This is a genomic window from Eggerthella sinensis (genome assembly GCF_003339815.1).
Lineage (GTDB): Bacteria > Actinomycetota > Coriobacteriia > Coriobacteriales > Eggerthellaceae > Eggerthella > Eggerthella sinensis.
On sequence record NZ_PPTT01000033.1, the window covers coordinates 1 to 43,494 of the forward strand.

Sequence of the window (43,494 nt, forward strand, 5' to 3'; positions counted from 1 at the left end):
GGTGGGGGGTGGGGGCGATGGAAGACAATGCTGCGATACGGAACATTCCGCCGCGGCGCCGTGGTCGTTTTCGGACGCGCGCGCTCGGCTCGCAGCGAAAGGAATCACCATGCCTGCATCGATTCATCCTCCCGTGCAGTTGAACATCGTCCTTGACGAGGAAAGCTACCAAGGCGGCGACAGCGTCGAGATGGCGCGCCGCTTCACCGCGGTGGCACCCACCGAAGTGAAACGCGCGGCGAAGGGGTCGCAGCGCGCGAACGTGCTGCGCTTCGACCTGGGCGACGACGCGGTGACGGCCGAGGCCGACGAAGATCCGCTGTGGCGCGACGCGCTCACCACGTGGCTCGACGAGGAGTTCGCCGAGACGTCGGCGCTCGTGGCGCGCGAGAACGACGCGCGTCAGAACAACGGCGAGCGTCCGGTGCCGTTCACGTGGGCCGAGGTGAAGTTCGGCACGGGGCCGGTCATCGCCATCCGCATGAAGGACTCGTCCATTCCTGCCGAGGCGGCCGGCTTCGTCGCCCGCGCGCGGCAGCTGCTGGTGGGCGGCGCATTCGGAGCCGATGCCATCGCGGCCATCCGCATCCCGGCCTGCGTGAGCATCGAGGCGCAGCGCGAGGCCGCGCACGAAAACGAGCGGCTTGAGGCGGCGCAGTACGAGGCCGCGCACCGTCCGGTGCTGCGCGAGGTGGATCACTATTCCGAAGAGGTCGACGTCGCGACGGGCGAAGGCTGGACCGACGAGCTGCAGGGTGCGACGTCGAACCGCGACCAGCCGACGCGCAAGGAGCTCGACGACGCGTTGTCCGAGGCCGAGGCCGCGTTGCGCAACGGCATCGACCCCACCGACATCGCTGCCGAGGATGCCGCAGCCGATGCGGATGCGGGCGATTTCGCCGTGAGCGTGTCGGAGGTTGAAGGTGGCGCGGATGCCGCAGCCGATGCGGACGTGTCGGGTGAGGGCTGCGCCCTCGAAGCCGGCGGCGTGCCCGAGCACCTAGACTACCGCGTGTGGAACGTGGCGTACGCCGACGGCACGTCAGTGCGGTTCGACTCGGTGCTGGGAGAAGCGCTGCTGGATTAGGGCTGCTCTCCCTTCCCATGCGCCTGGGAATAATCGTGCGTGTTGGGGAGCTTTACCAGGCGCAACCGGTGGGATCGCTGGTTGCGCCTGGGGTGCGTTTCCGATCAGGTGCGTCGCACTCCAGGCGCATGTAGGGGGGCTACCAGAACAGTTCTGCCTCCCTTCGTTCCTGGCATTTGGTTTCTAGCATGGTTATCACCATGTCGGTGGACTCGCTGGAGAAATGCTTTGCGTTCTCGGGACAGCCCTTCACGCAGGCGCAGCAGTGGAGGCAGCCGGCGTCGACCAGGAAGGGGTCGTCCTCGTGGATGATGCCGAGGGGGCAGCGCGCGACGCAGATGCCGCAGCTGGTGCAGTCGTCCGTGGTGAGCGGGCGCACATCGGGGCCGGGCTTGAGCTCCTTGCAGGGACGGTTGCCCTTGATGGCGGGCGCGGCAAGCGCTTCGCCGGCTGCCAGGCGCGCGCCCAGCTCGCGGCCGAACTCCCGGGCCGTCGCGATATCGGCGTCGTCGGGGCGGTTGGTGCCCACGCGCGCCGTGAGCGAGTGCTCGCCGATGAACGCGCCCGCCGCGATCACGGTGAACCCGCGCTCTGCCAGCTGGTCGGCCGCTTCAAGCAGCGCGTCGTCGAAGTCGCGGTTGCCGTACAGCCCCACCACCACGGCCGGCGTATCCTGGCCGCTCAAATGCGCGAACTGCTCGCGCAGCAGCACGGGCACGCGCCCGGCGTACACGGGAAATCCGAACACGAGCACGTCGTCGGCCTCGCAGACGACGTCGGCCGGCCGCTGGCCCGGCAGCGTGAGGTCGACGGTTGCGCGCGCGGCTTCGAGCGGGGCTGAGAGCGCGTTCGCCACCGTCTCCGTGATGGTTTTCGTGGTGCGGGTGGGGCTGAAGAACACGGCGCGAACGGACGATGACATGGGGTTTCCTCTCTCGATTCCTGCTGATCGTCGTGTAATGATACCCCTTTTCGCCCGCCCGTGCGCAGCGCGCGAAACGAGCCCGGCGGGGAGGATGCCGGGCTCGCGTTGGAGGGGCGAAGGGAGGGAAGGAAGGCTCGCCCCCCGCGGTATGGTTGTGCGATCGTGCGGTTGGGCCGTGCTAGCTCGCGCTGCGCTCGCGCAGCTCGTGGCAGGTGCCGCACTCGAAGGTGCCCCGGTGGTGGCATTGGGCGCAGTAACGCATCGCGTCCTTAGGCAGGTCCTTCGAGTGGTTGTTGTGGCAGTCGGTGCACGTTGCGGGGTTCTCGTCGTGCTTCTCGCCGGCGGGGCGCTCGTGCGGGTTCACCGTGGTGCCCTTGTCGTCGGTGAGCGCCGTGGAGTCGACGGTTTTCGCGGCCATCTCCTCCATCGTGCCGTGGCATGACGCGCACGTGGCCGGGTCGACCGTGGCCACGGTGGCCTTCGTGGCAACCTTGTCGCCGAACTTCACGTCGGCATGCTCGGTTGTCAGCACGCTCTCCTCGGTGTGGCACTGCACGCAGGTGACGCCTTCCGCCTCGTGCGCCGTGCCCTGCGGGCAGGCGGCGTCGGCGGCCGAGGCCGCCTCGGACGTGTGGCACAGCGAGCAATCGGACTCCATCGTCCAGTTCACCGGCTGGCCGTCCATGGCGCCTGCGCCGCCCGCGTCCGCCCCGCTGCTCGCGGAGCTCTCGGGCGCGGAGCCGCCGTCCTGCGATTCCGCCTCCGGCGCGCACCCTGTGAGCAGCCACAACGCCGCCGCCAAGGCCAACACCACCGCAAGCACGCCCGCCGCGCCGAGCACCGCGGCCCGTCGGTTCAGGTGAGTACAAGCATTCATGAGCGTCCTACTTCTTCTCGTCCCAGGCGTCGAGCGCGGCGGCATGGCGCGCCGAGATACGACCCCAAATCATGTTCTCGGCCACGTTGCCGCCCGTGATGCCGTAGGTGTGCGAGTGGATGTTGCCGAAGCTGCCGGCGCCGTACAGGCGCGGGATGGGCTGCTCGGCGAACACGTCCAGCACCTGACCGTGCTCGTTCTTCATGGCGCCGCCCAGCGTGGAGCAGGAGCCGGGGTACACGGTGTAGGCGTAGAACGGCGGGTTGTTCAGCGGGTTCAGCGTTTCCGCGGAACGGTGGAACTCGGGATCGTTGCCGTCTTCGCACACCTTGTTCCACGTGTCCACCGTGGCCTTGAGCGTGTCGGCGTCCATCCACTTGTCGATGTCCTTCATCTTCTTGGCCAGCTCGTCAAGCGTATCGGCCTTGATGATCCATCCCTTGTCCACCTCGGCCTGGTTGTCGTCCGACCAGCCTTCCCAGTCGCGCAGCTCGTCGGGCAGCATGGTGGTGAAGTTGCCGCACTCGAACCAATCGCCCTGACGGGTGGACAGGGGGCCCGACTCGAACAGCGTCTGGTCGAACACGCACCAGCTGGGGCAGTGGTCGTAGTCGCAGATTTCGTCGCTGAAGTGGGTGAACGCGTGCCAGCCGTTGTGCGGCGAGCCGATGCGCGTCTCGTCCACCCAGCGCTTGCCCAGGCGGTCGGTGTAGATGAACGTCTGATCGGAGGGCATCATGAGCACGAGGAAGTCGTTTTCGGGGTCGCGCGTCCACATGCCGTACATGGCACCGGCCAGGCCCATGTGCCACAGCTTGCCGCCCACTTCCTCGGTCATGCGGATGCCGTCGCCCGTGTTGTACTTCCAGCCCTCGAACTTGAAGGGGTAGCACTTGAGGTACTTGCGCTTCATATCCTCGTTGAACTCGAAGCCGCCGGTGCACAGGATGGTGCCCTTGCGCGCCTTCACGGTTTTCTCCTCGGAGCCGATGGTCACCGTGCAGCCCACGATTTCCTTCGTGGTGGGGTTTTGGATGAGGTGCTCGTCGTGGCAGTCGAACAGCACGTCCACGCCGAGGTCCTTGCGCTTCTGATCGAGGATCTCGAACGATGCCATGCCGAATCCCGGAGGGTCGGCGATGGACTGGCAGCCCGCGCCGCCCGGCAGGAACGAGTACTCGGGGATGGTGCCGGCGATGGCCTTCTCGTTGATGTCGTACTCCAGGTCGTACTTGTCGGCGTACTCGCAGTTGCGCAGGCCTTCCTCGATCCACGCGTCGATGACCTCGGACGGCGTGTCCACGTCCTGCGTCATCTCGTGCCAGTACTGCCGCATGCCCTCGGCATCGTTGATGATGGCGAACTCGCCGTTGTTGATGGAGCTGTTGCCGCCGCCGCGCACCGGCGCCTTCTCCAGCACGAGCACGCTCTGGCCGCACTCGTCGGCGCCGATGAGCGATGCCCACATGCCCGCGCCGCCGTACCCGACCACGAGGATGTCGCATTCGTAGTCCCAGTTCTTCGGCATCCAATCGTCCGCCGCTTCCGCGCCCGAGGCGCAGCCGGCCAGTGCGGCCGAACCCGCCACGGCGGCGGCCGCAACGCCGGCGCCCTTCAAAAACGAACGACGGGACAGGCCCCCTTGTAGCTGATGGTCCATGGTTCCTCCTTCTCCTGCGTGCGTACTGCTTACGTACTGCTCTGTGCACCATGCGCTTCGCGTGTCGAATGCGCTGCCGTCACCTTATGCCGACGGCGCTCGCGCGCCATCGAGCGCAGGCCCCCATTTGTCGAACGGGCGCGGCGGGAACCCCGTTTCGCCTGGGTGGCGACGCATTAGGGTGCTCCATCCGATATGCGGAAACCACGTGCTTGCTATACTGCGCTGTGGGATGATGGCCGAATCGCGCGGGGAAGGCGCGGTTCGCGAAAGGGGAGAGGCGTATGGGCGCACGGATGCAAGATCGGTTCACGGAATTCTGCCCCGATTGGCGCTCGCTCGACTTTTACATCGTCTTGCTCGGGCTGGCGTTTTGCCGCGCGTGGATCGTGCTGTGCCTGTCGGCGGTGGCCGTCGTCAGCTTGGTGGAGACGTCGAACTGGACGTTCTTGCTGGCGGGTTCGCTTGCCGCGGCCGGCGTGGCCGCGGCGTCGCGCCGGGTTGCGTCGCAGGAGCGCTTCGGGGCGAAGCTGCGCGCGATCACGGGCGTGCTCACCGTGCTGTGCGCCGTCGCGATGCCCATCGCGCTGACGTGCGGGCACGGGCCCGCGCTCATGGTGCTCGTGGTGGTGGGCGGCGCCGCGTCGAGCTTCCTGCAGGTGCTGTGGGGCGATCAGTACGCACGCCGCCCCGTGCCGTTCGCGCTGGCCTGCTATCCCGCCACGGCCGTGGTCATCGCGCTGCTCATCGCCCTGGTGGTGGACGAGCAGGGCTTCCTCGCGTTCTTCGTGTTCCCGCTCATGTCGTTCGTGCTGCTGCTCGTGGAGACGTCGCGCGACGACGGCGAGCCGGTTGCGGCGGACAGCGAGGCCCGCGCCCCGCTTTCGCGCAAGTCCGTCGTGCAGCTCATGGTGAGCATCGGCGTGTTCAGCTTCCTCTGCCGCGTGTTCGATTCGCTTCCAGGCGAAGGTGTGATCGACCCCTTCGTCGTGTTCGGCGGCAGCTCGGTGTTCGCGCTCGTGGTGGTGGGCACGCTGTTTCTCGTGTTCGCCTTCGTCTGCGGCGAGAAGTTCGAGCCCGTGTTCGCGTACCGCCTGTCGCTGCCCCTCATGGCGTTGGGCATGGCCATCGTCTCGCTGTTCTTCTACGATCACTGGGCGCTGTCGGTGCTGCTCATCGGCATCGGCTACGAGCTGTTCGACATCGTCACGTGGATACTGTTCGTCGATCTTGCGCGCCGTCGCGAGGACCCGTGCGGCCATTACCGCGTGTTCGGCTACGGCGTGGCCGCCACGCTGTGCGGCATGGGGCTGGGGTATCTGGTGGGCGCGCAGCTGCATGCGTGCCTGCTCGACGGCTCGGTGCTCATGTCAACCGTGGGCATCCTGTGCGTGACCGTGCTGGTGGTCACCGCGTTCCTCGTGATCCCCGAGGGAACCATTGCGCAGGTGGTGGGGAAGCGCAGCCGGACGCGCGACGCGCAGAAGGCCGAGGGCGCGCCGGACGGTGACGGCCTCGCGGACGCGGGCGCGCCGCCTGCCCCCTCGCTCGAGGAGCGCTGCGCCGCTGTCGCCGCCGACCGGCACCTCACGCCGCGGGAGGGCGAGGTGCTCGTGCTGCTGGCGCGCGGGCGCACGCTGTCCATCGTGATGCGCGACCTGCAGATAGCGAAGGGGACGGCGCAGACGCACATCGAGAACGTGTACGCGAAGCTGGGCGTGCACAAGCAGCAGGAGCTCATCGACCTCGTGGAAGCCTACGGGTAACGCGCCGGGTCGTAGCGTCTGCGGCAAAATACGATGCTTCATCCGATGCAGCGGCGCGGGCGCTGAGTATCATGGGGGGAAACGCTTGGTTCGAGATACAAGGAGGAACCCATGGGACGAATCGTCTTGCCCGTATACACCCCGCACTACGTTCCCAACGGTGACGAGATAGCCGTCATCGACACGACGCGCGGCACCATCCGCGTGCGCCTGGCGGGGAAGGATGCGCCCGTGACGGTGGGCAACTTCATCGAGCTCGCGGCGCGCGGCTTCTACGACAACCTCAAGTTCCATGCGCACAAGCCGGGCTCGGTGGTGCTGGGCGGCTGCCCGACCACGCGCACGCTGGGGCCCGCGCAGGTGGACGCGGCGGCGCGCGGCATCATCCGCGGCATCCATCCCGGCACGGGCGATGCGCGCTACACCATCGTGGACGAGTGGGAAACCAACCCGCACAACAAGCACGTGCTGGGCAGCCTGTGCTTCGCGCACAAGTCCGAGCCGAACTCCGGCAGCTGCCAGTTCTACTTCTCGCTGTCCGAGCAGCCCGAGTTCGACGACAAGTTCACCGTGTTCGGCCAAACCATCGAGGGCCTCGACACCGTGGAGAAGCTGTCGATCGGCGACGCCGTGAAGAGCATCACGATCGAGGGCGCCGACGAAGAAGCGCTCGCCGAAGCGATCTCCCACGAACCCCCGCGCCCGAAGTCCCCCAAAGAAGTGCTGGAAGAGCTCGAGCGAGAAAGAGCGAAGCGAGAGGAAGAGGAGGGGGAGGAGTAGCTTCTCGTAGCCCTCCATCCCCTCATCCCTCCCCCTCCCATGGCGCGGGGCGGCATCCCGCAGGTTGACCCCGCGCCACAAGCAAGAGAGCCCCAACCCCCAAGGAGACCACCATCATGATGTCCCACCAAGAACTCCAAGACTTCTTCGCCGAGAGCGCCGACACGTACCGCTTCCTTTCCAGCATCCTGTTCAAGGAGCTCAACGAGCAGGCCATCGAGGAGCTGGCGAGCGCCGACTACCCCGACGACACCGGCAACGAGCACCTCGACCAGGGGTATCGCATGATCCGTCGGTACTTCGCCTTCTCCGCAACCGATCGACGCGGGCAGCTCGCCTGCGAGTACGCGCGCATCTTCCTCGCGGCCGGCGTCTACACGAAGGACCGCCGCACCGCCATCCCCTACGAGTCGGTGTTCACCAGCGACGAGCACATCATGATGCAGGAATCGCGCGACGACGTAGTGGCGCGCTTCCGCGAGGACGGCTTCCTCGTCGACCCGTCGCTCCACGAGCCGGAAGACCACCTCGCCTTCGAATTCGAATACCTCGTCAACATGAGCGAGCGCGCGCTGGCCTGCGCGCAGGAGAAGGACAAGGCGGGCCTGCGCCGCAACGTCGTGCGCCAGCTCGAATTCATCGATCAGCACCTGCTCAACTGGATTCCCGAGCTCAACGAGATCGCCCAGCAGTACGCGAAGCTGACGTTCTACCCCGGCATGCTCTCCGTCGCGCAGGGCGCGCTCGAGCAGGGCCGCGCCATCCTTCTCGACGTGTTGGCCCAGCTCGACGGCACGAGCAACGCGGCGTAAGGCGAGGGAGCCGGCTATGACCGAGAAGAATCCGACGCGCCGAACGTTCGTCGTGGGCGGCGCGGCCCTCGTTGCGAGCATCGTCATCGGAGCCGGCGTGCGACCCTTCGTCGCCGAGGCCGACGTGCTGCGGCCGCCCGGCGCGCTCGCCGAAGACGAGTTCATGGCGCGCTGCATCAAGTGCGAGCGCTGCACCAGCGTGTGCCCCACCGGAATCATCGAACCGCTCGGCGTCGAGGGCGGGCTGCTGCAAGCCCGCACCCCCACGCTCAGCTTCGTGAACGACAGCTGCACGTTCTGCGACCTCTGCCGCCAGGTGTGCCCCACCGGCGCCATCGACGCCGTGGACGCATGGGCCCCCGACCAGGGGCGCATCGGCTGCGCCATCCTGCACGAGGATCGTTGCCTGGCGTTTCTCGAGACGAACAGCTGCGGCATCTGCGTGGACGCATGCCCTTACGAGGCGCTCTCGTTCGACGCCGGACGTCGACCCGTGGTGGACGAAACCGCGTGCAACGGCTGCGGCGAGTGCGTGAAGATCTGCCCCGCGAACGTGTTCACCTCGTTCAGCGGAGGCAAGGCACGCGGTATCGAAGTGGTGACCGAAACGACGTTCCGAGCAAGGAGTGATGCATGATGAAGCAGGGCGATCGCATAACGAAGGCGCGCGTCGTCACGCTCAGCCTCGTGTTCGTGGCCGTCATCGCGTCGCTCGCGTTCGACCTCGGTCTCGGCACGCCGTCGTCGTTCGGCATCGGGCAGTTCTTCTTGCTGTGCCCGCTCGGCGGCCTCGAAGCGCTGCTGGCAAGCAAGGCCCTCGTCCCCGTCACCCTCATCTCGCTCGCCGTGGTAGTGGCCTTCGCGCTGCTGTTCGGCCGCGCCTGGTGCGCCTGGGGCTGCCCGGCGCCCGTCATCAGGAAGTTCTTCAAGCGCGAAGCCCCCTCAACCTCAACCTGCACCCCTTCTCCTTGCGCCGCGAGCAAACCATGCGAACCAGCCAACGCCATCCGCGACGTAAGAGGGGGAAATCGAGGCGCCTCCCTCCGTCATCTCCTCCGCGATCGGCGCACCTGGGTTCTCGGCGCCGTGCTCGTGGCCACCATCGTCGCGGGGCTTCCGCTGTTCTGCCTCGTGTGCCCCGTCGGGCTCACGTTCGGCACCGTGGGGTCGCTCTGGCACCTCATCGTGGACAAGCAAGTGACCATGTCGGCCATCGTGTTCCCCGCCGCGCTGCTCATCGAACTCGTGCTGTACCGGAAGTGGTGCATGAACCTGTGCCCCATCGCGGGGCTGCTCAACATCTTCGGCCAGTTCGCGCGCCTGTTCCGTCCGCGCGTCGACGCATCAACCTGCCTGCGGCGCTCCGAGGGCAAGCCCTGCACGGTATGCGCCGCCGTGTGCAGCGAGCGCATCGACCTCCACGCCGACGACGCCGCCATTCAACTGGGCGAATGCACGCGCTGCGGCGAGTGCGTCAAGCACTGCCCCACCGCCTCCATCCGCATCGAAGCAAAACCCGAGCGGTAACGCCCCGCCCTACCCTTCCAGAAAGTCGAGGAGTTCTTGGCGCGTGTGCACGTCGAGCTTCGTGTAGATGGCGCGCAGGTGCGAGCGCACCGTGTTCTTCGAGATGGTGAAGTTGTCGGCAATCCAGTTGGCGCTGCGGCCCTGCGCGAACAGGTCGAGGATTTCCAGCTCGCGCTGCGACAGCCCGTAACGCGGATCGGTCGCCCGCGCGATGCCGGCGGGCGCGACGGGCTCCTCCTCGACGGTGGACTCGGGCTCGCACGCCGCGCCGGGAACGCGCGCAATGCGCTCGTTCGGCCCCGTTCCGTCCACCGACCAGGCCATAACCCGCTTGAGATCCGTCTCGGGGAACACGTACACCAGCACCACGACCACGAGGAAGGCCAGCCCGACGCCCACACCCATGCGCACGACGGCCTCGCCATAGTACGGCGCGATGAGCGAACCCACCGCCCAGCCGCCCGTCGACGCGAGGAAGTACACGCCCTGCCCCACGCCGAACACGCGCACCGGCGACAGGTCGAAGCGAAACGCCAGGTACGCCATGAAGCACGAGAACACGAGCCAGAGCGCCTCTTTCCCGATGCTCAAAAACGCGATGTCGAAGCCGAAGCACGTCGCCAGCATCATGGCCATGCCCAGCACCATGAGTGCCGAGTACACCTGCCGCGCGCCGCGCACGGCGTCGCCGCGGTTCACCAGCACGGCGATGAGCACCGCAATGACGCCGATGCAGAACACGATGACGGTGCCTTCACGCGCGAACAGCTCGGTACCCGCCAACGCGCTCGTGATGCCTTTGCCCACGCCCGCCGTGACCGCAACGAGCGCCGACGCCACCACGAGCTTGCGGTAGATGCGCCGCTCGGGCGAGCGCCGATCACGTCGTTCGCCCACGCCCGACACCGTCGACGAGAACGGGTCGACCGAGCCCATCACCAGCAGCAAGCTCGACATCAGCGGCAGCGCCGCGATGTAGAACAGCCGCCATTCGGCCGGCACGCCCACGCCCACGAAGTACAGCAGCGAAGCGAGCAGCAGCGCGATAGCGCCTGCCGTGAGCGAGTCGCCCAGCGACACGCTGCCATAGATACGCCCCACTTTCAGACACAGAAACGACGTGCCCACACCCGTGAGCAGGGCCGCTATCACGAAGAACGCGCCTGCGCCCATGATCACCGAGAACCCCAACAAGATGGTGGACAGCGTGGCGAGCGCTCCGAACCCGACGACCACGACCCGCTTGTCAACGAGCTGCGTCACCCGCTTCCATGCGAACGCCGCCGCGAACATCGACGCCGCAATGCCGAGCGTCGAGAACAGGTACATTTGATAGACGTAGGACGTCTGAGATTCCGCCGGGAACATGCGCATGATCTCCGTGGAGTTGTAGCACAGCCAAATCCACGCCCACCACGCGCCCAACCCCAGAAACCGCAGGTAAGGCCACTGCTCCGCCAATGGCGAAGCCTGCTCCTCGTATTCCGCTCTGCGCCCATCGCCCATGGAATCCCCCTCAATTTCAAACCCGCTCCATGGTAGCACAGCCCTCCAAACCCTGACTTCGCAGCTACGCAAAACCCCTCCCCGGTAGCGATTCGCCCGTTTGCAAGGGGGTTGGGGAAGCGAATCGCGACCGAGGAGGGGTTTGGGGAGCTCTCCCTCGTGAGCTGCGGACCGGAGCCCCCCCCCAATTGCGCCCGCAGGGGGTCTTGCGGGATGGGAGGGGCTCCGCGGGCGCAATTGGGGAGGCCGCCTAGTAGAACATGAAGACGCTCAGACCCAGGTTGTAGAAGACCACGCGCAGGCAGACGGCGCCGATCAGCGCGGCGGCCAGGGCCAGGGTTCCCCAGAGCTTCCAGTTGCCGGACTTGCGGCCGAGGAAGCAGGCGACGAGCGGGACGAGGGCGCCCACGAGGACCGCGCCCGCCCACAAAAGCGGGGCCTGGCCGGCCACCGTCGCGGCGGCGTCGGCCATGGCCTTCGTGGGGTGCGTCGGGTCGAAGTAGTAGCCGACGGTCGCGAAGGAGCCCGCGGAGAGCTGGAGGAAGGCGGCGAAGGAGGCGGCGGTCGCGGCGTTGACGAGCGCGCCGACCAGCGGGATCAAACCTGCAGGACCCTCAACATCGGCTGCGCGCATGGCAGGTTGCTCCCCGGGGTCGCCTGCAGCCATGGTTGAGAAGGCGGACGCGAGGAGTTGGTACGTCACGGGTCCCAGGACGCAGGCCTCGCCGAGGACCGCCAGGATCCAGAGCACGCTGTCCCACGCCGGGCGGGCGGCCATGGTGTAGCTGTGCGCCATGACGGCCACGAGCACGACGGACATCGCGAGCGACAGCGCGGCCAGCCACTTCGGCACGCCGCTCCCCTTCCGCAGGAACACGAAGTACACGACCATCAGGGCCACGACCACCACGATCGCGATCAGCTCCTGGGTGATGCCGCTCGTAATATGTCCGAAGCCGTTGAAGATGCGCTCCCAGTGCTCCAAATGGAAGAACACCGCGATCCCGCCGACGGCCAGCAAAACGGCGGACGCCACCAGCGAGGCCATCTGCCCGCGCCCGCCGTCACCGCGCAGCGCCGCGAGCGCCTGCGCCCCGAACAACCCCGCGCTCCACGCCACCAGCGTAGTGAAAATGATGAGAGGCCATTGGAGTTCCATTATTCCTCCCCCTTCCAATCGCGATTGCGCAGGATGAACGCGAAGTTCGGATTGTTCCCCACGTTCGGCAGATGGTGCAGGTCGGTGCGTTCGTCATACGCTTGCGCCAGCTCGCCCAGCGTCACGCGGTTGCCCTCGTATAGGCTGTCGTAGGTGCGGTCGGTCTCGTAGCCCACCGCAGGCGCTTCGAACGACGCGATGCCCTCGTCCAAATCGCCGAAGAATCGCGCACGACCGCCGCATTGGATGACGCACTGCGGCAAGCCGCCCTGTTCCACAATCTGCTCGCACAGCGTGCACTTCTCCACCACGCGCTCCTGCTCGTTCAGATAGCGAACGTTGTAGGGGCAGGCCATGGCGCAGAACTGGCAACCGATGCACTTCGACTTGTCAATCTGCACGGTGCCGTCCTCAAGCTTGTGCGAGGCGCCCGTCGGGCACACGCGCACGCACTCGGGGTCGTCGCAGTGCTGGCATTGCACGGGCAGGTAGTACATCTCCACGTCATGCCACGTCGTTCCGCCCTCTTTGAGCGAAGGACCGATGCGCAGCACCTTGTTCCAATAGCTTCCCACGGGCACGTTGTTCACGGCCTTGCACGCCACCATGCAGGCCAAACATCCCACGCACCGATTGAGGTCGGTGACAATCGCATACTGCGTCATGGCTTACGCCTCCTCTCGTATCTCGTAGTTCGGCAGCCATTCCTTCAGGCGCGGGTCGGACGCGTCGTAGATGATTTCGGTGCCGTCCTCCGGCGCGCACGGGACAACCTTGCCGTCGGGGCAGTTCTCGGGCGTGGCCTTGTATATCTTCACCGGCACGCCGCGCATATGATGCGAGCTGATGAACTTGTCCTGGCCGTGCGGGTCCCAGATGCACTCGATGTTCGACAGCATGCAACCGTGCGTCGGCGCGGGCAGCTCGGGGAACCACCACGCGTGCTCGGCGTTCGCCCAGCCTTTCGCGATGCCGTAATACAGGTCCACGCACTGGCGCACCTTGCCCCATTCGGTTTCGATCCACGCCCAATCTCCCTGTTCAAGACCCAGCTCGGCAGCATCGTCGGGGTTGATTTCCAGGCGCGGCGCCGGCCATAGCTCGCGACACCACGGCAGCTGCCGGTGCTCGGAGTGGAAGTACACGGGAATGCGGCGACCGGTGGTGAGGATGATGGGGTACTCGTTCAGATCGATCTCGCCGCCATCGGCAGACGACGAGGGCGGTTCGTAGTTCGGCATCATTTCCTTGATGGGGTCGAACTTGCCCGGCTCGAATTCGTTCGCCATGTCGATGCAATACGTCTCGAACGCCATGGACCAGAACTCCACGAGCGCGTTGGGCGTCGGGCAGCCGAAGTTGTTCACGGGCTGACCCGCCTCGTCGACCGACCACGGCGCGGCCGTGCAGGCATCCTTGCCCATGCGCATCCAGCCGGTTTCGAAACGACGATAGGTGCCCCAACGATCAGGTTCGATCTCCTTGGCGTTGATCCACCCGTTCTCTTGGAAGTCCTTCTTGAAGTCTTCGAAGTGCTCCCATTTGCAGCCCGGATAGGGCGTGCTGAAACCGGACTTCTCGTTGTGCGCCTGGAACCAGTCCTCCAAACGGTCGTCGTGATGGTACGCGCCCGGAGCATCGCCCTTGATGTTCGTCCACGTTCCGTTGGGATTGCCCTGTTTTTCGATCGCCTCGAAGATCAGACGGTTGATGTCGTAGTCGAACTTCGTGTCCGCCGGCGGCTCGATGGCGCGCTGCGTGAGCCCGATGCCGCCCGAAGCGCCCTGGCTCACGCGGATGTTGTTCAGCTCGGTCCAGTGCTGGCACGGCAGCAGGATGTCGGCCATCTCGGTTCCGGGATGGTGGAACATGTTGATGTCCACCCAAAAGTCCAGCTTGGAGAGGGCTTCCCACGCCAACGTGGCGTTGGACATGTTCATGAACGATCCGGACTCGTTGATGCCGCCCTTGAGCGGGTACGGATCGCCGGTGATGCACGCCTCCCACAAGCAGGTGGCGTCGGCCCACTCGTTGTAGTACGGCAGGATGGGGAACTTGTCGCCGCCCACCATGTTGCCGAGGACCTCGCGACGGTCGGGGATGTTCGTGGGTTCCAGCTTGACGTCGGGCAGGTAGAACGGCGGGCACTGCGGCTCTCCGGTAATGGCCTCCATGCCCTTCAGCGTCCACTTGACCTCCTGCGGCATGTTGGAGCCGGGAGCGGCCGTGGCCTGCTCGTCCACCGGCGTGCGCGTGAGACCGCGGTTGCCAGCAGGGCCGTCGAAGTTGCCGGTCATGTACGAGAGGTGCAGCACGGCGCGCACGGTCTGGGCGCAGTTGCCAACCTGGTCGGGAGCGAGGTTCAGATGGATACCGCCGTTTCCGTACGTCTGGCCCGCCGGACGCGTCGCCCACACAAGGCACGCCTCCTCCACGAGCGAGGGATCGAGGCCCGTCTTCTCCTGGCACCATTCCGGCGTGCAGTCTTTCACGGACTCCTCCAGGTACGCCCACACGGGCTTGGCAACGTGCTTCGTGCCATCGGCCAGCTCGATCTCGTGCGTGCCCTGCAGGTCGAAGTCGATGCCGGCTTCTTCAAGCTCCCAGAACGACAGCGGCGGCAGGTAGCCCTCCTGCGACGTTCCCTGGTACACGACTTCCATCTGGTCGCGCGTCGGCGCAACGTGGTTGCAGCCTTCCCACTGCGTTACGTCGGCGTCCCAGTACACCAGACCGCCCGCGCCGTCGTTGGCGTTTTTGTTCCACGCGTAGAACTTGTGCGGGCTGCCGCCTTCTTTCAGGTCGCTCTCCTTCAGCAGGCGCGTCTTCAACTTCGTGCCGATCAGGTCTTCGAGCGGCGGCACTTGGACGGGCGACGACAGGTCGATGTAGCGCCCGCCCGTGGGCTCCATGTCCTCCACCACCAAGAGCGACGCATCGGTCCAGCGCTTGACGAATTCCCAGTCCACCAGGTCGTTCTTGATGATGATATGCTGCCAGCACAGAGCGAGCGCCCCGTCGGTGCCAGGCTTGAGATTGAGCCAGTAATCGGCCTCCTTGCCGGAGCCGGACAGGCGCGGGTCGATGCAGATGTGCACGTCGGCCTCGGTCATCTTGTCCACGAGGTTGCGGCAGCTGTCGTCGTAGTTCGAGTTCTCGGGCGCGGTGCCCCACTGCACGTACACGCGCGGACCGTCGCGCAATGCCATCCACGGCGCGCCGTCAACCGAGCTGATCCACCCCATGAGACGACGGGGGCCCTTGCATATCTCGGACGCCACGTGCGCGTTCGGCGTTTCGAACAGCCACTTGTAGAACGCGTAAGGGCCGTACACCCACTGGCGCGACGTGCCCGCCATGTTGAAGATGGACTGTCCGCCGTACCGGTCGATGATCTCCTGGAACTTCTCGCCGATGGTCTGCATGGCCTCGTCCCACGTGATGCGCACCCAACCGGGGTCCTCGCCCTTGGGATTCGTGCGCTTCATGGGATGGTAGATGCGGTCGGGGTGGTACGCCGCCTGAATGGACGATTGCGACTTGCCGCAGCAGTTGCCGCTCGACTGGAACGACGACTGGTCGCCCTCCACCTTCACGGCACGTCCGTCCTGGACGGTCACCCACACGCCGCACTCCATCTTGCCGCACCCGCGACAGCACGTGCGCACGCGCTTGATTTCGCCGCCGCGCGACGACGCGTCGGCGTCCTCGGCAAGCGCCGCCTGCGGGGCAACCGATGCCGCGCAGGCCAGGGCTGCTCCCGTCACCGCGGTGAGCTTCGTGAACGCGCGGCGCGTCAGATTGAGCTTTCCCATTCCTCCTCCTTATTCTCGTCTTGAGCACGGGGCGCATGAGCCCCTCTCACTTGCACGAGTGTGCCCGGCGCTCAGGCGAAACGCATCATGCATTTCTGCGAAAAAAGCGCCCGTAGCGGCTCGTTCGCATCATGCATTTCCCATGATTTTGGAGAAATACCTGATGAAGACGGTGCCGCTTCCGAACGCGCCAGCGGGCGCTTCCCCTTCGAGCGCGGTTGGGCGTGCTATAGTTTCCGCATGGGGATTATCGAATCTGGGGGGATTTGAGATGGCACAGGCACACAACCCTTCGCCCTTCGCCGTAGCGAGGGAACGCCTCGAGGGCCTTTCTTGGAAGAACTTCTTCGGCCTGCGCACCATCGGGTTCGCGTTTGCGCGTGGCTGGGTGTACCTCATGTTTCTGGGAGCCGCGGTCAGCTCGGTCACCTGGAATGGCGAACCCGTCACCGGCGCGGTGTTCACCTGGTCGACCATCGCCCTGTGCCTCACGCTCCTGGCAAGCGCGCTGCTGCATCGGCAGTTCGAAACGCTCATGGGACGGTGGTTCTTCCGCCTGCTCGGGCCCGTGCTCACCTCCATCGGCACGCTGCTCATCGCGTCCGTCACGCTTCCTGGCGCGCCCCACCTCGCGCTCGGCATCGCGGGCGCACTCGCCACCGGCACAGGCTCGGGGCTCATCGATTTGGGATACGGCGAGCTCTACCGCAACACCGATCCGCAGAAGACGGCGTTCGAGGTGCCGTTCGCGTTCTTCATCGCAGCGGCGCTGTTACCGCTCGTGATGGCGCTCCCCTCCGTCGCGGCGTGCATCGTGACGTCCCTCCTGCCGCTCGCATCGGGGTGGATTCTGTTCATCCATCTGCGGGCGTGGTCGCCGCGTATCACGGCCCACGTTGAGCCGGTGGAGATGCATCTGGGGAAATTCGCCTGGAAAATCGGAGTGTGCGCCTGCCTCATCGGTCTTGCCGACGGCGTGGTGCGCGCCGTGTTCATGCTGGCGAACGACGCGTCCGCGGAGAGCTTCTATCGCTTCCCCATCGTCTGGGCGAGCCTGCTCACCATGGCCATCATCTACGGGTGCATCCTGTTCTCCCGCGAGATCGGCCTGCGATCCGTGTACAAGTCGGTCATGCTGGTCATGGCCGTGTTCTTCATGCTGCTGCCCGTGTTCACCGGGCTGTCCGGCGTCGAGAGCACCATTGCGCTGGCCGGCTACGGCACGTTCAACGTACTCATCTGGGTGCTGCTGGCCGACATCTCGTTCAACTTCCGCTTCTCGTCCATCATGGTGTTCGGCATCGGCTGGGGCATGATCACGCTGGGCGTGCTACTGGGCTCCCTGGCCGGTCAGGCCATCTGCCAGCTGGCGCCGTTCGCGCCGCAGACGCTGTCGCTCATCGCGCTGCTGGCCACGCTGGCCATTCTCGTCTCGTACATGTTCGTGTTCAAGGAGAGCGACCTCATCGCGCTGACGAAGGGCGACGACGAAGCCGACAAGCCCAACGAACAGGGGCATCGCCGCCGGTTCCACGATCGCTGCCAGGAGGTTGCGGGCGAATTCGGCCTCTCGCCGAAGGAGACCGAGATCATGATCCTGTTCGCGAAGGGCCGCTCGAGCGCCCGCATCCAAGAGGAGCTCTACCTGTCGCGCGGCACCGTCACCACCCACCTGCGCCACATCTACCAGAAGATGGCCGTGCACAGCAAACAAGAGTTCCTCGACGTCATCGAGGGACGTACCAGCTAACCCCAAAGCCCCCCGTGGAGGCGATTCGTCGTTTGCAAGGGGGTAAGGGAAACGAATCGCGTCCACGGGAAGCTTCGGGAAGACCGCCCTCCACAGTGGCAACACGGCCCCCAGTTGTGCCCGCGGAGGATCTTGCGGGATGGGAGCGCTTGCGCGGGGCGGGGCGCCCCCCCAATTGCGCCCGCAGGGGGTCTTGCGGAATGGGAGGGAGTCCGCGGGCGCTATGGTGGAGCCGGGGCTCCCCTCTTTGCGCCCGCGGGGGGTCTTGCGGGATGGAAGCGCATGCGCGGGCGCAGGGGGTAGGGTGAGGCTCTCCCCCCCAATTGCGCCCGCAGGGGGTCTTGCGGGATGGGAGGGGCTCCGCGGGCGCAATTGGGGAGGCCGCCTAGTAGAACATGAAGACGCTCAGACCCAGGTTGTAGAAGACCACTCGCAGGCAGACGGCCCCGATCAAGGCGGCGGCCAGGGCCAGGGTTCCCCAGAGCTTCCAGTTGCCGGACTTGCGGCCGAGGAAGCAGGCGACGAGCGGGACGAGGGCGCCCACGAGGACCGCGCCCGCCCACAAAAGCGGGGCCTGGCCGGCCACCGTCGCGGCGGCGTCGGCCATGGCCTTCGTGGGGTGCGTCGGGTCGAAGTAGTAGCCGACGGTCGCGAAGGAGCCCGCGGAGAGCTGGAGGAAGGCGGCGAAGGAGGCGGCGGTCGCGGCGTTGACGAGCGCGCCGACCAGCGGGATCAAACCTGCAGGACCCTCAACATCGGCTGCGCGCATGGCAGGTTGCTCCCCGGGGTCGCCTGCAGCCATGGTTGAGAAGGCGGACGCGAGGAGTTGGTACGTCACGGGTCCCAGGACGCAGGCCTCGCCGAGGACCGCCAGGATCCAGAGCACGCTGTCCCACGCCGGGCGGGCGGCCATGGTGTAGCTGTGCGCCATGACGGCCACGAGCACGACGGACATCGCGAGCGACAGCGCGGCCAGCCACTTCGGCACGCCGCTCCCCTTCCGCAGGAACACGAAGTACACGACCATCAGGGCCACGACCACCACGATCGCGATCAGCTCCTGGGTGATGCCGCTCGTAATATGTCCGAAGCCGTTGAAGATGCGCTCCCAGTGCTCCAAATGGAAGAACACCGCGATCCCGCCGACGGCCAGCAAAACGGCGGACGCCACCAGCGAGGCCATCTGCCCGCGCCCGCCGTCACCGCGCAGCGCCGCGAGCGCCTGCGCCCCGAACAACCCCGCGCTCCACGCCACCAGCGTAGTGAAAATGATGAGAGGCCATTGGAGTTCCATTATTCCTCCCCTCCTTGCCACGTCTCGTTTCGCAAGACATACACGAACGACGGCTTGTTTCCCACGTCGGGCAGATGATGCAGTTCGCTTTCGCCGAAAGGCTTGACCGGGAACGAACCGTCTTCGCCGATGCAATCGCCAAGCACCAGGCGAAACGCCGCCTGCGCGTCGTACGACGGATCGGTGGTATCGCATCCGCACGTCACAAAACTCTCGACGCCCTGCTCAAGATCGCCGAACCAGCGCGCACGCGCGCCGCACTGCGCCACGCACTGCGGCAGCTCGCCCTGCGCGATCTTCTGCTCGCACAGCGTGCACTTCTCCACCACGCGCTCCTCCTCGTTCAAATACCGCACGCTGTAGGGGCAGGCCATCGCGCAGAACTGGCAGCCGATGCACTTCGACTTGTCAATCTGCACGGTGCCGTCCTCCAACTTGTGGGAGGCTTCGGTTGGGCACACCTTCACGCACTCGGGGTCCTCGCAATGCTGACACTGCACCGTGAGAAAGTACGTGTACACATCGGGCCATTGCCCTCCCTCAACGCGCGGATTCGGCCCCACGCGCAGCACCTTGTTCCAGTACGAACCCACGGGAACGTTATTGATCACCTTGCAGCTGATCGAGCAAGCAAGACACCCAACACACTTGTTCAGATCCGTCAAAATCGAATACTGCGTCATGATCTATTCCCTCCCTTCATACAGCGGCATCCAGCTCTTCAGGCGCTCGTCATCGCAGGTGTGGATGATGGGAGTGCCATCGTCGCCGCAGGGCACCGGGTTGCCGAACGGCGAGTTCTCCGGCGTGGCCTTGTACACCTTCACGCCATAAGCACGCAGGTTGGACGAGCCGATGATGCGATCCTGAGCGTGGCGATCGATCAGGCAATTCACGCCAGACAGCTTGAAGCCGTGATCGGGCTGGTCCAGCTCGGGATACCACCACTGATGCTCGGCGTTCACCACGCCGGGAGCAATGCCGTAATACAGATCGACCACTTCGCGAATCTTGTGCTGGTCAGTTTCGATCCACACCCAATCGCCCTGTTCCAAGCCCAAGCGCTCGGCATCGACGGGGTTCATCTCCAAGCGCGGCACCGGCCACAGCTCGCGGCACCACGGCAGCTGACGATGCTCGGAATGGAAATAGGTTCCCTGGCGACGGCCCGTGGTCATCAAGAACGAGTTGTCGTCCTCGAACAAACCGGGGTCGGCAACCGGACCATGAGGGGCCTCGACGAACTTCGGAAACTCCTCGCCCTGTCCCGGCAGCCACGATTCGAGCACGGTCGACCATATTTCCTGCTTGTGCGTTGTGGTGTTCCACCCCTGATGAGGGTTGGGAGTTGGGGGGAAATCTCCGTTGATGGCGCCGTTTCCCAGCTGATAGCGTCGATACGTACCCCACGCTTCCGGCTTCTCCTTCTTGGAGTCGAACCAGCCCTTCTCCTGGAATTCCTTCTTGTACTCTTCCCATTCGGTGATCCGGAAGCCCTTGAGTGCGATGTTGTTGCACGCGCGCACCGCTTCGTCGCCTTCGAGCCACGCCGCCCCGTGAACCGCTTCGTCGAAATACGGAACGCCCGCCGCCTGGAACAACCCTACGATGATCTCAAGATCGTTTTTCGCCTCGCCGGGAGGATCGACGGCCTTCACCGTTGCGCCGAATGCGCCGGAAGAACCCTGCGACTTGCGAATGCAATCGAGCTCCATCCAGTGCGCAGCCGGCATCACGATGTCCGCCACCATGTCCACGCACGGCGTATGCCACAAGTCGATGGAGCACCAGAATTCCAGCTTGCACAGCTGCTCGGACGCAAACAGGGAGTTCGACTGATTCATGAAGTCTCCGGTCTGCCCGATGCCGCAGGTGACGTTGTACGGCTCTCCACTCTCGATGGCGTCGTACACGCTGGTTGCATCGGCCCAGCTGGGGTTGCAGTCGGAACCGATCATGGGGAATCGTTCCTTGCCGAGAATCTTGTCAAGCGTGTACGCCGTGGTCTTGCCGGAATCCGGGACGCACATGGCAAGGTCGTACACCGGCCATCCCGGCGTGGACCCGCGCATGCCTCCGGGCACGTCCATATTGCCGGTGATCCCCGCCAAAAGATCGCAGGCGCGATTGTTCTGCGTGGCATTGCACGCATGCTCGCCCGCCAGCATGTACTGGATGCCGCCGTTGCCGTAACCGGTTGAGGGGTCGACGCGCGTGGCGTACGTGATGGCCGCCTTGCGCAGCGTGTCGGCAGACACGCCGGACACTTCTTCCACGATCTCGGGAGTATAGTCCTGCAAGAATTCCCTATAGCGCTCCCAGACGGTACGCACATGCACCGTCGTCCCGTCTTTTAACTCCACTTCGCGACCGCCCGCCTCCGTCGCGAGCGCCGGATAGAGGCCGTCGGGAAACGGGGTGTAGTCAAGCACGAAACCCTGGGCCTGTCCGGTCATATCCAGACCGAACTGATGCGCCTCTTTTCCGGCCGTCGCAGGCGCCCAGTCCTCCCCTTCCCAACCGGGGTTGTCGCCGCCGGCATCGTACCAGCTCAACTCACCCGTCAGCTCGTTCAGAACCATGAAGCGCGTGTCGGAGCCGTCTTCTTTCAAGTCGCTCTCTTTCAGAAGGCGCGTGTTGATGGACTTCGACTGGGCGCTCGAGCTCGACGGGGTCGGGCTGAAGGAATCTTCCTCCACGACGAGCATGGGGGCGTTCATCCATTTGCGCACGTACAGATCATCGTACAGGTCGTTCTCGATGATGATGTTCGCCCAGCAATTCGCCACGGCACCATCGGTGCCGGGACGCAGGTTCACCCAGATATCGGCCTCCTTGCCCAAGTTCGTCTGGCGCGGATCAACGAGAATATGGCAGTCGGCGCGCGTGGCGACGTCCACCGTCGTGCGGCAGCTATCGTCGTAGTTGGACAACTCGGACGCGCCGCCCCACTGCACGAACACGCGAGGATGACCCACCACCTCCATCCAACTGTAGGCGTTCGAGTCGTTCAGCTTGGTCGCATAGAAGCGCGGACCCTTGCATATCTCGTTCGCCTGGATGCCGTTCGGCGAGCCGAAGCACTGCTTCAACGCGCCGTAGGGGCCCATTGCCCAAATTCGCGACGTGCCGCCCATGAAGATGCACGTTTCGTTGCCGTACTTTTTCTGGAGCTCGTGGATGGCATCGACCGTGGTCTTATACGCCTCGTCCCAGCTGATGCGCTGCCATTCGGGAGCTTGGCCCTTCGGCGTCGTGCGCTTCAGCGGATACATGAGCCGGTCGGGATGGTAGGCCGCCTGCAGCGACGCCTGTCCTTTGGCGCAGTGGTTGCCCGCCGACTGGAAGGCGCTTTCGTCACCTTCCGACTTGATGACGCGACCGTCTTTGACGGTAATCCACACGCCGCATTCCATTTTGCCGCAACCGCGGCAACATGATCGGATGTGCTTCACCTCTCCCGAGCCCGTCGACGATGCCCCCTCCTGCTCAGCAAGCGCCTGTCCGCCGATTCCGGCCACGCCCGCTGCCGCAATCGTCACGGCCGACGCCTTCGCAAAAGCGCGGCGCGTCATGAACAACGTTCCCATTCCTCCTCCTCTCGTCATCATGCAAACACAGCCCGAGCTTAGCCAGCAGACACCGAAGCAGGATCGTCTTGAAAGCCCGTTTTTGGAGCGCACCGCATCGTGCTCATCGCACGATGCCCATTGACCAGGTGATATGAAAAATGGAATCACCAATAATCGCACGATGAATTGGAATTGCCGAAGCGTCCCGAACGGCAGGGCGGTACAATGGAAGAAGAAAAGCGGACGACGAGCCGCACGAGCAGAAGCGCAGGGGTACGCTTATGCAAAGCACGCACAATCACGCACGTTCCCTCACCGCCACGCTGCCCACGACGGCCGAACTTGCCATCGGAACCGCATTGGGCTGCAACATGGCATGGGTGTCCATGAGCTTCAAAAGCATGGGATTTTACGCCAGCTACGGACACGGGGAATCCTTGCTCGATGCCATCTACTTGGTATCGATCGTCACCGTAGCGCTCACGCTGCTGCTCGCGGGTGCGTTCGATCGCGCGACGGGCATGCTGCTCGAACGCAGGGGGACGACGTTCGCGCTGCCGCTTGGCGTTGCGACATCCACGCTCATCATGCCGCTTGCCGGGCTCGAGGGTGCCGCGGGCGAGGTTGCGCTATTCGTCGCCGGCGCTCTTTCCGGCCTGTTCTCCGGCCTGTTCCTGTTCAAGTTCGGCATGGTCTTCAGCCTCATGACCATGCGAAGCACCGTCATCGGCGCCGCCTCGGGAAGCATCGTTTCCGCTCTGCTGTTCGCGTTGTTCCTGCTCTTCTCGCCCTTCGAGGCCTGCGTGTTCGCGGCGAGCATGCCGCTTGTCGCGTCCGTGCTGCTTGAATTCGGGAAGAAGGGCATCCCCTTCGCCGTTCAAGAGTCGCCTTGTTCGCTGCTCGATCAGCATGCCTTGGACGACGCGCAGGAGCAGAGCGAATGGAAGCAGCTGGTAGCGAAGCTTGCGGCTTGCTCGCTGCTGGTCGGCTTCGCCAACGAAGCGGCCCGCACGCTCTACGTACAGATGGGCATCGCGAACACCGACGGCACCGCCTACGCCCTCGCCCAGTCGTTTGCGGCGTTTGGCGTGACCGTGGGCATCATCGTCATCGCGCTGGGCCTGCTCAGCTCCAAAACCGAGCGCATGGCCAAGAATTGCTACCATGCGCTGGTTTTGCTGTTGGTGGGCGGTGTCCTGCTGCTCCCTCTGCCCCTCGTCTACCCGAGCGTGAGCGTGCACCTGCCTCATGCGGTGAACGCGGCGTCCTACACGTGCTTCGGCATGTTCATGTGGGTGATCATCACCGCCGTGTGCGGCAGGTACCAGCAAGCGCGAGTGCGGACGTTCGGGTTCGTGCGAGCAGCCTGGGCCATCGGACCGCTTCTCGGCATGCTGCTGGGACGTTACATCCTTCACGTGGCAGGCCTCTCGATCGAATCGGCCTACCCCGTCATGCTGGCCTCGACCTTGATCCTTTTGCTGGTAAGCGGGTTGATCTTCTCGGAATCCGATCTGATCAGGGCAATGGATATCATTCCGCTCGCGCGCAAGCAGCGTTTTCGCACGCAGTGCCTCAAGGTGATTGAGAAGCACGGCCTCTCCGAGCGCGAGGGCGAGATCATGATCATGTTCGCGAAGGGACGCAACCTCCCGTACGTGCAGGAGCACCTGTATCTGTCGAAGAGCACAGTATCCACCCATCGCCAGCATATTTACCAGAAGCTGGATATTCACACACAGCAGGAGCTCATGGATTTAGTGGAAGCCGAGAAAGCGTAGTTCTCGAAAGGCAAGCCCTTTCCGGAGGCGGTTCGTCCGTTTGCAAGGGGGTTGGGGAGGACGGACCGCGCCCGAAAAGAGCTTGCCGGGAAAGTGATGCTTGTGGGGCCCCGCCCCCCCCCAATTGCGCCCGCAGGGGGTCTTGCGGAATGAGAGGGATTCCGCGGGCGCAGGAAGTAGGCGGGGCTCCCCCCCCCAATTGCGCCCGCGGGGGGTCTTGCGGAATGGGAGGGGTTCCGCGGGCGCAAGGTGGGGAGTAGGGGGCGGAAGGCCACCTAGTAGAACATGAAGACGCTCAGGCCCAGGTTGTAGAAGGCAATCCTGAGGCAGACGGCGCCGATCAGCGCGGCGGCCAGGGCCACCGTCCCCCAGAGCTTCCAGTTGCCGGACCTGCGGCCGAGGAAGCAGGCGGCCAGCGGGACCAGGGCGCCCACGGCCACGGCGCCGACCCACAGCAGGGGCGCCTGGGAGGCGACGGCCGCGGCGGCGTCGGCCATGGCCTTCGTGGGGTGCGTCGGATCGAAGTAGAGGCCGACGTCGGCGAAGGAGGAGCCGGAGAGCTGGAGGAAGGCGGCGTAGGCCGTAGCGGTCACGGCGTTGACGAGCGCGCCGACCAGGGCGGGAAGGGCGAGGAGACCCGCACCGGCCCCGGCTTCGGCTGCGCGCTCAGCAGGTTGGTCCCCCGCTCCCCCTGCAGCCATGAAGGAGGAGAGCAAAGCGTAGGTCGCGGGGCCCATCACGCAGGAGGCTCCTACCAGGGAGAGGACCTCGAGCAGGGAGTCCCAGGCGGGACGCGCGGCCATGGTGTAGCTGTGGGCGCACACGGCGGAGGTGACCAGCGCGATGACCACGGCGCAGACGGCCAGCCACTTCGGCACGGTGCCGTCGCTCGACTTCCGCAGCATGACGAAGTACGCCACGGCCACGACGACGAACACGACGACGGCGATCAGCTCCTGGGTGATGCCGCTCGTCAGGTGCCCGAAGCCGTTGAAGATGCGCTCCCAGTGCTGCAGGTGGAAGAACACCGCGATGCCGCCCGCGGCCAGCAGCGCCACGGAGGATACGAGCGCCGGCATCTGCGCGCGGCCTCCGCCGCCGCGCAGCACGGCCACGGCCTGCGCGCCGAACAGGCCGGCGGACCAGGCCACCAGGGTGGTGAACAGGATCAAGGGCCATTGGAGTTCCATAGCTTACCCCCTCCACTTTCGGTCGGAGCGCAGGAGGTACATGAGCTCCGGTCCATTGCCGACGTCGGGCAGATGATGGATGTCGGCCTCGGTATAGGGCTCGACGTAGTCCTTCAGCGTCACGCGCGTCGCTTGCATGTCGTCGTATCCGCACGAGAGCTCGCTCGGGTGCGCCGGCGCTTCGAAGCCGTCGACGCCCTGCTCGAGGTCGCCGAAGAAGCGGGCGCGCGATCCGCACTGCGCCACGCACTGCGGCAGCTCGCCCTGCGCCACCTTCTGCTCGCACAGGGTGCACTTCTCCACCACGCGCTCTTCCTCGTTGAGGTAACGCACGTTATAGGGGCAGCTCATCGCACAGAACTGGCAGCCGATGCACTTCGACTTGTCAATTTGCACCGTACCGTCGGCCATCTTCTGCGAGGCGCCCGTCGGACACACCTTCACGCACTCGGGGTCGGAGCAGTGCTGGCACTGCACGGGGAGAAAGTACATCTCCACGTCGGGCCAGTCGCCGCTGCCGCCTTCCTTCGGATTCGGCCCGATGCGCAACGTTTTGATCCAGAACGATCCGACGTTCACGCCGTTGGCCACCTTGCACGCCACCGTGCAGGCCAGGCAGCCGACGCACCGGTTCAGATCGGTGATGATTGCATACTGCGTCATTTCCTTTACGCCCCCTCTCCCGTCCACGCATCTTCACCTTGGACGCGGGCGCGCATGCCCGTGCCCATCCATTCCTTCAAACGCGGGTCGCTCGCGTCGCAGATGACCGGGTTGCCATCCGGGTCGCACGGCTGCGGGTTGCCGTGCGGCGAGTTCTCCGCCGTCGCCTTGTACACGAGCACCGGCACCGAGCGCATCGTGGCCGCGCCGCACACCACGTCCTGCCCGTAGGGGTCCATGACGCAGTTGATGTTCACCTGCTCGAACCCATGGCTCGCGGTGTCCATCTCGGGGTACCACCACGCGTGGTTCGCGTTCACCACGCCCTTGCTGATGCCGTAGTACAGGTCGAGCACTTCGCGCACCTTGCCCCACGGGCTTTCGATCCACACCCAATCGCCCTGCTCGAGGCCCAGGCGCGCGGCGTCGTTCGGGTTCATCTCCAAACGCGGTGCCGGCCACAGCTCGCGGCACCACGGCAGCTGCCGGTGCTCGGAGTGGAAGTACACGGGCTGGCGCGCGCCGGTGGTCATGAGGAACGTGGCGTCCGCGTGCTCCTGCAACGAGGCGGGATAGTCGTCGTTGAGCAGCTTGGAGGCGTCGATCTGATCCACCATGCCCGCATCGAAGTACTCCGGCGTGGTCACCGGCGAGTTCGTGGGCTCGCGGTACACGGGGAACTTGTCCTCGTCGCCCAGGTACGCCTCGCACACGATGGACCAGATTTCGATGAGGCCCGAGGGCGTCATGAAGCCCGGATGATCGTCCACGAGCGGGTACAGGTTGAAGCCGCCTTGCTGACGACGCCAGCCCATCTCGTGACGACGGTACGTGCCCCAGCGCTCGGGATGCCAGTCGCGGCAGTCCATCCAGCCGTGCTCCTGGAAATGCTCCTTGGCCTGCTCCCACGTGGGGCCGTCGGGGAACTCGGCGGTCTTCCACTGGTCCACGTTGTCCTTGAGCACGCGGCTGCGGCTGGGCCACCGGTAGTCGGTCTTCTCGCCGAAGTTGAACAGGTCGGACGGCTCTGCGGATTCGTCCTTCGTGTTCCACGGCACGCCCATGGCCTTGTACATGCCCACGTTCCAGTCGGGGTCGTAGATGCACTCGCCCGGCGCCTCCACCGCGGCGCACCCGCAACCGAAGAAGCCGCCCGCGCCCTGGCTCACGCGCGTCGTATCCACTTCCAGCCAGTGGTAGCACGGGAAGATGACGTCGGCGTTGCCGTTGTTCGGGCAGAACCACAGGTTGATGTCGGTGAAGAAGTCGAGCTTCGTGAGCGCTTCCCACGCCACGTCGATGTTGCCCATGTTCATGAAGTCGCCCGACTGGCACACGCCCGCGTGCAGCTGGTACGGCACGTTGTTGTCGAGGCAGCCGTCCCAGATAGTGTTGGCGTCGGCCCAGCGCGCCCAGTAGCGGTTGAGGGGGAAGCGCTCGGCGTCCACCTCGTTCGCCTGGCGCTCGAACACCGTGGTGGGGTTCGGCCACGCCTGCGACGTACGGAACGCGCCGCCCATGCGCTTGGCGATGACGAGGGCCTCGGCGTCGGTGGGCACCTTGTTGCCGTAGCGCTCGGCCAGCGGCGAGTCGTTGTCGATGAGGTACTGCACGAAGTCCTGCATCTTCTTCGCCAGGCCCTCGAGATCCACATCGCGGCCTTCCCACGTCTTGGCGGCGTCGCCGTAGGGCGCGCCGGCCTGCATGTTGGAGCGGCCGGGGTTGCCGTCGAACTGCGCCTTCGACGAGCCGCGGTTGCCGGCGGGTTCATCGGAGTTGCCGGTGATGCAGCTCATGATCTGCAGCGCGCGGATGTTCTGGATGGAGTTGCCGTTCTGGTCGGTGGCCAGCTGGAAGTGCAGGCCGCCGTTGCCGTGCAGCGGGTTCACGCGCGTCGTCCACGTGCGCACGGCTTCCTCGCTCCTGTCCGCGGGAACGCCGGTGATCTCCTCGGTCTTCTCCATCGAGTACGTGCTCGTCATCTCGTGGAACGCGTCCCACACGGTGCGCGCCTGGTGCACGGAGCCGTCGCGCAGCGTCACTTCGACGGCGCCGGGCAGCAGCGCGGGCTTCTTCGGCAATCCCTTGGGGTTGCACTCCTCGGAGCCGTCGGGGAAGCGGTCGGGCTCGGTGGCCGGATCGGCGAAGGACGACTGGTCGGGCAGCCACGCGTCGGCCACGAGCGGCTTGTAGGGATGCTCGATCCACGTGCCCGTGGTGGGAATGCGGTGCTCCTCGCCCTCCCACCTGCTCAGCTCGGCGTCCCAGTACGTCAGGCGCTCGTTCGCCTCGTCCCATACCATGAAGCGCTGGTACTTGCCGTCCTCCTTGAGGTCGGCCTCGGTGAGCAGGCGCGTCTTCATCTCCACGCCGCCGTTGCCCTCCGCGAGCCAGCCTTCCGTGAGCCACGGCTTGTCCTCGACGAACAAGAACGTCGCGTTCGACCAGCGGCGCACCATGGTGTCGTCGTAGGCTTCGTTCTCGATGATCCAGTTGAGCCACGACAGCGCCAACGCGCCGTCGGTGCCGGGGCGCAGGGGCAGCCAGATGTCGGCTTCCTTGCCGAGCGGCGTCATGCGCGGGTCCACCACGATGTGCTTCGTGGCGCGATGCGCCACGTCGGTGACGGTGCGGTTGGTGGAGTCGTAGTTGGAATACTCGCACGCGGTGCCCCACTGCACGTACACCGACGGCTCGGCCTCCACTTCCATCCACGGCGAGCCCATCTCGTCGGTGAGGATGCCGCCGAAGTGGCGCGGGCCCTTGCACACCTGGTACGCGAGATGCGCGTTCGGCGTGCCGAACAGCTGCTTCATGCCCTGGTAGGGCCCGAGCGACCACACGCGCGACGTGCCGCACATCACGAAGATGGACTCTCCGCCGTACTTCGCCTTGATCTCGCTGAGCTTTTCGCCGCACAGTTCGAACGCCTCGTCGAGCGTGATGCGCACCCAGCCTGGGTCGTCCTCGCCCTTGGGATTCGTGCGCTTCACCGGGAAGCGCAACCGATCGGGATGGTACAGCGCCTGCACGGACGACTGCGACTTCGAGCAGCAGTGCCCGCGGCTCTGCGGCGCGGATTCGTCACCTTCAACCTTGATGACCTTTCCGTCCTGCACCGTCACCCAAACGCCGCACTCCACCTTGCCGCAGGCGCGGCAGCACGAGCGAATGCGCTTGACCTCGCCCGCCGTGGCGCTGACAGTTTCGCCAAGCGCTTGCATCGGCTCGGCAACCGTGGCGAGCGACGCAGCAGCCCCCGTGACCGCCATCGTCTTCATGAAGCTGCGACGCGTGAGCGTAAGCTGACCCATTGATCCCCACCTTCCTTTCTCGTCTTCCGTTTCAAATCCGCTACCTGAAACGATGGGACCATCCTAGGAAGCAGCGGGGCATCAACCCTCCCAGCACGCCTATGATTTTTGGCGAAAACCACCCGGCCACGCATCATACTGAGCCTATGATTTTTCGCATAACCCCAGGAAACGGCCATCAGCGCCGCCAAAATTCAGCCGGCGAAAACGGGAAGCGCGCACCGGTGCGCTATGATGGTGTTCGGGGATGGAACCGGGCGTTCAAAACGACGAGGGGGCACGTCCATCATGGAGATCAAGCTGCCGCGACTCAAAGTGGAAGTGAGCGAGGACGACCGGTTTTCACTGGGGAAGCTCTCGCTGCCGCTCATCGTGGGATTCGGCGTGCACTGGGCATGGGTGTACCTCACCATGTTCAACGGCGGCTCGCTGTTCTTCTGGAACTCCGGCGATCCCGGCTCCTCGGCGAGCGTCTTCTACCTCGCCTCGCTCGTGTTCCTCGTCCTATCGCTGTTCACGTACGGCACCTGCTCGCGCATGCTGCGCCGCCTGCTGTTCACGCCGCACCGCCGCGCGCTCAGCCGCTTCATCGGCGCGTTTCTGGCCGGTGGCGGCACTCTGCTCGTGTGCGCGGCCGACGTGGAGACGTCGCTCGGCTTCGCCGCCATCATCGCGGGAGGCGCGGCCACCGGCATCGGCTCGGCGGTGCTGCTCATGAGCTTCGGCGTGTCGTTCGGGCAGTGCGACATCGCCACCATCGTCACGTCGACGGCGCTGTCGCTCGTGGTGGGCATCGTCGTGTTCGCCCTCGTGTCGAACCTCGATCTGCTCAGCCCGCTCAACGCCGTGGTCACCGCGCTGCTGCCCTTCGTGGAGTGCTGGTGTTTGTACCTTTGCAGCTCGGTGCTCGTGGACAAGCTGGAGTTCGCCGCCGTCACGCTCAAGGTGAAGAAGGTGCCCTTCGCGCTGCGCATCTGCGCGCCCAGCCTGCTGTTCGGCTTCGCGCTGGGGTCCATCCGCGGGCAGGCCATCGCCGACATGCATCTCGTGGGCGACCTCGGCGTGCAGGTGGCCTGCATCAGCGTGGCGGCGCTCGCCGCGTGCGCGCTCATGATAGCCGTCATGCTCGTGCAGCATCAGCACCTCAACTTCATGTTCCGCACCCTGCTGCCGCTCATCGCCGTGGCGCTGGTCGCCGTGTACTTCATCGACGACGTCACCCCGCTCACCACGTTCGCGTTTCTGCTGTGCTACCTGCTGTTCGAAGGCGCCATGTGGGTGAGCTACGGCGACATCACGCAGCGCTTCCGCCTCACGTCGTTCATCGTGTACGGCTTCGGGCGCGGCTCGCTGGCGCTCGGCACGCTCGTGGGCGCCCTGGCCGCCGCCCACATCGCCGAGCTGGGCAGCGCGCTCGGGTCGCCCAGCACCATGATCGTGACGCTTGCGTGCATCGTGGTCGGGTTCGGCACCCTGCCCCGCGGCAGCGAGATTCGCGCCGTGGTCATCGGCGAGTCCGACAACCCCGTGCGCGAGATGGTGGAGCGCGCCCAAAGCCCCGACGCCCCCGTGCCGCCCGAGAAGGCGCGCGCCGGGCGCTTCAAGCGCGCCTGCGAGCAGGTGGCGAACCGCTACCTGCTGTCGAAGAAGGAGACCGAGGTCCTGTTTCTGCTGGCGAAGGGCCGCAACGCCGCCTACATCCAGGAGCAGCTCTACATCTCCGAAGGCACCGCCCGCACCCACATGCGCCACATCTACAAGAAGCTCGACATCCACACCCAACAAGAACTCATGAACCTCGTGGAAACAGCAAACGGGGAGTAGTCCCTACCGCTCGTATACTTGGTCGATGCCGATGAGGTCTTTCATGCTGCGGTAGATTTGATGGGGGTTGCCCGGAGGGTTCTTGAGGGGCTTCATCTCGTAGCGCTCCACGGCATTCGACAGCAGGTCGACGGCGAACACCTCGTCGGACAGCCACAGCGCGTCCTCGGGGCAGATGTCGGTGCAGCAGCGGCACTTCACGCACGCGCTCGGGCGATGCTCCACGCCGAACGTGCCGTCCTCCTCCTTGAACTTCGCGATGGCGCCGGTCGGGCAGAACGTCGCGCACATCTGGCACGACGAGCACTCGTCGGCCTCGATGACCACATGGCCCCACAGGCGGGTGTCGATCATCACGTCCTGCGGCTCGCCGAGCGCGGCAAGCGCGTCGAGCAAACGCTCGCGACGATGGGGGATGAAGTGCGGCAGCGTGCCGTCCTTCGTCACCTTCACGTACTTGGGAGCCTGCTGCTCTTCCACGCCGAGCGCATCCTTCACGGCATAGTCGGCCGTGGTGACGGCGGCGTTTTTCGCCTCGCCCTTCATGGTGGCGAAGAAGCCGCGCCGACCGGCGTCGTAGCCCTTGTCCTGCGCCAGGCGCGCGAGGGATGGAAGCTTGTCCACGATGCTCGCGCGCAGGGGGCTGTTCCAGGTTTCCAGCAGCGTGTTCGCCGTTGCGCACACGAGCTCGGCCGTGTCGTGCCCCACGGCGTGCGCGCAGCTCGCGCACTTCGCCCGCACGAGGCTCACGTGCGCGGCGTCCTGCGCGGCCAGCGACACGAGCAGGCTCTCCTCCACGCGGCCGAGACAGGCCACGCCCACCACCTTCTCGGGATCGTAGAGGCCCTCGGCGGCCGACAACAGCTGCTCGCACGCGATGATCACCTCGCCGTCGGCCTGCGCGCACGCGCTCAGGCACGACTGCAGCAGCTCGGCATCGTCGGGCCGATGCGCTTCGAGCGCGCACGTCGGACAGATGGTGGCGCACGTGCCGCAGCCGATGCACTTCTCCGGCGCGATAACCAGCTCGTTATCGTCGTAGGAGATGCATCCGGACGTGCACACTTCCGCGCACTTCATGCACGTTGCGTTGCGGTTGCGCACGACGGCGCAGCGGTTCTGATGGACCGTGATGTCTGCGCTCTGTAGTTGTTCGAGCAGACCGAAGAAATTCGTCACGTGAGACATGACAACACCCTTTCTCGTCCACCCCCTTGCACGCGCTAGTATAGCCCTTTTTGCGCGCGTGCGCAGCGATGGTTCAAAAGCATTCGGGTGGGCGCGATTCGTCGTTGCAAGGGGTATGGGGATGCGAATCGCGCCCATGCGAAGGCTTTCAGCCTGCCGCACATCCCTGGCCTGCCCCTACGCCGCACCGATGACCAGGTGCGACGCAGGGGCAAGGCGCAGGGAGCTTAGAACATGAACACGCTGGTACCGGCGCTGTAGAACACCACGCGCATGCACACCGCGCCCACGAGCGCCGCCGCAACAGCCACGGCCATCCACAGCGAGACGGAGGAGCGTCCCCTCCCCTTGCGCGAGGCCAGGAACGTGGCCGCCAGGGGAAGCACCGCGCCTACCAGCAGCACGCCCACCCACATGACGGGCGCGAACTCGCCGGCGAACACGTTGGTTGCCGCCGTGACGTCCACCGCCGGCTTCATGGGATGCATCATCATGAACGAGCGTCCCACATCGGCGAAAGCGGAGCCGCTCATCTGCAGCGCGATGGCGTACGCCGCCGTGGTAACCGCATTCACCACGGCGCCGATCACGGCGAACAGGCCGACAGAGGCGGGAAGAGCCGCGTCCTCGTCCGCAGAGGTCGCACCCGGAAGCAGGGCGAACGTCGCCGGGCCCAGCACGCAGGCGTTGCCCAGCACGTAGAGTATCCAGAACACGGAATCCCACGCCGGACGCGCCGCCATCATGTACGAGTGCGCCATGACGGCCACGAGCGCAGCCGACACCACGATGCCCACCACCGCGATCCACGCGGGCACGCTGCCCCCGTCATCGGACTTGCGCAGCAGCACGAGGTAGACGACGGCCACTATGCCCAGCACCACGATAGCGATGAGCTCCTGCGTGATGCCGCTGGTCAGATGGCCGAAGCCGTTGAAGATGCGCTCCCAATGCTGCAGGTGGAAGAACACCGCGATGCCGCCCGCCACCAGCAGCACCGCCGAAACAATCCATGCCGACATCTGGGCTTTCTTCCCCACGCCCTTCAGCGCGAACGCGCACTGGCTGGCGAAGAGCCCTGCCGACCACGCCACGAGCGTGGTGAAGATGATCAAAGGCCACTGCAGTTCCATTACTCATCGCCTCCTTGCCAGGTACGGTTGCGCAGGATGTACACGAAGGAGGGGTTGTTCCCCACGTCGGGCAGATGGTGCACGTCGGCCTCGGACCACTCCCGGCTCGTCGCCGTGATGGGCTGGAACGTGCCCTCGGCGTCGGGCGGCCCCACGAACGTCTCGACGCCCTTCTCCAGGTCGCCGAAGAAACGGGCGCGGCCGCCGCACTGACGCACGCACTCGGGCAGCTCGCCCTGCGCGGTCTTCTGCTCGCACAGCGTGCACTTCTCCACCACGCGTTCGCTCTCGTTGAGGTAGCGGACGCTGTAGGGGCAGGCCATGACGCAGAACTGGCAGCCGATGCACTTCGCCTTGTCCACCTGCACCGTGCCGTCCTCCAGCTTGTGCGAGGCGCCCGTCGGGCACACCTTCACGCACTCGGGATCGGCGCAGTGCTGGCAGGTCACCGGCAGGTAGTACATCTCCACGTCGGGGAAGTGCCCCGATCCGCCGGGTGTGGGGTTCGGGCCGATGCGCAGCACCTTGTTCCAGAACGCGCCCGGCGCGATATTGTTCACGATCTTGCACGACACCGAGCACGCCAAACACGAAACGCAGCGGTTGAGGTCGGTGGCGATTGCATACTGGGTCATATCACACCTCCTCCGGCTTCATCGGCATCCACGCCTTGAGGCGCGGGTCGTCGGGCTCCACGATGATGGGCGTACCGTCCTCCTGCGCGCAGGGGATCACGTTCCCGTCCGGGCAGTTCTCGGGCGTGGCCTTGTACACCTTCACCAGGTACCCGCGCAGCGTGGTCGCGCCGCTGATGGGGCACTGCGCCTGGTCGTCCACCAGCGCGTTGATGTTCGACAGCTCCCAGCCATGGCTCGGCGCGGGCAGCTCGGGGAACCACCAGCCATGGTCGGACTCGATCACGCCGGGGGCGATGCCGTAGAACAGGTCGGCGATAAGGCGCACCTTGCCGCGGCGCGATTCGATCCAGCACCAATCGCCCTGCTCGATGCCCAGATCGGCTGCCGTTTCGGGGTTGATCTGGAACGTCGGTGCCACCGCTTGCTCGCGGGTGTAGGGCTGCTGACGGCCTTCGCTGTGGAAGAACACGGGGATGCGGCGGCCCGTCGTGATGACGATGGGGTACTCCTCGTACACGTCGGGCGTGGAGTACGGGCTTTCCTGCGGCTCGCGCACCACCGGCAGCTGTTCGCCGGGATGGTACGACTCGAGGATGGTGGACCACAGCTCGAACTTCGTCGTGGGGGTTTCCCAACCCGGCAGGCCATCGTGGCGCATGTAGCCCAGCAGGTGGCGGCGGTAGTAGCCGATGGGGCTCACCTTGCGCAGGTCCCACTGGCCGTGCTCCTGGTACTGCTGCTTGAAGTCGTCCCAGTCCTTGAATTCCAGCTTGTCGCCGTCAGGGCCGGGAATCTGCATGCCGTGCGTGGAGTGCAGGATGGCCAGCTCGTTCACCTGCTGCTCGTCGGGCCACTGCGTGTCGAGCCATTCCTTGGGCCAGAACGGCGGCGCCGTCTCGGCGCTCGTCGGCCACCAGGGAATGCCCATGTTCTTGAGGATCTGGATGATCTGCGGGGTGTCCCAGCGCGCTTCGCCGAGGGGCTTCACGCAGGCCACCTGCGCGCCGAAGCCGCTCTCGCCGCCCTGCGAGATGCGCAGGTTGTCCACTTCGAGGAAGTGCGCGGCGGGCACGAGGATGTCGGCCAGCTCCACGGTGGGCGCATGCCACAGCTCGGCGGCCCAGTAGAAGTCGAGCGACTTGAACGCCTCCCAGTTGCGCGTGGCGTTGCCGGAGTGATGGTGCGTGCCCGTCGAGGAGATCATCGAGCGGATGGGGTACGGCTTGCCCGTGAGGATCATCTCGGTGGCGCTCGTCTGATCGTGATGGAACGCGGCGCCGCCGATGGTTTGGAACCACGGCAGCAGCGGGAACTTGTCGCCGCCCGCCACCTTCGCGCGCAGCTCAGGGTCTTGCTGCGGCGCGCCGAACGGCGTGGCGTAGTTGATGAACACGTTGTACAGGTAGTGCACCGACTCGCCGCCGCGGTTGCCGCCCGGCGTGTCGAGGTTGCCCGTGAGCGCCGACAGGATGAGCGGGATGCGCGTGGCCTGGATGGCATTGCCCGCGTGCTCGAGCGCCAGCTGGTACTGGATGCCGCCCTGCATGAGCTTGCAGCCGTACTCCTGCGCCGCCTCGCGGATGACGCTCGGATCGACCCAGCAGTGCTCGGCCGTCTTCTCCACATCCCATTCGGCAATGCGGTCGCAGAATTCCTGGAACGTCGGAGTGGCCTTCACCGTGCGGCCGTCCTTGAGCTGCACCTCGTAGGTGCCGTCGAGCGCCGGGTCGATGTCAACCTGGAAGCCCGGGTCCTCAACGAGGTAGCCCTCGCCGTGCTTCGTCATCTTCGTGGGCTTGACGTACTCCCCCTCGCCTTCCCACAGCGCCGTTTCGGCATCGAAGTAGGTCAGACGATCGTGTTTCTTGTCCCACACCATGAAGCGTTGCGGGCTGCCGCCCTCCTTCACGTCCGACTCCTTCAGCAGCTGCGTGCGGATGTTCAGCGGGTAGCTTTGGTTTTCCAGCACGGCGGTCCACTCGAAGCCGCTCGGATCAAGGTCGGCGACGTGCAGGAAGGGGCCGTCGGTCCACTTCTTCGCGAACAGCTCGTCGTAGGACTTCATCTCGTTCACGATGACGTTGAGCATAGCCACGCCGAACGCGTCGTCGGTGCCGGGGCGCAGGTTCACCCAGATGTCGGCCTCTTTGCCGAGGTTCTGCAAGCGCGGACCCACGCAGATGGACTTACGGGCGTTCACCTGGGCGTCCACGGTCACGCGGTTCGCGTTGTCGTAGTTGGACACCTCCTGGTTCGTGCCCCACTGGAAGAACACTTCCACGCCGTCGTTGAGCGAGGTCCAGTGCGCGGGGAAGCAGGTCATGGCGCCGGACTCGCAGCGCGGGCCCTTGCACACCTGACCGGCCGTGCAGCCGCCGTTGGGGCTGCCCACGTAGTAGCCGAACATCATGGAGCCGTAGCTGGTGATACGGCTCGTGCCGTGCAGCGATTTGATGGACGGCCCGCCGTACTTGTCGATGCTCTCCTGGAAGCCCTTCGCGCCCGCTTCGATGGCCTCGTCCCAGCTGATGCGCACCCAGCCCGGGTCCTCGCCCTTCGGATTCGTGCGCTTCATGGGGTAGCGCAGCCGGTCGGGATGGTAGAGCGCCTGCATGGCGGACTTGCCCTTCGCGCACAGGTTGCCGCGGCTCGTGATGGCGCTTTCGTCCCCCGTGATGTCGATGACGCGACCGTCCTGCACCCACACCCATGTGCCGCATTCCATCTTGCCGCAGGCGCGACAATGGCTGCGAATCTTTTGCACCGAGCTGGTCGTTTCGGCCGTACCCTCCGCGAGCGCCGCCGGGGCGCCGGCCGAAGCCGCACCCAACGCAACGCTCGAGACTGCGGCGGCTTTCACGAACGTTCGGCGCGTGCAGTTCAATTGTTTCATTCCCCCTCCTCCACTTGAATCGTTCACTCTTTGTTTGTACTATTTGACGGATGCCCGTCGCGGTCATCGTACTGAGCTGAGGGGGCATGCTCAAACGACATGCTTGCAAGCTCGTATTCCAGGGGGGAATGACAGCATGCACTTTTCGTACCTGCGGGAATTCATCGAAATCGTGTTCTGCCGAAACTTCAGCGAAGCCGCGCGCAAGCTGAACACCGCGCAATCGACGCTGAGCAAGCACGTGCTGGCTTTGGAGAAGGAATGCGGGGCCGAACTGCTGGTTCGTTCGAGCGCCCACGTGCGCCTGACGCCCGAGGGGCGCATCCTGTTCGAGGAGGCCACCGACATCATCGAGGCGCACGACCGCGCGTTGCGACGCATCGCCGACCTCAAGCAGTGCCCGCCCATCATGGTGGGTGGCCTGTACCTCAACACGCACATTCTGGGGTTCATCAGCTCCATCACCGCACAGCAGAAGAAGCTGGGGAAGCCGTTGTCGCTGCGCTACAGCGACGATCACCATCGCTCGTTCGTCGACCTCGTGCGCGATGGCTCGCTCGACGTGGCGTTCACCATGCTCGACCACGAGACGCCGCTGCCGAAGGGCGTGGAGGTGCTGCACCTCTTCGACGACCCGCTTGTGGCCATCATGGCCGACGACCATCCGCTCGCACGCAAGGACGCCATCGCGCTTGCCGACTTCGACCAGCGCAAGATGCTCTCGCCCGCAGGCGCCTACTCCATCGCGGGTGCCGAGCTTGCGCGCGCCCTGTTCGCGCGGCATGGGGTGCAGCCCATCTACAACTCGGTGTTCCTCGAGTCCATCCACGAGTTTCCCACGCTCGACATCGCCGATAACCTGCTGATTCTCGAGCAGTCCATCCAAAAGCAGCAGCCCCTCACCGACGCGTACCGCGTGCTTCCCTTCGTGGACGAGGATGCCTGCTTCCCGTTCTATGCGCTGTACCGGACGGGGGCGCGCCCCGAGTCGCTCGCGCGCTTCCTGACCGCGCTCGAGGAAGAAGCGCGCCTGTTCCAGGAACGGTAACGGCGGGGGGGGGGCTGCAACCATCCCAAAGTTTTTTTGCCCGCTTGACACGTGAGCGGCGCGCGCCTATCATGCCGAATTGGGGAGTCCGCCCCTGCGCCGTACCGCGCGGGACGCGGACATTGTTTGCAAAAGTAGGAGCCTCAGGGGTGAGGTTCGCGATGCCGTGCGCGCATCGTAGATGCAAACAATGTCTGACGAGGGGCGATTATGACTCACGATTCCACGAATCTCAATCTCGCACACCATGCCGAAACCGACGAGGCCCACGAGGCCGCCAGCCGCGTTGACGAGCGGCCGGCCGACGAACGCACGGACGAGCTGCTCACCACCATGGCACCGCGTCGCGCCGTGCTGCTTGCCATCCTGGCGCAGTGCCGCGAGGCGCAGCCCGTTGCCGCGGTGAACGCGCACGTCGATGAGCTGCAGAAACACAACTTCTCGGTATACAGCGCCGCGAACCTGTGCACCCTGCTCGAGCGCGCCGGAGCGCTCGAGCGCGTGACCGACGACGGCGAGCCCGCCGAACAGGTTGACCTCGAGCCGCAGACGGTGGTAGTGGACGGCGTGGAGTACCTTGAGGCGCGCGAGCCGCTCGAAACCTTCTGGCGCACCACCGAGGCGGGGCTTCGCGCGCTCGAGGCGGACAAGCCGCTCGAACGCCTGCGCGAACTGCTCGAACAGGATGCGGCGTACGAGGACATCTACGCGCGCATCCTCACCCTGTGCGCTGCCGAGGGCGGCGCCACCACCTCCTCCATCAACGACGCCGTGGATCACGACCCGCTCGTGCAGCAACCGCGCCTGTACGGCCCGCACTTCGTGGACCGTCTGGAAAAGTGCGGCGCGCTGATCTGGCAGAGCACCTGGGTCACCACCGAAGTCGGCCGCGCCGCTCTGGCGTGGCTCGCCCCCGCAACCGCTGACGAGAAGGAGTAACCATGACCGAGACCATCGCACCTGCCGCCGCGCCCGCCGCCGACGAGGCGACCCTGCACGACCTCATCAAGCTCAATCAGCAGCGCGCGGCCACGTACGGCCTGCTCTCGCGGCTGTATCGCGTGGAAATCGATGGCGCCCTGCTCGACGAGCTGCGCGCCATGCGCTTCCCCGCGAACACGGGCAACGCCGACGTGGACGAGGGCTACCGCCTCATGGCCACGTACCTGAGCAACACCTGGGACAACAGCGTGACCGACCTCGCCGTCGATTACACGCGCACGTTCATCGGACACGGCGTGGACGCGTTCTCGGCCGCCTACCCGTTCGAAAGCGTATACACCTCCGAGAAGCGCCTGCTCATGCAGGAGGCGCGCGACGAAGTGCTGGCCATCTACCGCGCCTGCGGGCTGGACAAGCAGGACAGCTGGAAGGAGGGCGAAGACCACATCGCCCTCGAGCTGGAATTCGAGCAGATCCTCATCAACCGCACGGTGGAGGCGCTCGAGCGCGGCGACGAAGAAGCGGCGTTCGAGCTGCTCACCACGCAGAAGAACTTCCTCGACGACCACCTGGCGGCCTGGTCTCCCATGCTGACGTCCGACATGAAGCGCTTCGCCAGCACCGATCTGTACCGCGGCCTGGCACACCTTACCGACGGCTTTTTAGAGACCGACCTGCTGTTCCTCGAAGACCTGCTCGTGGTCGAGGAGTAGCAACCATGGAGAACAACGCACCGAAGAGTACGAAGCGCGTAGCCGGCATGAGCAGGCGCACGCTGTGTTTGGGAGCGGGAGGCGCCGCCGTCATGCTGGGTTTGGGCGGACTCAAGTACGTGGGGTCGAACTCCATCGTACGCCCTCCGGGCGGTCAGGACGAAGAGCGGCTCATCTCGGCGTGCATCCGCTGCGAGAAATGCTACGAGATATGCCCGCGCGACGTGATTGCCCCCGCCCATATCGAGGACGGCGTGCTGAACATGCGCACGCCCACGTTCGACTTCTCCGCGAGCTGGTGCGACTGGTGCGCCGACGAGCACGGCGGGCAACCGCTGTGCGTGCAAGCCTGCCCCACCGAGGCGCTCAAGCTGCCCGCCGACGCCACGGCCGAGAGCACCATCATCGGCAAGGCGGTCATCAACCAGGATTGGTGCCTGGCGTACAAGCTCACGGGGTGCCGCTTCTGCTACGACGCGTGTCCCTATGAGGCCATGGAGCTTGACGAGAACAACCGCCCCATCGTGCTCACCGACACGTGCAACGGGTGCGGCGCGTGCGAGAGCGTGTGCGTGTCGCTGCAGAACGGTTCGATTTCGGAAGGCGCCACCGCGCGCGCCATCGTCGTGCATCCGCTCGACGAGGTTGAAGGGTAAGGGATACGCATGAAGAAACATTCCAAGTCGCTGCGCACCCTTACCGCCGCAGCCATCATCGTCATCATCACGGTTGGGTTCGTCACGAACGTGGGATTGGGCACCATGTCGGCGCCGGGCATCGGGGACCTCTCCATCCTGTGCCCGCTGGGAGCGCTCGGCACCATGCTGGCCTCGAAGATGATGGTGCCGCGCGCCGTCATCTCGCTCGTGGCGATGGTGCTGCTCATCGTGGTGTTCGCCCGCGCGTTCTGCGGCTGGATGTGCCCCGTGCCTCTCGTGCAGAAGCTGCGCGGCGTGTTCTCGAAGGGAAAGAAACCGGAAGAAGCGACAGCTGCCGACGTGGCCGCGCCGCTGACGGAGGCCGAAACGGCGGCGCTTGCGTCCTCGTGCGACAAGGACGGCGCGGGCTGCGCCTCGTGTGCCGCGAAGCGGGGGGCGGCGCTCGACGCGCGGCACTTCGTGCTGGGCGGCGCGCTCGTGTCCACGGTGGCCTTCGGCTTCCCGGTGTTCTGCCTCGTGTGCCCCATCGGTCTGACGTTCGCCACCATCCTGCTGGTTATCAACCTGTTCGCGCACGGCGACGTCACGTGGTCGCTCATCGTGGTGCCGGCCCTGCTCATTGCCGAGGTGCTGCTGTTCAAGAAGTGGTGTCACCGGCTGTGCCCGCTGTCGGCGTTCATGAGCCTCATCGCGAAGGCGAACAGGACGTTCGTGCCCACCATCGACGACGCGACGTGCCTGGAAACGGCGAAGGGCCGCACGTGCGGCGCCTGCGGCCGCGCTTGCGGCGAAGGCATCGACCCGCGGCATCCGCAGCTTTCGGAGGCGGCGTGGAGCGAATGCACGAAGTGCCGCGCCTGCGTGGACGCCTGCCCCACCAGCGCCATCACCATGCCGCTGCTGCCGAAGAAGCACGCGACGGAAGCGGCGCGCGTGCTGCCGGCCGACGAACGCGATGCGGGCGACATCGACGTCGCGCAACCCTAACCCCTCCTCGTCGGGGGCCGGCCGCAGCTGCAGCGGCCGGCCCCCGCATGAACGGTTCTAAGCAGAAGGCGGCTCGGCAAGGGCTGCGGGGGCGAGCCGCCTTCTGCTTGCAACCGGCACGGGAAGGACCACCATGATTGACACGTTTGCGCCTGAGGCGCTGCGCTTCCGCGGAAGCGCGCGCACGGGCAAAACCGCGCGCCTCGTCGAGCGCGTTGCCGCCTGCGCGGCGTCCGACGGACCGGAGAGCGTCGTCGCGTTCTGCGCCTCGCCGCAGGCGGCGCGCGCGTTCGAGCTGCGTCTGCAAGCGCGCCTGGGCGACGCGGCGCGCGCCGTGCGCGTTACCACGCCGCGCGCGTTCGCACTCGACGTGCTGAGCGGCGCCGACGCCGTTGCCCTCACGGGTCGCGATGCGCGCCTGCTGGTTCCGTTCGAGGAGAAGTTCCTGTTCGAAGACCTCATGGTGAGCGGCCTGCGCCCGAAGCGGCTGCGCGAGATGCTCAAGTTCTTCCACCGCTCGTGGACCGAGCTCGCCGACGACGACCCCGCCTGGCTCATCACCGATCAGGAGACGAACCTGCACGCGCTGCTCAAAGAGAACCTCGCGTTCATGCGCGGCGTGCTCGAGCCGGAGGCGGCGAACCTCGCGGTGCGCGCTCTGCGCCAGGCACGCTCCCGCGACGAGGAGCGGGCGGCGCACGCGTTCGCGCATGTCGTCGTGGACGACTACTCGTGCTTGAGCCGCGCTTCGCAGATGATGACGGAACTGGTCGCCCGCACGAGCATTGCGGTGGCGGGCGATGCGACCGCCTGCGTGGAAGCGTTCGACTCCTACCCCTACGCCGCCGGGCTCGACGAGTTCGCGGAGCGCCATCCGAACGCGGAGCTTGTGGAACTTGAGGCGGCGGGCGAAGGCGCTGCGGAACGGACGCTTGCCGCCTCCGATGTTCTGAGCTGCGACGACCCCTCTGACGAGTTCGCGCGCGTGGCCGCCTACGTGTCCGACGCCGTCGAAGCGGGCGTGCCCGCGTCCCACGTGGTAGTGGCCTCGCCGCATCCTGCATGGACGCGCGGCCTGATGGCGGCGCTTGACGCGCGCGACGTGCCGGCGGAGGCCCTGCCGAGCGAGCAGCCGCCGGCGCTGCGCGGCGACGTGCGCGATGACGCGCGCTGCGCGGCCGCGCGCCTGCTGACGGCGCTCGAGCTTGTGGCCGACCCCCGCAACGCCACGGCGTGGCGCTGCTGGTGCGGCTTCGGCGACTACCTGCTGAACAGCGCCGCGTTCGCGCATCTGCGCGCGCAGGGCCGCGGGCTCGTCGAGGCGCTTGCGGCGACCGAAGCGGACGACGGCGTCGTGGGCATGGCGCGCGTCGTCGCGGCGTACCAAGCGGGAACCGCGCTCATCGAGCACGCGAGCGGCCTCGCAGGTGCGCAGCTGCTCGACGAGCTCGCCCGCGCCGTCACCGATGGCGCCGAGCAGCACGCCCCCGACGCCATCGTCTCGCTGTGCCTCGACGACGCCGCCGATGCTGCTGCCGATGCCGCCTCCATGGCGCGCCGTGCGCGTACCCGCCTGATGCTCCCCTGCCTCAACGACGAGCACGCCGTTGCCGTCGTACCGTATCGCCAGATGATCGGCTTGTCCCCCGACGTGCTGGTGGTGGCCGGCTTCATGAACGGCTTCCTCCCCCGCCACGCCTACTTCGACGACACGACGCCGCCCGCAAAGCGCGCCCGCATGCTCGCCGAGGACGCCTCGGTAGCCCGCGCCCTCGCCGGCAAAGCGCCCCGACAAGCCGTCTCCTACTGCACCACCATCGACCTCGAGTCAGCCGGCCTGCTCGACCTCAAAATCAATCGCATAAGAATGAAAAAGGGAGTGAGACTGGCAACGATATCCAAGAGCGTCCTGCTGGAGGAGATGGAGGAGAGGTAGAGCGCTAGAGTCCCACGGTGCCCCTCGCCCCCTCCTTGCGCGCTCTTCCCCAGCC

The 43,494-nt window shown here is 65.8% G+C and carries 32 protein-coding genes; 15 read left to right on the forward strand and 17 right to left on the reverse strand.

What is annotated here, in order from left to right:
* The first annotated feature begins 109 nt into the window (after nucleotides 1–109).
* Nucleotides 110–1,087, forward strand: a complete 978-nt coding sequence (locus C1876_RS14830; RefSeq protein ID WP_114547502.1) for a hypothetical protein — start codon at nucleotides 110–112, stop codon at nucleotides 1,085–1,087.
* Between the two features lie 139 nt (nucleotides 1,088–1,226).
* On the opposite strand, the gene C1876_RS14835 is transcribed toward C1876_RS14830, so the two are convergent.
* The 3 genes from C1876_RS14835 to C1876_RS14845 all read right to left on the reverse strand — a co-directional run bounded on the left by C1876_RS14835 (nucleotide 1,227) and on the right by C1876_RS14845 (nucleotide 4,549).
* Nucleotides 1,227–2,009 (reverse strand): 4Fe-4S binding protein, encoded by a 783-nt coding sequence (locus C1876_RS14835; protein WP_114547503.1) that lies wholly within the window; start codon nucleotides 2,007–2,009, stop codon nucleotides 1,227–1,229.
* A gap of 181 nt (nucleotides 2,010–2,190) precedes the next feature.
* The gene (locus C1876_RS14840) at nucleotides 2,191–2,889 is read right to left on the reverse strand and encodes a cytochrome c3 family protein (protein WP_114547504.1); all 699 of its coding nucleotides are present in this window, start codon (nucleotides 2,887–2,889) and stop codon (nucleotides 2,191–2,193) included.
* A gap of 7 nt (nucleotides 2,890–2,896) precedes the next feature.
* Nucleotides 2,897–4,549 (reverse strand): FAD-dependent oxidoreductase, encoded by a 1,653-nt coding sequence (locus tag C1876_RS14845; RefSeq protein ID WP_114547505.1) that lies wholly within the window; start codon nucleotides 4,547–4,549, stop codon nucleotides 2,897–2,899.
* Nucleotides 4,550–4,833: 284 nt separating this feature from the next.
* Between C1876_RS14845 and C1876_RS14850 the strand changes: the two genes are divergently transcribed.
* From C1876_RS14850 to C1876_RS14870, 5 genes are all read left to right on the forward strand, one after another.
* Entirely contained in the window at nucleotides 4,834–6,315 is a 1,482-nt protein-coding gene (locus C1876_RS14850) for a helix-turn-helix transcriptional regulator (protein WP_114547506.1), read from the forward strand.
* Between the two features lie 111 nt (nucleotides 6,316–6,426).
* The gene (locus tag C1876_RS14855) at nucleotides 6,427–7,095 is read left to right on the forward strand and encodes a peptidylprolyl isomerase (protein ID WP_114547507.1); all 669 of its coding nucleotides are present in this window, start codon (nucleotides 6,427–6,429) and stop codon (nucleotides 7,093–7,095) included.
* 116 nt (nucleotides 7,096–7,211) lie between these two features.
* Nucleotides 7,212–7,907 (forward strand): TorD/DmsD family molecular chaperone, encoded by a 696-nt coding sequence (locus C1876_RS14860; protein ID WP_114547508.1) that lies wholly within the window; start codon nucleotides 7,212–7,214, stop codon nucleotides 7,905–7,907.
* 16 nt (nucleotides 7,908–7,923) lie between these two features.
* Complete coding sequence (locus tag C1876_RS14865; protein WP_114547509.1) at nucleotides 7,924–8,544, forward strand: 4Fe-4S dicluster domain-containing protein; 621 nt, start codon at nucleotides 7,924–7,926, stop codon at nucleotides 8,542–8,544.
* The gene (locus tag C1876_RS14870) at nucleotides 8,541–9,434 is read left to right on the forward strand and encodes a 4Fe-4S binding protein (protein ID WP_114547510.1); all 894 of its coding nucleotides are present in this window, start codon (nucleotides 8,541–8,543) and stop codon (nucleotides 9,432–9,434) included. The genes C1876_RS14865 and C1876_RS14870 overlap by 4 nt, the downstream gene beginning before the upstream one ends.
* A 9-nt stretch (nucleotides 9,435–9,443) precedes the next feature.
* Here C1876_RS14870 and C1876_RS14875 read toward each other — a convergent pair whose 3' ends face one another.
* The 4 genes from C1876_RS14875 to C1876_RS14890 all read right to left on the reverse strand — a co-directional run bounded on the left by C1876_RS14875 (nucleotide 9,444) and on the right by C1876_RS14890 (nucleotide 15,914).
* Nucleotides 9,444–10,940 carry a response regulator transcription factor gene (locus C1876_RS14875; protein WP_114547511.1) on the reverse strand — a complete coding sequence of 499 codons (1,497 nt, stop codon included), beginning with the start codon at nucleotides 10,938–10,940 and terminating at the stop codon, nucleotides 9,444–9,446.
* A 250-nt stretch (nucleotides 10,941–11,190) separates the two neighbouring features.
* A complete protein-coding gene (locus C1876_RS14880) occupies nucleotides 11,191–12,099 on the reverse strand; it encodes a dimethyl sulfoxide reductase anchor subunit family protein (protein ID WP_114547512.1) in 909 nt (302 codons plus the stop codon).
* Nucleotides 12,099–12,764: a 4Fe-4S dicluster domain-containing protein gene (locus C1876_RS14885; RefSeq protein WP_114547513.1), complete on the reverse strand. Its 666-nt coding sequence runs from the start codon at nucleotides 12,762–12,764 to the stop codon at nucleotides 12,099–12,101. The genes C1876_RS14880 and C1876_RS14885 overlap by 1 nt, the downstream gene beginning before the upstream one ends.
* Before the next feature lie 3 nt (nucleotides 12,765–12,767).
* Nucleotides 12,768–15,914 (reverse strand): molybdopterin-containing oxidoreductase family protein, encoded by a 3,147-nt coding sequence (locus C1876_RS14890; RefSeq protein ID WP_114547514.1) that lies wholly within the window; start codon nucleotides 15,912–15,914, stop codon nucleotides 12,768–12,770.
* A gap of 271 nt (nucleotides 15,915–16,185) precedes the next feature.
* Here C1876_RS14890 and C1876_RS14895 point away from each other — a divergent pair, with 271 nt between their 5' ends.
* The gene (locus C1876_RS14895) at nucleotides 16,186–17,664 is read left to right on the forward strand and encodes a response regulator transcription factor (RefSeq protein ID WP_114547515.1); all 1,479 of its coding nucleotides are present in this window, start codon (nucleotides 16,186–16,188) and stop codon (nucleotides 17,662–17,664) included.
* A 385-nt stretch (nucleotides 17,665–18,049) separates the two neighbouring features.
* Here C1876_RS14895 and C1876_RS14900 read toward each other — a convergent pair whose 3' ends face one another.
* Genes C1876_RS14900 through C1876_RS14910 form a run of 3 tightly spaced genes read right to left on the reverse strand, consistent with a single transcriptional unit; the run spans nucleotide 18,050 to nucleotide 22,548 of the window.
* Nucleotides 18,050–18,958, reverse strand: coding sequence for a dimethyl sulfoxide reductase anchor subunit family protein (locus C1876_RS14900; RefSeq protein WP_114547512.1), 909 nt, complete (start codon nucleotides 18,956–18,958; stop codon nucleotides 18,050–18,052).
* Nucleotides 18,958–19,641, reverse strand: a complete 684-nt coding sequence (locus C1876_RS14905) for a 4Fe-4S dicluster domain-containing protein (RefSeq protein WP_114547516.1) — start codon at nucleotides 19,639–19,641, stop codon at nucleotides 18,958–18,960. Before C1876_RS14905 ends, C1876_RS14900 begins: the two co-directional genes overlap by 1 nt.
* Nucleotides 19,642–19,644: 3 nt before the next feature.
* Nucleotides 19,645–22,548, reverse strand: a complete 2,904-nt coding sequence (locus tag C1876_RS14910) for a molybdopterin-containing oxidoreductase family protein (RefSeq protein ID WP_114547517.1) — start codon at nucleotides 22,546–22,548, stop codon at nucleotides 19,645–19,647.
* A 263-nt stretch (nucleotides 22,549–22,811) separates the two neighbouring features.
* On the opposite strand from C1876_RS14910, the gene C1876_RS14915 reads away from it, so the two are divergent.
* Entirely contained in the window at nucleotides 22,812–24,311 is a 1,500-nt protein-coding gene (locus C1876_RS14915; RefSeq protein WP_114547518.1) for a helix-turn-helix transcriptional regulator, read from the forward strand.
* 275 nt (nucleotides 24,312–24,586) lie between these two features.
* On the opposite strand, the gene C1876_RS14920 is transcribed toward C1876_RS14915, so the two are convergent.
* Genes C1876_RS14920 through C1876_RS14930 form a run of 3 tightly spaced genes read right to left on the reverse strand, consistent with a single transcriptional unit; the run spans nucleotide 24,587 to nucleotide 29,478 of the window.
* Complete coding sequence (locus C1876_RS14920) at nucleotides 24,587–25,501, reverse strand: dimethyl sulfoxide reductase anchor subunit family protein (protein WP_114547519.1); 915 nt, start codon at nucleotides 25,499–25,501, stop codon at nucleotides 24,587–24,589.
* A gap of 3 nt (nucleotides 25,502–25,504) precedes the next feature.
* On the reverse strand, nucleotides 25,505–26,164 hold the full coding sequence (locus C1876_RS14925; RefSeq protein WP_114547520.1) for a 4Fe-4S dicluster domain-containing protein: 660 nt from the start codon (nucleotides 26,162–26,164) through the stop codon (nucleotides 25,505–25,507).
* Between the two features lie 5 nt (nucleotides 26,165–26,169).
* Nucleotides 26,170–29,478 carry a molybdopterin-containing oxidoreductase family protein gene (locus C1876_RS14930; RefSeq protein WP_114547521.1) on the reverse strand — a complete coding sequence of 1,103 codons (3,309 nt, stop codon included), beginning with the start codon at nucleotides 29,476–29,478 and terminating at the stop codon, nucleotides 26,170–26,172.
* 288 nt (nucleotides 29,479–29,766) lie between these two features.
* Between C1876_RS14930 and C1876_RS14935 the strand changes: the two genes are divergently transcribed.
* Nucleotides 29,767–31,302, forward strand: a complete 1,536-nt coding sequence (locus C1876_RS14935) for a helix-turn-helix transcriptional regulator (protein WP_158544710.1) — start codon at nucleotides 29,767–29,769, stop codon at nucleotides 31,300–31,302.
* Nucleotides 31,303–31,305: 3 nt separating this feature from the next.
* On the opposite strand, the gene C1876_RS14940 is transcribed toward C1876_RS14935, so the two are convergent.
* The 4 genes from C1876_RS14940 to C1876_RS14955 all read right to left on the reverse strand — a co-directional run bounded on the left by C1876_RS14940 (nucleotide 31,306) and on the right by C1876_RS14955 (nucleotide 37,154).
* Nucleotides 31,306–32,490, reverse strand: a complete 1,185-nt coding sequence (locus tag C1876_RS14940; protein ID WP_114547523.1) for a 4Fe-4S binding protein — start codon at nucleotides 32,488–32,490, stop codon at nucleotides 31,306–31,308.
* Nucleotides 32,491–32,717: 227 nt separating this feature from the next.
* Nucleotides 32,718–33,623 carry a dimethyl sulfoxide reductase anchor subunit family protein gene (locus tag C1876_RS14945; RefSeq protein ID WP_114547524.1) on the reverse strand — a complete coding sequence of 302 codons (906 nt, stop codon included), beginning with the start codon at nucleotides 33,621–33,623 and terminating at the stop codon, nucleotides 32,718–32,720.
* The gene (locus C1876_RS14950; RefSeq protein ID WP_114547525.1) at nucleotides 33,623–34,258 is read right to left on the reverse strand and encodes a 4Fe-4S dicluster domain-containing protein; all 636 of its coding nucleotides are present in this window, start codon (nucleotides 34,256–34,258) and stop codon (nucleotides 33,623–33,625) included. The genes C1876_RS14945 and C1876_RS14950 overlap by 1 nt, the downstream gene beginning before the upstream one ends.
* 1 nt (nucleotide 34,259) lies before the next feature.
* Entirely contained in the window at nucleotides 34,260–37,154 is a 2,895-nt protein-coding gene (locus C1876_RS14955) for a molybdopterin-containing oxidoreductase family protein (protein WP_114547526.1), read from the reverse strand.
* 136 nt (nucleotides 37,155–37,290) lie between these two features.
* Between C1876_RS14955 and C1876_RS14960 the strand changes: the two genes are divergently transcribed.
* From C1876_RS14960 to C1876_RS14985, 6 genes are all read left to right on the forward strand, one after another.
* The gene (locus C1876_RS14960; RefSeq protein WP_114547527.1) at nucleotides 37,291–38,202 is read left to right on the forward strand and encodes a LysR family transcriptional regulator; all 912 of its coding nucleotides are present in this window, start codon (nucleotides 37,291–37,293) and stop codon (nucleotides 38,200–38,202) included.
* 210 nt (nucleotides 38,203–38,412) lie between these two features.
* Nucleotides 38,413–39,141 (forward strand): hypothetical protein, encoded by a 729-nt coding sequence (locus C1876_RS14965; RefSeq protein ID WP_114547528.1) that lies wholly within the window; start codon nucleotides 38,413–38,415, stop codon nucleotides 39,139–39,141.
* 2 nt (nucleotides 39,142–39,143) lie between these two features.
* Nucleotides 39,144–39,857 (forward strand): TorD/DmsD family molecular chaperone, encoded by a 714-nt coding sequence (locus C1876_RS14970; protein ID WP_114547529.1) that lies wholly within the window; start codon nucleotides 39,144–39,146, stop codon nucleotides 39,855–39,857.
* 5 nt (nucleotides 39,858–39,862) lie between these two features.
* A complete protein-coding gene (locus C1876_RS14975) occupies nucleotides 39,863–40,513 on the forward strand; it encodes a 4Fe-4S dicluster domain-containing protein (protein ID WP_114547530.1) in 651 nt (216 codons plus the stop codon).
* 9 nt (nucleotides 40,514–40,522) lie between these two features.
* Entirely contained in the window at nucleotides 40,523–41,503 is a 981-nt protein-coding gene (locus C1876_RS14980; protein WP_114547531.1) for a 4Fe-4S binding protein, read from the forward strand.
* A 133-nt stretch (nucleotides 41,504–41,636) separates the two neighbouring features.
* On the forward strand, nucleotides 41,637–43,439 hold the full coding sequence (locus tag C1876_RS14985) for a DEAD/DEAH box helicase (protein WP_114547532.1): 1,803 nt from the start codon (nucleotides 41,637–41,639) through the stop codon (nucleotides 43,437–43,439).
* Nucleotides 43,440–43,494 lie beyond the last annotated feature (55 nt).

Coding starts and splice junctions, on each gene's coding strand:
- C1876_RS14980 (WP_114547531.1), top strand. CDS start 40,523: ATGAAGAAACATTCCAAGTCGCTGCGCACCCTTACCGCCGCAGCCATC.
- C1876_RS14985 (WP_114547532.1), top strand. CDS start 41,637: ATGATTGACACGTTTGCGCCTGAGGCGCTGCGCTTCCGCGGAAGCGCG.
- C1876_RS14840 (WP_114547504.1), bottom strand. CDS start 2,889: ATGAATGCTTGTACTCACCTGAACCGACGGGCCGCGGTGCTCGGCGCG.
- C1876_RS14945 (WP_114547524.1), bottom strand. CDS start 33,623: ATGGAACTGCAGTGGCCTTTGATCATCTTCACCACGCTCGTGGCGTGG.
- C1876_RS14860 (WP_114547508.1), top strand. CDS start 7,212: ATGATGTCCCACCAAGAACTCCAAGACTTCTTCGCCGAGAGCGCCGAC.
- C1876_RS14955 (WP_114547526.1), bottom strand. CDS start 37,154: ATGAAACAATTGAACTGCACGCGCCGAACGTTCGTGAAAGCCGCCGCA.
- C1876_RS14935 (WP_158544710.1), top strand. CDS start 29,767: ATGGAGATCAAGCTGCCGCGACTCAAAGTGGAAGTGAGCGAGGACGAC.
- C1876_RS14835 (WP_114547503.1), bottom strand. CDS start 2,009: ATGTCATCGTCCGTTCGCGCCGTGTTCTTCAGCCCCACCCGCACCACG.
- C1876_RS14895 (WP_114547515.1), top strand. CDS start 16,186: ATGGCACAGGCACACAACCCTTCGCCCTTCGCCGTAGCGAGGGAACGC.
- C1876_RS14925 (WP_114547520.1), bottom strand. CDS start 26,164: ATGACGCAGTATGCAATCATCACCGATCTGAACCGGTGCGTCGGCTGC.
- C1876_RS14855 (WP_114547507.1), top strand. CDS start 6,427: ATGGGACGAATCGTCTTGCCCGTATACACCCCGCACTACGTTCCCAAC.
- C1876_RS14950 (WP_114547525.1), bottom strand. CDS start 34,258: ATGACCCAGTATGCAATCGCCACCGACCTCAACCGCTGCGTTTCGTGT.
- C1876_RS14870 (WP_114547510.1), top strand. CDS start 8,541: ATGATGAAGCAGGGCGATCGCATAACGAAGGCGCGCGTCGTCACGCTC.
- C1876_RS14965 (WP_114547528.1), top strand. CDS start 38,413: ATGACTCACGATTCCACGAATCTCAATCTCGCACACCATGCCGAAACC.
- C1876_RS14970 (WP_114547529.1), top strand. CDS start 39,144: ATGACCGAGACCATCGCACCTGCCGCCGCGCCCGCCGCCGACGAGGCG.
- C1876_RS14910 (WP_114547517.1), bottom strand. CDS start 22,548: ATGGGAACGTTGTTCATGACGCGCCGCGCTTTTGCGAAGGCGTCGGCC.
- C1876_RS14885 (WP_114547513.1), bottom strand. CDS start 12,764: ATGACGCAGTATGCGATTGTCACCGACCTCAATCGGTGCGTGGGATGT.
- C1876_RS14890 (WP_114547514.1), bottom strand. CDS start 15,914: ATGGGAAAGCTCAATCTGACGCGCCGCGCGTTCACGAAGCTCACCGCG.
- C1876_RS14875 (WP_114547511.1), bottom strand. CDS start 10,940: ATGGGCGATGGGCGCAGAGCGGAATACGAGGAGCAGGCTTCGCCATTG.
- C1876_RS14865 (WP_114547509.1), top strand. CDS start 7,924: ATGACCGAGAAGAATCCGACGCGCCGAACGTTCGTCGTGGGCGGCGCG.
- C1876_RS14880 (WP_114547512.1), bottom strand. CDS start 12,099: ATGGAACTCCAATGGCCTCTCATCATTTTCACTACGCTGGTGGCGTGG.
- C1876_RS14830 (WP_114547502.1), top strand. CDS start 110: ATGCCTGCATCGATTCATCCTCCCGTGCAGTTGAACATCGTCCTTGAC.
- C1876_RS14920 (WP_114547519.1), bottom strand. CDS start 25,501: ATGGAACTCCAATGGCCCTTGATCCTGTTCACCACCCTGGTGGCCTGG.
- C1876_RS14975 (WP_114547530.1), top strand. CDS start 39,863: ATGGAGAACAACGCACCGAAGAGTACGAAGCGCGTAGCCGGCATGAGC.
- C1876_RS14850 (WP_114547506.1), top strand. CDS start 4,834: ATGGGCGCACGGATGCAAGATCGGTTCACGGAATTCTGCCCCGATTGG.
- C1876_RS14905 (WP_114547516.1), bottom strand. CDS start 19,641: ATGACGCAGTATTCGATTTTGACGGATCTGAACAAGTGTGTTGGGTGT.
- C1876_RS14930 (WP_114547521.1), bottom strand. CDS start 29,478: ATGGGTCAGCTTACGCTCACGCGTCGCAGCTTCATGAAGACGATGGCG.
- C1876_RS14900 (WP_114547512.1), bottom strand. CDS start 18,958: ATGGAACTCCAATGGCCTCTCATCATTTTCACTACGCTGGTGGCGTGG.
- C1876_RS14915 (WP_114547518.1), top strand. CDS start 22,812: ATGCAAAGCACGCACAATCACGCACGTTCCCTCACCGCCACGCTGCCC.
- C1876_RS14960 (WP_114547527.1), top strand. CDS start 37,291: ATGCACTTTTCGTACCTGCGGGAATTCATCGAAATCGTGTTCTGCCGA.
- C1876_RS14845 (WP_114547505.1), bottom strand. CDS start 4,549: ATGGACCATCAGCTACAAGGGGGCCTGTCCCGTCGTTCGTTTTTGAAG.
- C1876_RS14940 (WP_114547523.1), bottom strand. CDS start 32,490: ATGTCTCACGTGACGAATTTCTTCGGTCTGCTCGAACAACTACAGAGC.